Annotated in this window: 52 protein-coding genes (2 of these 52 only partly in view); 25 read left to right on the forward strand and 27 right to left on the reverse strand. The window is 66.6% G+C overall.

Translation table 11 applies throughout. The features are described from left to right. Positions 1–1,052: the 3' portion of an RNA repair transcriptional activator RtcR gene (gene rtcR, locus Q9Q95_RS10645; protein ID WP_306096775.1), read on the forward strand. Its footprint begins 541 nt before the window's first position; the window shows 1,052 of its 1,593 coding nt (coding positions 542–1,593); its start codon lies off the left edge, out of view; it ends in the stop codon at positions 1,050–1,052. On the opposite strand, the gene Q9Q95_RS10650 is transcribed toward rtcR, so the two are convergent. Continuing rightward, on the reverse strand, positions 1,049–1,897 hold the full coding sequence (locus tag Q9Q95_RS10650; RefSeq protein ID WP_306096776.1) for an oxygenase MpaB family protein: 849 nt from the start codon (positions 1,895–1,897) through the stop codon (positions 1,049–1,051). The two genes, rtcR and Q9Q95_RS10650, sit on opposite strands and share 4 nt — an antisense overlap. Before the next feature lie 156 nt (positions 1,898–2,053). Between Q9Q95_RS10650 and ppc the strand changes: the two genes are divergently transcribed. Further along, complete coding sequence (gene ppc, locus Q9Q95_RS10655) at positions 2,054–4,726, forward strand: phosphoenolpyruvate carboxylase (protein ID WP_306096778.1); 2,673 nt, start codon at positions 2,054–2,056, stop codon at positions 4,724–4,726. A gap of 94 nt (positions 4,727–4,820) precedes the next feature. Here ppc and Q9Q95_RS10660 read toward each other — a convergent pair whose 3' ends face one another. The 6 genes from Q9Q95_RS10660 to Q9Q95_RS10685 all read right to left on the reverse strand — a co-directional run bounded on the left by Q9Q95_RS10660 (position 4,821) and on the right by Q9Q95_RS10685 (position 9,039). Further along, on the reverse strand, positions 4,821–5,213 hold the full coding sequence (locus Q9Q95_RS10660; protein WP_306096780.1) for a thioesterase family protein: 393 nt from the start codon (positions 5,211–5,213) through the stop codon (positions 4,821–4,823). A gap of 40 nt (positions 5,214–5,253) precedes the next feature. After that, a complete protein-coding gene (locus Q9Q95_RS10665; protein WP_306096782.1) occupies positions 5,254–6,138 on the reverse strand; it encodes an MliC family protein in 885 nt (294 codons plus the stop codon). 55 nt (positions 6,139–6,193) lie between these two features. Next, positions 6,194–6,601 (reverse strand): biopolymer transporter ExbD, encoded by a 408-nt coding sequence (locus tag Q9Q95_RS10670; protein WP_306096784.1) that lies wholly within the window; start codon positions 6,599–6,601, stop codon positions 6,194–6,196. 103 nt (positions 6,602–6,704) lie between these two features. Then, positions 6,705–7,298 (reverse strand): YdeI family protein, encoded by a 594-nt coding sequence (locus Q9Q95_RS10675; RefSeq protein WP_306096786.1) that lies wholly within the window; start codon positions 7,296–7,298, stop codon positions 6,705–6,707. Between the two features lie 56 nt (positions 7,299–7,354). After that, complete coding sequence (locus Q9Q95_RS10680) at positions 7,355–7,705, reverse strand: DNA primase (protein WP_306096787.1); 351 nt, start codon at positions 7,703–7,705, stop codon at positions 7,355–7,357. A gap of 98 nt (positions 7,706–7,803) precedes the next feature. Further along, entirely contained in the window at positions 7,804–9,039 is a 1,236-nt protein-coding gene (locus Q9Q95_RS10685) for a multidrug effflux MFS transporter (RefSeq protein ID WP_306096789.1), read from the reverse strand. A 286-nt stretch (positions 9,040–9,325) separates the two neighbouring features. On the opposite strand from Q9Q95_RS10685, the gene Q9Q95_RS10690 reads away from it, so the two are divergent. Both Q9Q95_RS10690 and Q9Q95_RS10695 read left to right on the forward strand, forming a co-directional pair. Beyond that, positions 9,326–10,276: an isopenicillin N synthase family oxygenase gene (locus tag Q9Q95_RS10690; RefSeq protein WP_306096791.1), complete on the forward strand. Its 951-nt coding sequence runs from the start codon at positions 9,326–9,328 to the stop codon at positions 10,274–10,276. A gap of 161 nt (positions 10,277–10,437) precedes the next feature. Beyond that, the gene (locus Q9Q95_RS10695; protein ID WP_306096793.1) at positions 10,438–11,730 is read left to right on the forward strand and encodes a homoserine dehydrogenase; all 1,293 of its coding nucleotides are present in this window, start codon (positions 10,438–10,440) and stop codon (positions 11,728–11,730) included. A gap of 23 nt (positions 11,731–11,753) precedes the next feature. Here Q9Q95_RS10695 and Q9Q95_RS10700 read toward each other — a convergent pair whose 3' ends face one another. Further along, on the reverse strand, positions 11,754–12,095 hold the full coding sequence (locus Q9Q95_RS10700) for a hypothetical protein (protein ID WP_306096794.1): 342 nt from the start codon (positions 12,093–12,095) through the stop codon (positions 11,754–11,756). 143 nt (positions 12,096–12,238) lie between these two features. On the opposite strand from Q9Q95_RS10700, the gene glpX reads away from it, so the two are divergent. Together glpX and Q9Q95_RS10710 are read left to right on the forward strand one after the other, a co-directional pair. Next, positions 12,239–13,207, forward strand: coding sequence for a class II fructose-bisphosphatase (glpX, locus tag Q9Q95_RS10705; protein WP_306096796.1), 969 nt, complete (start codon positions 12,239–12,241; stop codon positions 13,205–13,207). Positions 13,208–13,323: 116 nt separating this feature from the next. After that, on the forward strand, positions 13,324–15,189 hold the full coding sequence (locus Q9Q95_RS10710; protein WP_306096797.1) for a CocE/NonD family hydrolase: 1,866 nt from the start codon (positions 13,324–13,326) through the stop codon (positions 15,187–15,189). Here the strand turns inward: Q9Q95_RS10710 and Q9Q95_RS10715 are convergent. The 6 genes from Q9Q95_RS10715 to Q9Q95_RS10740 all read right to left on the reverse strand — a co-directional run bounded on the left by Q9Q95_RS10715 (position 15,182) and on the right by Q9Q95_RS10740 (position 22,626). Further along, a complete protein-coding gene (locus Q9Q95_RS10715) occupies positions 15,182–15,643 on the reverse strand; it encodes a GNAT family N-acetyltransferase (protein WP_306096799.1) in 462 nt (153 codons plus the stop codon). The two genes, Q9Q95_RS10710 and Q9Q95_RS10715, sit on opposite strands and share 8 nt — an antisense overlap. A gap of 152 nt (positions 15,644–15,795) precedes the next feature. Next, positions 15,796–16,566 carry an ABC transporter permease gene (locus Q9Q95_RS10720; protein ID WP_306096801.1) on the reverse strand — a complete coding sequence of 257 codons (771 nt, stop codon included), beginning with the start codon at positions 16,564–16,566 and terminating at the stop codon, positions 15,796–15,798. Further along, complete coding sequence (locus tag Q9Q95_RS10725; protein ID WP_306096803.1) at positions 16,563–17,513, reverse strand: ABC transporter ATP-binding protein; 951 nt, start codon at positions 17,511–17,513, stop codon at positions 16,563–16,565. The genes Q9Q95_RS10720 and Q9Q95_RS10725 overlap by 4 nt, the downstream gene beginning before the upstream one ends. 247 nt (positions 17,514–17,760) lie before the next feature. Continuing rightward, positions 17,761–18,519: a DsbA family protein gene (locus tag Q9Q95_RS10730; RefSeq protein WP_306096805.1), complete on the reverse strand. Its 759-nt coding sequence runs from the start codon at positions 18,517–18,519 to the stop codon at positions 17,761–17,763. Then, positions 18,516–19,880, reverse strand: coding sequence for a M48 family metalloprotease (locus Q9Q95_RS10735; RefSeq protein ID WP_306096807.1), 1,365 nt, complete (start codon positions 19,878–19,880; stop codon positions 18,516–18,518). The genes Q9Q95_RS10730 and Q9Q95_RS10735 overlap by 4 nt, the downstream gene beginning before the upstream one ends. A gap of 115 nt (positions 19,881–19,995) precedes the next feature. Then, positions 19,996–22,626: a ribonuclease E/G gene (locus Q9Q95_RS10740; protein WP_306096809.1), complete on the reverse strand. Its 2,631-nt coding sequence runs from the start codon at positions 22,624–22,626 to the stop codon at positions 19,996–19,998. A gap of 489 nt (positions 22,627–23,115) precedes the next feature. On the opposite strand from Q9Q95_RS10740, the gene Q9Q95_RS10745 reads away from it, so the two are divergent. From Q9Q95_RS10745 to Q9Q95_RS10760, 4 genes are all read left to right on the forward strand, one after another. Next, positions 23,116–24,363, forward strand: a complete 1,248-nt coding sequence (locus tag Q9Q95_RS10745; protein ID WP_306096811.1) for an N-acetylmuramoyl-L-alanine amidase — start codon at positions 23,116–23,118, stop codon at positions 24,361–24,363. A 116-nt stretch (positions 24,364–24,479) separates the two neighbouring features. Then, on the forward strand, positions 24,480–26,996 hold the full coding sequence (locus Q9Q95_RS10750) for a penicillin-binding protein 1A (RefSeq protein ID WP_306096814.1): 2,517 nt from the start codon (positions 24,480–24,482) through the stop codon (positions 26,994–26,996). Between the two features lie 85 nt (positions 26,997–27,081). Further along, positions 27,082–28,209: a peptide chain release factor 2 gene (gene prfB / locus Q9Q95_RS10755; RefSeq protein ID WP_306096815.1), complete on the forward strand. Its 1,128-nt coding sequence runs from the start codon at positions 27,082–27,084 to the stop codon at positions 28,207–28,209. After that, on the forward strand, positions 28,206–28,973 hold the full coding sequence (locus tag Q9Q95_RS10760) for a class I SAM-dependent methyltransferase (protein ID WP_306096817.1): 768 nt from the start codon (positions 28,206–28,208) through the stop codon (positions 28,971–28,973). Before prfB ends, Q9Q95_RS10760 begins: the two co-directional genes overlap by 4 nt. On the opposite strand, the gene Q9Q95_RS10765 is transcribed toward Q9Q95_RS10760, so the two are convergent. Then, complete coding sequence (locus Q9Q95_RS10765; RefSeq protein ID WP_306096818.1) at positions 28,965–29,366, reverse strand: JAB domain-containing protein; 402 nt, start codon at positions 29,364–29,366, stop codon at positions 28,965–28,967. The genes Q9Q95_RS10760 and Q9Q95_RS10765 overlap by 9 nt on opposite strands. Positions 29,367–29,609: 243 nt before the next feature. Here Q9Q95_RS10765 and thyA point away from each other — a divergent pair, with 243 nt between their 5' ends. After that, positions 29,610–30,506 (forward strand): thymidylate synthase, encoded by an 897-nt coding sequence (gene thyA, locus Q9Q95_RS10770; protein WP_306096819.1) that lies wholly within the window; start codon positions 29,610–29,612, stop codon positions 30,504–30,506. Positions 30,507–30,622: 116 nt separating this feature from the next. Here the strand turns inward: thyA and Q9Q95_RS10775 are convergent, their stop codons facing one another. Genes Q9Q95_RS10775 through Q9Q95_RS10785 form a run of 3 tightly spaced genes read right to left on the reverse strand, consistent with a single transcriptional unit; the run spans position 30,623 to position 35,628 of the window. Then, a complete protein-coding gene (locus tag Q9Q95_RS10775; RefSeq protein ID WP_306096821.1) occupies positions 30,623–31,078 on the reverse strand; it encodes a hypothetical protein in 456 nt (151 codons plus the stop codon). After that, positions 31,048–33,735, reverse strand: a complete 2,688-nt coding sequence (locus Q9Q95_RS10780; RefSeq protein WP_306096823.1) for an RHS repeat domain-containing protein — start codon at positions 33,733–33,735, stop codon at positions 31,048–31,050. The genes Q9Q95_RS10775 and Q9Q95_RS10780 overlap by 31 nt, the downstream gene beginning before the upstream one ends. Before the next feature lie 9 nt (positions 33,736–33,744). After that, positions 33,745–35,628, reverse strand: coding sequence for a hypothetical protein (locus Q9Q95_RS10785; protein WP_306096825.1), 1,884 nt, complete (start codon positions 35,626–35,628; stop codon positions 33,745–33,747). A gap of 540 nt (positions 35,629–36,168) precedes the next feature. Between Q9Q95_RS10785 and Q9Q95_RS10790 the strand changes: the two genes are divergently transcribed. The 7 genes from Q9Q95_RS10790 (at position 36,169) to Q9Q95_RS10820 (ending at position 44,250) form a co-directional block, all read left to right on the forward strand. Continuing rightward, positions 36,169–36,978: a glutaminyl-peptide cyclotransferase gene (locus Q9Q95_RS10790; RefSeq protein ID WP_306096827.1), complete on the forward strand. Its 810-nt coding sequence runs from the start codon at positions 36,169–36,171 to the stop codon at positions 36,976–36,978. Further along, on the forward strand, positions 36,978–37,454 hold the full coding sequence (locus tag Q9Q95_RS10795; protein ID WP_306096829.1) for a dihydrofolate reductase: 477 nt from the start codon (positions 36,978–36,980) through the stop codon (positions 37,452–37,454). The genes Q9Q95_RS10790 and Q9Q95_RS10795 overlap by 1 nt, the downstream gene beginning before the upstream one ends. Then, positions 37,451–38,620, forward strand: coding sequence for a dipeptidase (locus Q9Q95_RS10800; protein WP_306096831.1), 1,170 nt, complete (start codon positions 37,451–37,453; stop codon positions 38,618–38,620). Before Q9Q95_RS10795 ends, Q9Q95_RS10800 begins: the two co-directional genes overlap by 4 nt. Before the next feature lie 165 nt (positions 38,621–38,785). Next, complete coding sequence (locus tag Q9Q95_RS10805; RefSeq protein ID WP_306096833.1) at positions 38,786–39,712, forward strand: bifunctional riboflavin kinase/FAD synthetase; 927 nt, start codon at positions 38,786–38,788, stop codon at positions 39,710–39,712. 530 nt (positions 39,713–40,242) lie between these two features. Continuing rightward, a complete protein-coding gene (locus tag Q9Q95_RS10810) occupies positions 40,243–43,323 on the forward strand; it encodes an isoleucine--tRNA ligase (RefSeq protein WP_306096835.1) in 3,081 nt (1,026 codons plus the stop codon). Then, positions 43,323–43,841 (forward strand): signal peptidase II, encoded by a 519-nt coding sequence (gene lspA / locus Q9Q95_RS10815; protein WP_306096837.1) that lies wholly within the window; start codon positions 43,323–43,325, stop codon positions 43,839–43,841. Before Q9Q95_RS10810 ends, lspA begins: the two co-directional genes overlap by 1 nt. Further along, complete coding sequence (locus Q9Q95_RS10820; RefSeq protein WP_306096838.1) at positions 43,834–44,250, forward strand: DUF3035 domain-containing protein; 417 nt, start codon at positions 43,834–43,836, stop codon at positions 44,248–44,250. The genes lspA and Q9Q95_RS10820 overlap by 8 nt, the downstream gene beginning before the upstream one ends. Positions 44,251–44,298: 48 nt before the next feature. On the opposite strand, the gene Q9Q95_RS10825 is transcribed toward Q9Q95_RS10820, so the two are convergent. The 4 genes from Q9Q95_RS10825 to Q9Q95_RS10840 form a co-directional block, all read right to left on the reverse strand. Further along, positions 44,299–45,057: a TorF family putative porin gene (locus tag Q9Q95_RS10825; RefSeq protein ID WP_306096839.1), complete on the reverse strand. Its 759-nt coding sequence runs from the start codon at positions 45,055–45,057 to the stop codon at positions 44,299–44,301. A 188-nt stretch (positions 45,058–45,245) separates the two neighbouring features. Continuing rightward, positions 45,246–45,713, reverse strand: coding sequence for a RidA family protein (locus tag Q9Q95_RS10830; RefSeq protein ID WP_306096841.1), 468 nt, complete (start codon positions 45,711–45,713; stop codon positions 45,246–45,248). A 7-nt stretch (positions 45,714–45,720) separates the two neighbouring features. Next, entirely contained in the window at positions 45,721–46,356 is a 636-nt protein-coding gene (locus Q9Q95_RS10835; protein WP_306096843.1) for an HAD family hydrolase, read from the reverse strand. Next, positions 46,353–46,619, reverse strand: a complete 267-nt coding sequence (locus Q9Q95_RS10840; protein ID WP_306096845.1) for a DUF3572 family protein — start codon at positions 46,617–46,619, stop codon at positions 46,353–46,355. The genes Q9Q95_RS10835 and Q9Q95_RS10840 overlap by 4 nt, the downstream gene beginning before the upstream one ends. Positions 46,620–46,655: 36 nt before the next feature. Here Q9Q95_RS10840 and Q9Q95_RS10845 point away from each other — a divergent pair, with 36 nt between their 5' ends. Beyond that, complete coding sequence (locus tag Q9Q95_RS10845; RefSeq protein ID WP_306096847.1) at positions 46,656–47,090, forward strand: response regulator; 435 nt, start codon at positions 46,656–46,658, stop codon at positions 47,088–47,090. 4 nt (positions 47,091–47,094) lie between these two features. On the opposite strand, the gene Q9Q95_RS10850 is transcribed toward Q9Q95_RS10845, so the two are convergent. From Q9Q95_RS10850 to nth, 3 genes are read right to left on the reverse strand one after another with little or no spacing between them, the layout of a single operon-like run. Next, positions 47,095–48,534, reverse strand: coding sequence for a S41 family peptidase (locus Q9Q95_RS10850; protein WP_306096849.1), 1,440 nt, complete (start codon positions 48,532–48,534; stop codon positions 47,095–47,097). A gap of 58 nt (positions 48,535–48,592) precedes the next feature. Further along, entirely contained in the window at positions 48,593–49,291 is a 699-nt protein-coding gene (ung, locus tag Q9Q95_RS10855; protein WP_306096851.1) for a uracil-DNA glycosylase, read from the reverse strand. Positions 49,292–49,322: 31 nt separating this feature from the next. Further along, positions 49,323–50,006: an endonuclease III gene (gene nth / locus Q9Q95_RS10860; protein ID WP_306096853.1), complete on the reverse strand. Its 684-nt coding sequence runs from the start codon at positions 50,004–50,006 to the stop codon at positions 49,323–49,325. A gap of 105 nt (positions 50,007–50,111) precedes the next feature. Here nth and Q9Q95_RS10865 point away from each other — a divergent pair, with 105 nt between their 5' ends. After that, positions 50,112–50,459 carry a GFA family protein gene (locus Q9Q95_RS10865; RefSeq protein WP_306096855.1) on the forward strand — a complete coding sequence of 116 codons (348 nt, stop codon included), beginning with the start codon at positions 50,112–50,114 and terminating at the stop codon, positions 50,457–50,459. Here the strand turns inward: Q9Q95_RS10865 and Q9Q95_RS10870 are convergent. Beyond that, entirely contained in the window at positions 50,438–50,860 is a 423-nt protein-coding gene (locus tag Q9Q95_RS10870) for a DUF1810 domain-containing protein (protein ID WP_306096857.1), read from the reverse strand. The genes Q9Q95_RS10865 and Q9Q95_RS10870 overlap by 22 nt on opposite strands. A 43-nt stretch (positions 50,861–50,903) precedes the next feature. Here Q9Q95_RS10870 and Q9Q95_RS10875 point away from each other — a divergent pair, with 43 nt between their 5' ends. The 3 genes from Q9Q95_RS10875 to Q9Q95_RS10885 all read left to right on the forward strand — a co-directional run bounded on the left by Q9Q95_RS10875 (position 50,904) and on the right by Q9Q95_RS10885 (position 53,090). Then, positions 50,904–51,923 carry an ATP-dependent DNA ligase gene (locus Q9Q95_RS10875; protein ID WP_306096859.1) on the forward strand — a complete coding sequence of 340 codons (1,020 nt, stop codon included), beginning with the start codon at positions 50,904–50,906 and terminating at the stop codon, positions 51,921–51,923. A gap of 155 nt (positions 51,924–52,078) precedes the next feature. Then, positions 52,079–52,450 (forward strand): tRNA-binding protein, encoded by a 372-nt coding sequence (locus tag Q9Q95_RS10880; RefSeq protein WP_306096861.1) that lies wholly within the window; start codon positions 52,079–52,081, stop codon positions 52,448–52,450. Between the two features lie 85 nt (positions 52,451–52,535). Beyond that, positions 52,536–53,090: a hypothetical protein gene (locus tag Q9Q95_RS10885; RefSeq protein ID WP_306096862.1), complete on the forward strand. Its 555-nt coding sequence runs from the start codon at positions 52,536–52,538 to the stop codon at positions 53,088–53,090. A gap of 6 nt (positions 53,091–53,096) precedes the next feature. On the opposite strand, the gene ubiG is transcribed toward Q9Q95_RS10885, so the two are convergent. Further along, a complete protein-coding gene (gene ubiG, locus Q9Q95_RS10890) occupies positions 53,097–53,828 on the reverse strand; it encodes a bifunctional 2-polyprenyl-6-hydroxyphenol methylase/3-demethylubiquinol 3-O-methyltransferase UbiG (RefSeq protein ID WP_306096864.1) in 732 nt (243 codons plus the stop codon). A 58-nt stretch (positions 53,829–53,886) separates the two neighbouring features. Here ubiG and Q9Q95_RS10895 point away from each other — a divergent pair, with 58 nt between their 5' ends. Together Q9Q95_RS10895 and Q9Q95_RS10900 are read left to right on the forward strand one after the other, a co-directional pair. After that, a complete protein-coding gene (locus tag Q9Q95_RS10895; RefSeq protein WP_306096866.1) occupies positions 53,887–55,167 on the forward strand; it encodes an aspartate kinase in 1,281 nt (426 codons plus the stop codon). Between the two features lie 50 nt (positions 55,168–55,217). Next, positions 55,218–55,829: the 5' portion of a hypothetical protein gene (locus Q9Q95_RS10900; RefSeq protein ID WP_306096868.1), read on the forward strand. It continues 174 nt past the right edge of the window; 612 of the gene's 786 nt are visible here — the first part of the coding sequence; it begins with the start codon at positions 55,218–55,220; the stop codon falls past the right edge of the window.

The raw sequence follows: 55,829 nt of genomic DNA on the forward strand, positions 1-55,829 counted from the left end.
AATCGGGGATCGAGACGCGCAATTCCGCCTTCAACCGGATGATCGACGAGATCGAGCGCGTCGCCTTGCGTTCGAGGGCGCCGATCCTGCTGATGGGGCCGACCGGCGCGGGCAAGAGCCAGCTCGCGCGGCGCATCTATGAGCTCAAGCGGCTCAAGCACCAGGTCGCCGGGCCGTTCGTCGAAGTGAATTGCGCGACGCTGAAGGGGGACGGCGCGATGTCGGCCTTGTTCGGCCACCGCAAGGGCGCGTTCACCGGCGCGGTCGCCGATCGCCCCGGGCTGCTCCGCGCCGCCGACAAGGGCATGCTGTTCCTCGACGAGATCGGCGAGCTCGGGCTCGACGAACAGGCGATGATCCTGCGCGCGATCGAGGACAAGCGATTCCTCCCGGTCGGCTCGGACAAGGAAGCCGCGTCCGAATTCCAGCTGATCGCCGGCACCAATCGCGACCTGGGCGAAGCGGTCGCAGGGGGCGGCTTCCGCGACGATCTCTATGCCCGGCTCAATCTATGGACCTTCCACTTGCCCGGCCTCGCCGAACGCCGCGAGGATATCGCGCCCAATCTCGACTATGAGCTCGATCGCTTCGCCGAACGCGAAGGCGAGCGCGCGAGCTTCAACAAGGAAGCGCGGCAGCGCTATCTCGCCTTCGCGACTGCGCCCGACGCGCGCTGGCCGGGCAATTTCCGCGACCTCGCCGCCAGCGTCACACGCATGGCGACGCTCAGCCCCAAGGGACGCATCGACGTGGAATGCGTCCTTGCCGAGATTCAACGCCTGCGCCGGCTCTGGTCGGCCCAGACCGACGATGGCGCGGGCCTTCTGGCCGAAATCCTCGCGCCCGAAGCGCTCGCCGAAATCGACCCGTTCGATCGCGTCCAGCTCGCCGAAACCGTCCGGATCTGCCGGATGAGCCGCTCGCTGTCCGAAGCCGGCCGCACGCTGTTCGCGGCGTCGCGCGCGCGCCGCAGCACCGCCAACGACGCCGATCGCCTGCGCAAATATCTGGCACGGTTCGGCCTCGAATGGGCGAGCCTGTCGCGCGACTAGCTGCGAAACGCCCAGCGCATCGTGCTGGCGATGCCGCCGGTGCCGAAGCGGACCATCGGCGCGGCGAGGCCGGGTCCCGAAAGCCCGTGCATCCGGCGCGCCCAGGCGGGAAGCAGATCGACCGCGGCCGAGAATGTGAGCGCCTGGAAAGGCTTCACCGCAAGGTTCGGCGCGGGCTGGTCGAGCAGAATCCGCGCGACTTCGCGCGTGCGGGCATCCACGCGGAGCCCGGGACGCATCTCCGCGATCAGCGCTTCGGCCTCGGCGCGGCTGCGCGGTATCGGATCGGCGCCCAGCGCCTCGGCGATGCGCGCGAACTCGGCGAAATAGAGATCCTGATCGGCGCGGGTCATGCCCGGCTCGGCATAACGGATCCACGCGTCGAGAAAGCTCACCGCTTCGGTCACATGCACCCAGGCGAGCAAGCGCGGATCGTCAGCCGCGTACGGCGTGCCGTCGGCCAGCGTGCCGCGCACGCGGGTATGGACGTCGCGCACCTTTTCGATCGCCGCCTCGGCCTCGGCACGCGTGCCATAGCCGGTCACGGCGATGAAGCGTGCGGTGCGCCGCAGCCGGCCGAGCATGTCCCCGCGGAAGCTCGAATGGTCCCAGACGCCGGCGAGCACCGCGGGGTGGAGCATCTGGAGCAGCAAGGCCGCGACGCCGCCGACCATCATCGTCGTCACGTCGCCGTGCACGCGCCAGACCACCGATTGCGGCCCGAACAGCCCGTCGGGACTGCGCACCACCGGCTTCTCACCGCGCGCGGAATCGTTGAACACCGCGCGGACCTGCCCGATCAATGCGGATTTGAGCGTGCGGGCGGCATTGCTGGCGGGTCTCATCGCCCCAAACTAGGGAGGCACGGGCGCACTGCAAGCCACCCGCAACGCCACGTACCCAGACAAATCCGCGCCATTTGCGCGCGAAAAGCCACCGTTGTGGCGATGCAACAACGGGTGGATTGACCCCGGCCATCTTGCGGTGCAGCAACACCGGCCATGGCCAGTCTCGCGATCGCAAACAATCCCGACATCCGCTTTCTCGGACGCCTGCTCGGCGACGTGATCCGGGCCTATGGCGGCGAGGAGCTGTTCAAGCGCATCGAATATATCCGCGCGACTTCGGTCGATCGCCATCGCGGCGTCGCTGGCGCCGGCGCGATCGATTCGGGGCTCGACCGGCTGAGCCTCGACGATACGCTCGATTTCGTCCGCGGCTTCATGCTGTTCTCGATGCTCGCCAATCTCGCCGAGGATCGTCAGGGGGTCGCGACCGAAGAAGATACGGACATGGCCTCGGCGCTTGCGCGGTTGAAGGAGCATGGCATCGGCCATGACGCCGTGATGGCGCTGCTCGATCATGCGCTGGTCGCGCCGGTGCTGACCGCGCATCCCACCGAAGTGCGCCGCAAGTCGATGATCGACCACAAGAACCGGATCGCCGAGCTGATGGCGCTCAAGGATCTCGGCGTCGAGGAGACCGAGGACGGCGACAAGGTCGAGGAAGCGATCCTGCGCCAGATCGCCTTGCTGTGGCAGACCCGGGTGCTGCGCCGCGAGAAGCTCGGCGTCGCCGACGAAGTCGAGACCGCGCTGTCCTATCTGCGCGACGTCTTCCTGCCGGTGCTGCCCGCGCTCTATGCCCGCTGGGACCGGGCGCTCGGCGAGCGGGCGCCGAGCTTCCTGCGCGCCGGCAGCTGGATCGGCGGCGACCGCGACGGCAATCCGTTCGTCACCGCCGATTCGATGAAGCTCGCGCTCGCCCGCTCCGCCGAGGCGGTGCTGGCTTATTACATGGACGCCGTTCACGCCTTGGGTGCCGAGCTGTCGATCTCGACCGAGCATGCCAGCGTCAGCGACGCGGTGGTCAAGCTCGCCGAGGCGAGCCACGACACCGGCAAGAGCCGCGAGGACGAACCCTATCGTCGCGCGCTGACCGGCATCTATGCGCGCCTTTCGGCAACGCACGACAAATTGACCGGCAAGCGCGCCGCGCGCCCTGCCCCGCTTCAGGGCGAGCCCTACGCCGAACCTTCGGAACTGCGCGAAGAGCTCGCCGCGATCGCCCGCGGTCTCGCCGCCGAAGGTGCCGGCCCGCTCGCCAGCGGCGGCGCGCTCGGCCGGCTGATCCGCGCGGTCGAGACCTTCGGCTTCCATCTCGCCACGCTCGACATGCGCCAGAACAGCGCGGTCCATGAGCGCGTGATCGCCGAATTGCTCAAGGCCGGCGGCGCCTGCGACGATTATCTCGCGCTCGACGAGGACACCCGCGTCGCCCTGCTCCGCCGCGAGCTGGAGAGCGTCCGGCCGTTGACCAGCCCTTATGCCGAATATTCGGAAGAGACCGCCTCCGAACTCGCGATCGTCCGCGCCGCCGCCGAGGCGCACGCCAGATACGGCCGCCAGTGCATCACGCATTACATCGTCTCGATGGCACAGTCGGTGTCGGACCTGCTCGAGGTCCATGTGCTGCTCAAGGAAGCCGGGCTCTATGTCCCCGGCGCGCAGCCCCAGGCGCACATCATGGCGATCCCGCTGTTCGAGACGATCGCCGATCTCGAGGGCGCGCCGGCGATCATGGAAGCATGGCTGAGCCTGCCCGAAGTCGCCGCGCTCGCCGCCAGGCGCGGGCATCAGGAAGTGATGATCGGCTATTCGGATTCGAACAAGGACGGCGGCTATCTCACCTCGACCTGGCAGCTGTCGCGCGGGTCGACGGCGCTGAAGCCGGTGTTCGAGAAGGCCGATCTGGCGATGCAATTGTTCCACGGCCGCGGCGGCGCGGTCGGGCGCGGCGGCGGCTCGTCCTTCTCGGCGATCCTCGCCCAGCCATCGGGGACGGTGCAGGGCCGCATCCGCATCACCGAGCAGGGCGAAGTGATCGCAGCAAAATACGGCACCCGCGCCAGCGCGATGACCAATCTCGAGGCGATGGCCTCGGCCACCCTGCTCGCCAGCCTCGAGCCCGAGCAGCTGGCACCCGCCGATGCGACGCGCTTCGCCGCGGCGATGGACGAATTGTCGGCAACGGCGTTCACGGCCTATCGCGGGCTGGTCTACGGGACCGACGGGTTCACCACCTTCTTCCGTCAGGCCACGCCGATCGCCGAGATCGCCGGGCTCAAGATCGGCAGCCGCCCGGCGAGCCGCAAGAAATCGGACGCGATCGAGGATCTGCGCGCGATCCCCTGGGTGTTCAGCTGGGCGCAGGCGCGGGTGATGCTGCCGGGCTGGTACGGCGTCGGCGCGGCAATCGAGGCCTTCGCCGACAAGGGGCTGCTGCGCGAAATGGCGACGGGCTGGCCGCTCTTTGCCTCGACTCTGGCGAACATGGAGATGGTGCTCGCCAAGTCCGACATGGCTGTGGCGCAGCATTATGCCGCGCTCGTCGAGGACAAGACGCTGCGCGACGGCATTTTCGGCCGCATCCGCGACGGCTGGAACGCGACCCATGATGGGCTGCTGCAGGTCACCCGCCAGACCCGGCTGCTCGAAAAGCATCCGGGTCTCGAAACCTCGATCCGGCTGCGCACGCCCTATATCGAGCCGCTCAACCTGCTCCAGATCGAACTGCTCAAGCGCCACCGCGCCGGCGAGGAGGATGCGCGGATCGGCGAAGGCATCTTGCTGTCGATCAACGCCATCGCGACTGCGCTCCGGAACAGCGGGTAGCCTTGTGCTCCTGCGAAAGCAGGAGCCTAGGGTCGCATGCGAATCCCTCGAAACTCTGGGCTCCTGCTTTCGCAGGAGCACGAACTCTCTCGCCTTAAGCCAAGAACGGCGCCGCCACTGCCTCGGGCACGCGCACCAGCCGCCCGGTGGCGCGGTCGAGGATCGCCCAGGTCGTCTTCGCCTCGACCCGTATCTTGCCGTCGGCGCCGGTGAATTTCATGTAGCGATCGAACCGCGCCCCGCGCGGCGGCTCCTGCACCCAGGTCTCGGCCGTCACCGTCTCGCCTTCGAGGACGCTGCCGCGATAGTCGATCTCGTGCCGGGTGATCACCCAGATATAGGCGGCGTCATGCTCGGGCGCGGCGATCGCGTGCCAATGCGCCACTGCGACGTCCTGGATCCACTGGACCCAGACGGCATTATTGACATGGCCGAGGACGTCGATGTCCTCGGCCCGGGCGGTGATCGTCGCGGTATAGGGCGTCATCCGCGACTCTTAGCGCAACTCAGGGCGCGAGGTCACTTGCTCAGCGGATCGCGGTGCAGGCGACCGGTGGCAGGCCGGGCGCGGTGAAACTGATGTCACTGCCCTTGCCGCGCAATTCGTAGCCGCCCGCGGCATAATGGATCCCCGAAGCGACGCGCTGCCCGCGCAGGGTCGCGAGCGCCTTGCCGCCGCGCGAGACGGTAACGCGATCCTTGTCGGGGTCGAAGCGCGCGACGAGCCGCGATCCGTCCATGCAGCGATAGCGCGCGGTCGAGCGATTGTCCTCGGTCGGTTGCGGCGACGGCACTGCCTCGCCGGGGCGCGGCTTGACGTCGCTGCTGCGGATTCGCCAGCGGCGCTGCCCGGCGCTCGCGCCGTCTACGTTGCCGGCGCGATGCAGCGTCACCGATCCACGCATGTTGAATTCGCGGGCGCCCGCCTTGAGCCGGCCATAGACCTGCACCGGCACGGCCACGTAACGCTGCCCGGCGCCGGCATCGACTCGCCCGGGCGCGCCGATATTGGCGTGATATTCCGAATAGCGATCGAAGCTCGCGGCGAAGGCGCGGGCGTCCATGCCCGCCGCGCCCGGCTCCCACAGCCGGTACGCCTGACCATATTTGCCCGCCTCGAGCAGTGCATAATAGGTCTGGACGACATTGGCCGCGCCTTGCGCGCTGTCTTCGCTGAACGGCGCCTCGCTGACCGGGGTGCGATCGTCGTCGAGCCCGCCGGGTTCGCCGGGCGCGGGCGGATTGAGCGGCGCCGGCGTCGCCGAGCGCACGTCCGGCGCAGGTACGGACGCGGTTTCGGCGGGAAGCGTCGCGGTCACGTTGGCGGCATTGGAATTGTCGGTGGCGGCGTTCTCGCCCGACTGCGACGAACAGGCGGCGAGGCTCAGCAACAACGGCAAATAGAGGCGCATGCGAGGGATCCATTCTGACGGCGGGCGACGAACGCGCCCGCCGCTGCGCCGTTCCTCAGTCCGGGAGAGGACGGTTGCCGACAAAGCCGAGCCGTTCGACCCCTGCGCGCTTGACCACCGCCAGCACGCCGTCGAACCGGGCGTAGCGCGCCTCGGGATCGGTGTTCATGTGAAGCACCGAAGCAGTATCGCGCTGCATCATGGCGAGCAGGCCGGGCAGCTCGGCGTCGGCGATCGCCCGACCATCCCAGAACAGCGCCCCGCCTTTGTCGATGCCGAGCTGGTGCGGCTGCTGCTCGACGACCGGTCCGGGCCCGGCCGGCAAGTCGATCGGGATCTTGTGCGTAGCGATCGGCATGCTGAGGATCATCACGATCAGCAGCACCAGCATCACGTCGATGAACGGCGTGACGTTGATCGCGCTGAACATGACGGGCTCGGGGACACGCGCGGCCTTGACCATGGCACCTCTCCTTTATTGTTATGATGCAACGTATCATCTCAAGAACAAGGTGCAACAGCTTTTAAATCCTCCCTCGCGAAGCGGGGGGAGGATCGGAATACGCTCAGCAGCTTTCGTATTTCCAGTTGCGGCGCTTGCCCTCGCGCATCCATTCGACTGCCTCAGCCGCGCGCTTAGCGCGAGTCTCAGGGCGCTTGGCTTCGGCCACCCACTCGCAATATTCGCGGCGGCAGCTTGGCGGGAAACCGTGGAACGTCGCAGCCGCCTGCGAATCGCCGGCCAGCCCCTCGGCCAGTTCGGGCGGCACTTCGGCCTCGGGATTCACGGCCTTGGCAGAGCGTGCCGGCTTCTGGCCGGCGTCGATCCGCGCCATCGCTTCGCGGACCTGCGCTTCGACCGCTTCGGCGGCGGGCAGATCGTCGAGCGCGCGGATCCGGCCGAACTGGCCCATCGCCTCGCCTTCCTTTCCGGTCGCCAAGGCTTGGCGATCCCAGAAGCCGAAGCCGACATGCTCCTTGAATGCGGCCATGTTGGCCAGCGGCTTGCCCTTGTAGCTGAATGCCGGCATCGACCATTTGAGCGATTCCTCGACCTCGGGGCACGCGGCGTGGACGCGTTCGCGCATCCAGCTCAGGATCGGCCGGGCGAATTCGGCCCGGCCGGCGATATAGGTGTCGATGCGCGTGTCCCGCGGCATGGCACTACTCCCCTGCCCGGCGCGATGCCGATCCGGCCCGGCCGCCCGGTCAAGCCTCAGGGCGCGAGCGCGATATCGTCGCCGTCGTCGAGCTCTTCGTCGAGATCCTCCGCGTCGACATCCTCGTCGTCGAGATCGGCCTGGATCTCGTCCTCGCGGACATCTTCGTCATCCTGGTCGACCTCGTCATCCTCTTCGCCGAGCTCGTCGTCGACCATGTTGAGTTCGTCGCTATCGTCCTCGTCGCCGTCGTCGCCGAGGTCGATCGGAATGTCGGTCAGGATGTTGCCGTCGCTGGGCGCGTCGTTGGTCGCCTCGATGATCTCGGCGCGCTGGCTCTCGTCATAGCCGTCATCGTCATAGCCGTCGTCGCCCGGGCCTAGAATCGGAACCTGATGACCACCCATTGCCTGTCCTCTTCGCTCTCGGGGGAGCAAACCTCCCCCTTTCCGATGTGCGAACGGGAATCAGGGTATATCCGTTCCGTTACGGCGCGAGGAAACGCTCAGCTCGGGCGAAAAAGCCGGCCCTTCTCGGCGACCGCCACTGCGATCAGGGCGAGCACCCCCATGACGAGGAAGCCGGTATAGAGCGGCACGGTGGTGCCGTCGAACGACTGGCCGATCTGCGCGCCGATCAGCGCCCCGCCCAAGGTCGCGACGAAGCCCTGCAGGCTCGACGCCGTGCCCGCAATCTCGCCCATCCGCTCCATCGCCATTGCCGAGAAGTTCGACGTGGCGAGGCCGAAGCTCGCCATCATCAGCGCCTGGAGGATCGCGAAGGTCCACAGAGTCTCATGCCCCGAAAAGGCGACCGCGAGATGGATCGCGGCGAACAGGATCAGCGCCGAGAGCGCGGTGTGCGAGATCCGCCGCGTGCCGATCTTCATCACGATCCGCGAATTGAGGAACGATCCGATCGCCATCGTACCGGCCACCGCGGCAAACACCAGGGTGAGCAGTTCGGGCCGGCCGAACACCGTCTCCATGATCTGCTGGACCGACCCGATGAAGCCGAACAGCCCGCCCGACAGCAAAGCCGCGGCGATCGTATAGCCCACCGCGCAGCGATCGCGCAGCACCAGTCCGTAATCCTCGACGATCCGGCCGGGCTTGAGGCTCTGGCGCGACTCCGGATCGAGCGTCTCGGGCATGCGCAGCCAGAACCACGCCACCACCAGCGCCGAGACGGTGCCGACGCCCCAGAAGATCATCCGCCACGATCCTCCCGCGGCGAGCACGCCCTGGCCGAAGGCGGGGGCGAAGACCGGCGCCGCCATGAACACGATGAAAGCGAGGCTCATCACCCGCGCCATCGCCCGTCCGGCGAAGCAATCGCGCACCAGCGCCACCGTCACCACCCGCGCGCCTGCCGCCGACGCGCCCATCGCCGCGCGCGCGACCAGCAGCAGCACGAAGCTGCCCGAGATCGCCGCCAGCGCGCTGGTCAGCACATAGGAGACGAGCGCGATGATCAGCACCGGCCGCCGCCCGAACCGGTCCGACAGGGGACCGTAGATCAGTTGCGCGAATGCGAAGCCGAGCAGGAAAGCGGTGATCACGAACTGGCGATGATTGGGCTCCGCGACATGGAGGCTGTGCCCGATCGCCGGGAGCGCGGGCAGCATCGAATCGATCCCGAGCGCAGTCAGCGCCATCATCGACGCGATCAATGCGACGAACTCCCCGAACGGAATCGGCGCGCGATTGGCGGACTGGGTCGAGAGATGCGGCTCGGACATGGCGCTGCCCATGGCCGATCGCGGCGAAGGCGTCACCCCCTGGCGAACATCGCGGTTACCCCTGAATCTCCCTCTCCCCTTGATGGGGGAGAGGATAGCGCAGCTTGGCGAGGGGTAGAGCGGCGCATAGCGTCGCGCGGCTGCTGCGCAGCCGCACCCCCTCACCCAGCTCCCCCTTTGCAGGGGCGAGGGAAGAATGGGCCGAACGTCGATATGCCCGTCATGCCCCCCCGCTTGTTCGCCACCCCCCTGCGGGTCTAACTGAGCCCAACCCATGGAGACTCGCATGCTCGACACTCTCGCCGAGATCCCGGCGCTTTCGCTGGCCGATCAGCAATCCGATCCCGAAGGCTTCGCTCGGGAGTTCGGCCGCTCCTTCCAGCGCTTCGGCTTCGCCGTGGTGCGCGATCACGGCATTCCCGCCGAACTGATCGAGCGCGCCTGGACGATGACCAAAAAGTTCTTCGACCTGCCCGAAGACGTCAAGCGCAGCCATTTCGTCGAAGGCCAGGGCGGCGCGCGCGGCTATACCCCGTTCAAGACCGAGATCGCCAAGGGCGCGACTCATGTCGACCTCAAGGAATTCTGGCATGTCGGCCGCCAGCTGGCCGAGGGCCACCGTTTCGCCGCGCAGATGCCCGCCAATATCTGGCCCGACCAGCCCGAAGGTTTCCGCGAGACCTTCCTCGAATTGTTCCAGGCGTTCGACGATGCCGGCGACAAATTGCTCTCGGCGATCGCGCGCTATCTCGGCCTCGCGCCGAACTGGTTCGATCCTGCGGTCAAGGACGGCAATTCGGTGCTGCGCCTGCTCCATTATCCGCCGGTCGCCGCCGACGCCCCCGAGGTCCGCGCCGGCGCGCACGAGGACATCAACCTGATCACGCTGCTGCTGGGCGCCGAGGAAGCCGGGCTCGAATTGCTCGACCGCGACGGCAAATGGCTGCCGGTCAAACCGCCCGAAGGCGCGATGGTGGTCAATGTCGGCGACATGCTCCAGCGGCTGACCAATCACGTATTGCCCTCGACCACCCACCGTGTGGTCAATCCCCCGGTCGAGCGCCGCGGCCATTCGCGCTACTCGATGCCGTTCTTCCTGCATCCGGCACCCGATTTCCTGATCGAAACGCTACCGGGATGCGTCAGCGAAGAGCGCCCCAACCGCTATCCCGAGCCGATCAGCTCGCACGATTATCTCCACGAACGCCTCGTCGAGATCGGGCTGATCAAGAAGTAATCCTATCTTCCCCTCGCTTCGAGGGAGGGGCTAGAGGTGGGTCCAGCGGCGGGCGGGGCTCGATGCCCCGCCCGCCGCTTTCACGTCGGACGCCGAAGGGCTCGCTGACGCTCGCACCCACCCAAGCTCCTCCCTTGCAGGGAGGCGAGTGAGAGATGAATATGACCGAACCGCTTCGCATCGCACTCGCCGGCCTCGGAACCGTGGGCGCGGGCGTCATTCGCCTGCTCGACGCCAATGGCGAACTGATCGCGCGGCGCGCGGGGCGGCCGATCGTGGTCACGGCGGTCTCGGCGCGCGACCGGACCAAGGATCGCGGCGTCGACATCACGCGCTTCGAGTGGATCGACGATTCCGCCGAGCTCGCCCGCCATCCCAAAGCCGATGTCGTGGTCGAGCTGGTCGGCGGTTCGGACGGCCCGGCACTGTCGCTCGCGCGCGCCACGCTGGCGGCGGGCAAGAGCCTCGTCACCGCCAACAAGGCGATGATCGCGCATCACGGGCTCGAGCTCGCCCGCGCCGCCGAGGCCGCCAATCTCGCGCTCAAGTTCGAAGCCGCGGTCGCCGGCGGGGTGCCGGTGATCAAGGGCCTGCGCGAAGGCGCCGCCGCCAACGAGATCGGCCGGGTCTATGGCATCCTCAACGGCACCTGCAATTTCATCCTGTCCAAGATGGAGGCCGAGGGCCGCGATTTTTCGGAAATCCTCAGCGAGGCGCAGGCATTGGGCTATGCCGAGGCCGATCCCAGCTTCGACATCGACGGCGTCGACGCCGCGCACAAGCTCTCGATCCTCGCCAGCGTCGCGTTCGGCGCCCAGCCGGCGTTCGAGGACGTCGCAATCACCGGGGTACGCCACATCCTCGCCGCCGACATCGCCGAGGCGGCGGCGCTCGGCTATCGCGTTCGCCTGCTCGGCGTCGCCGATGCCGGGCCGCACGGGCTGTTCCAGCGCATCCATCCGCACCTCGTGCCCTTGAGCCATCCGCTCGCGCACGTCCTCGGCTCGACCAACGCCGTGGTCGCCGAGGGCAATTTCGTCGGGCGCCTGCTGTTCCAGGGCGCCGGTGCGGGCGATGGGCCGACCGCCTCGGCAGTCGTCGCCGATCTGATCGACATCGCGCGCGGCGAATTCGGCCCGCCTTATGCGATGCCCGCCGACGCCCTCGCCGCGCAGCAGGCCGCCGACAGCGGCGAGCGCAGGGCGCGCGCCTATGTCCGGCTGACCGTCGCCGACAAGGTCGGCGTCCTCGCCGAGATCGCCGCGGCGATGCGCGACGCCGGGGTATCGATCGAGAGCCTCATCCAGCGCGGCGCCAATCCCGACGGCAGCGTGCTGGTCGCGATCGTCACCCATGAGGGTCCCGAGCGCAGCGTTGCACAGGCGCTGGAGAAATTGCGCGGCTCGCAGAGCCTCGTCGGCGAGCCGATGTGGATGCATATTCTCGGGGAATAGCTAAACCGTCGTCCCTGGTGCGGCTAGGGCGCCAGTTCGCGCTTGACCCATTTGAGCCCGCGTCCGCCTGCCGAAACGCTGACTCCGACATAGCCGCAATGCGCGGTGAAAGCGCCTTGCCCGCATTCGGGTTCGGTGCGCTGGCCGACCAGCCGCGCGACCCGCTGATCGGGCAGTTCCTCCCGCGAAGGGCCGACGAACGGCACACGGTAGCGGTCGGCATCGCGGCGCGCGCAGACCACGATCTCGTCGTCATTATCGGTGCTGCGGCACGGCACGTCGCCGGCGGTCTTCTCGCGATACGCCGCGATCGCGCCTTCCAATCCGGGGGCGTCCTGAACCAGCAGCAGCAACGCCAACAACACGGCCGATCCTTTCGCTTGCGACGAAACGAGGCTGGCGCACGGTTGTGGCGAAATTGCGAACGCGTTGACAGCGCTAGCAGCCTCGACACTGCAACATGCCCCGCCTATCGCCATCGCAATTCTGTAGAGGGAATCCCCAGCCGATGACGACTGCCAGCCATGTTCTCGATCGCGTCCTCGTGCTCGAAATGGTGCGCGTCACCGAAGCCGCGGCGATCGCCGCGTCCAGCCTGGTCGGGCGCGGCGACGAGAAAGCGGCGGACCATGTCGCGGTCGAGGCGATGCGCGAGGCGCTCAATTCGCTCTACATGGACGGCACCGTGGTGATCGGCGAAGGCGAGCGCGATGAGGCGCCGATGCTCTATATCGGCGAAAAGGTCGGCAGTGCGATCGGCAGCGGCCCCAGGATCGACATCGCGCTCGATCCATTGGAAGGCACTACGATCTGCGCCAAGGCCGGCCCCAACGCGCTCGCGGTGCTCGCGGTCGCCGAGCATGGCGGGCTGCTCAATGCCCCCGACGTCTATATGGACAAGATCGCGGTCGGCCCCGGCTATCCCGAAGGCGTCATCGATCTGGCGAAGTCGCCGACCGAAAACGTCAAGGCGCTCGCCGCGGCCAAGGGCGTCGAGCCCAACGAGATCATCGTCTGCGTGCTCGATCGCCCGCGCCATGAGAAGATGATCGCCGAGCTTCGCGCGATCGGCTGCGGCATCGTGCTGATCGGCGACGGCGACGTCGCGGGGGTGATCGCCACCACCAATCCCGACACCACGATCGACATGTACATGGGCTCGGGCGGCGCCCCCGAGGGCGTGCTCGCCTGTGCGGCTTTGCGCTGCGTCGGCGGCCAGTTCAAGGGCCGGCTGGTGTTCCGCAACGACGACGAGCGCGCCCGCGCGCGCAAATGGGGGATCGAGGATCTCGACAAGATCTACGACCTCACCGAACTCGCCAAGGGCGACTGCATCTTCGCCGCGACCGGCGTCACCGACGGCTCGCTGCTCGAAGGCGTCAAGCGCGTCCGTGGACGTATGACCACCGAGAGCGTCGTGATGCGCGCCAGCTCGGGCACCGTCCGCTGGGTCAAGGGCGAGCACCGGCTGGACTGAGCGCATCTTTCTCCCTCCCTGGCAGAGAGGGGGAAATTGAGCGCCGCTTCCTCTCGGCGCCCTTGCTCCCTCAGCGCCCGCGCCCTACCCCTCCTCCACGATATTCGGGAGGAAACATGCGCAACGTGATCGGTTTCGTGGCTCTGGCGGCGCTTGCCGCGCCGCTCGCGCCTGCGGCCGCGCAGACGGCGCCCTCGGCGCTGTCGAAGGTCCTCGAAGCTCCCTTCAGCTACGAAGAAGTCATGGTGCCGATGCGCGACGGCGCGAAGCTGCAGACCGTCATCCTCCGCCCCAAAGGCAAGGCCGGCAAGCTGCCGATTCTGCTCCAGCGCACGCCCTATGGCGTGCCCGACAAGGCGCCGCTCGGCGTGCCCGCCTCGATGCGCTTCCTGATGGAGGACGGCTATATCCTCGTCTTCCAGAACATGCGCGGCCAGTTCAAATCGGACGGCGACTTCACCATGTCGATGGCGCTCGACGCCAAGGGCAAGACCGGCGTCGACGAGGCGACCGACGCGTGGGACAGCGTCGACTGGCTGGTGAAGAACGTCTCCGGCAACAACGGCAAGGTCGGGATGTGGGGCGTCTCCTATCCCGGCTATGCCTCGGCCGTCGCGCTCGCCCGGCCGCACCCCGCGCTCAAGGCGGTGAGCCCCCAGGCGGCGTGGAACGACTGGTGGATCAACGACGATCTCCACCGCTATGGCGCGATGCGACTGTCCTACGCCACCGACTGGCTGTTCAGCCTGCAGAACAATGATCAGGGCGAGGACTTCGATTACGGCGGCAAGCCCCCGGTCGACAGCTATGACTGGTTCCTCAAGCTCGGCCCCGTGGCCAATCTCGACAGGCTCTATTTCAAGGGATCGGTGCCGCAACTCACCGCGATGATCGAGCATCCCGATTACGACGATTTCTGGAAGCGCCAGCGCTGGACCGACAAGCTCGGCCGCACCAATGTCCCCACGCTCCACGTCGCCGGCTTCTGGGATCAGGAAGACCCGCTCGGCACGTGGAAGATCTACGAGAAGATGGAGGCGCAGGATCCCGACGGCCTCAACATGATCGTCGCCGGCCCCTGGGCGCACGGGACGTGGCACGGCAACGCCAGCGATGTCGGCTATATCAAGTTCGGCAAGGAGAGCGGCACCGACTTCATGCGCGATATCGAGGCGCCGTTCTTCGCGCACTGGCTCCACGGCAAGGGGACCAAGCCCGCCTTCGAGGCGCGGATGTTCCAGAGCGGCTCGTGGGAGTGGAAATCCTATCCGAAATGGCCGGCGCCCGGCGCGACGCTGACCAACCTCTATCTGCAGAGCGACGGCACCCTGTCCTTCACGCCGCCGACCGACCCGGGCCAGTGCCGCGAATATGTCTCCGATCCCGCCAATCCGGTGCCGTTCCGCGAGCGCCCGATCTCGCGCACCTACCCCTCGCAGGAATGGCGCTGGTGGGAAGCCGCCGACCAGCGCTTCGTCGATCACCGCCCCGACGTACTCAGCTATACCAGCGCGCCGCTCGACGCCGACCTCACCGTCACCGGCGAAGTCGCGGCGAAACTGATGGCGTCGACCTCGGGCACCGACAGCGATTTCGTCGTCAAGCTGATCGACGTGCTCCCCGACGATTACGAGCCCGCCCCCCGCGGCGCGCTCGGCGACTATCCGCGCACCCTCAACGGCTATCAATTCCCGATCGCGATGGAAGTCCGCCGCGGCCGCTATCTCGCAAGCTTCGAGAAAGCGACGCCGCTGACCCCCAATCAGGTGGTCGCGTGGGACGTGCCGCTCAGGAGCCACGACCATGTCTTCAAGAAGGGCCATCGCATCATGGTCCAGATCCAGTCGAGCTGGTTTCCGATGCTCGACCGCAACCCGCAGAAGTTCGTGCCCAATATCTACAAGGCGGCGCCCGCGGACTTCGTCAAGGCGACCCAGCGCGTCTGCGGCGGATCGCTGGTCGCGCTGCCGGTGATCAGATAGCCCCGAGCATCAGATACGCGTCGTCGCCGTAGGACGGGTCGGCATCGCGCGGGACATAGGCAAAGCCTTGCCGCGTCCAGTAACGATCGGCGCCGCCGACCGCCATCAGCGCGATGTCGGCGAATCCGCGCGCCCGGGCCTGCGCCTTGACCAGATCGAGCGCCGCTCTGCCGGCGCCGGCGCCGCGCGCGGCAGGCAGCAAAGCCAGGTCGTGGAGATACCAGGCGTCGGCATCGGGCGGGATCGCGCCGGGCAACGCCCCGAGCTTGGGCGGATCCTCGCGATGCCACGGATGGCTGATCAGATAGCCGGCGACCGTGTCGTCCTGCTCGAGCACGAAGCAGCCGGCGGGATAGAGGTCCAGCCGCCCGGCATAGACCGCGAGCGGTTCGGTGAAGCGCCCATGCACCGCATCCGAGATCGCGGAGACGGCGGCGAGGTCCGTCGCACGCATCGATCGCCACATGCCGGCCGCCTTCCTTTTCGTCGCGCCGGCCTCGTGCCGGGGTCCACCAGGCCGCCCGCGAGCGGCAGGAGGCTCGAGGGACTCGCCTGCCGCACCGTGGACCCCGGCACAAGGCCGCGGTGACAGGAAGCGAGATCGGCCTAGTTCTTCAGCCGATACCCCGTCCGGAAGATCGTCACGATCAGCCCGAGGCAGAGCACCAGAAACAGCCCGGTCACCCCGAGGCTCCACCCGACGCTGACATCGCCCGCGCCGAAGAAGCTCCAGCGGAAGCCGCTGACCAGATAGACCACCGGATTGAACAGGCTCACCGTCCGCCACGGCTCGGGCAGCATGTCGATCGAGTAAAAGGCGCCGCCGAGAAAGGTCAGCGGCGTCACCAGCAGCGCCGGCACGACGTTCAATTGCTCGAACCCCTTGGCCCAGATGCCGATGATGAAGCCGAACAGGCTGAAGGTGACCGAGGTCAGCACGAGGAACGCCAGCATCGCGGCCGGATGATCGATCCTGAGCGGCACGAAGAATGCCGAGGTGATCAGGATGATCAGCCCGATCACGATCGACTTGGTCGCCGCCGCGCCGACGAAGCCGATCACCATCTCGATCGCCGAGATCGGCGCCGAGAGCAGTTCGAACACGGTGCCGGTGAATTTGGGGAAATAGATGCCGATCGATGCATTGGCGATGCTCTGGGTGAGCAAGGACAGCATGATCAGTCCGGGGACGAGGAAGCTGCCGTAATTGACGTCGCCGATCGACTGGATCCGGCTGCCGATCGCGCCGCCGAACACGATGAAATAGAGCGAGGTGGTGATCACCGGCGTGGCGACGCTCTGCCACAAAGTGCGCAGGGTACGCGCCATCTCGAACTTGTAGATCGCCCAGATGCCGTGGAAGTTGACGCCGGTCATGCCACGGCTCCTTCGTTGGAAGCGTGCTTCGCGTCGACCAGATCGACGAAGATGTCCTCGAGGCTCGACTTGCTGGTGTCGAGATCCTTGAACGCGATCCCCATCTCGGAAAGTTTCCGAAGCAGCGACGGGATGCCGGTGCGTTCGGCCTGCGCGTCGAACACGTAGCGCAGCCGATGTCCCTCATCCTCGAGGCTGAGATGCCATTCGTCGAGTTCATGGGGGATCGCAGTCATCGGCTCGACCAGGGCGATGTCCATCTCGCGCTTGCCGAGCTTCTTCATCAGCGCGGCCTTCTCCTCGACCAGCAGCAATTGCCCCTTGTTGATCACCCCCACCCGATCGGCCATTTCCTCGGCCTCCTCGATATAATGGGTGGTGAGGATGATCGTCGTGCCGCGCTCGCGCAATTTGCCGATCATCTTCCACATGTCGCGACGCAGCGAGACGTCGACGCCGGCAGTAGGCTCGTCGAGGAAGAGGATGTCGGGCTGGTGGCTGAGCGCTTTGGCGATCATCACCCGGCGCTTCATGCCGCCCGACAATTCCATGAGCTTGGCGTCGCGCTTGTCCCATAGCGACAGATCCTTGAGCACCTGATCGAGATGCGCCTGATCGGGCTTCTTGCCGAACAGCCCGCGCGAGAAGCGCAGAGTCGAGCCGACGCTGGAGAACATGTCGACGGCGATTTCCTGCGGCACCAGCCCGATCCGGCTGCGCGCCTCGCGCGGATGGGTGATCGCGTCGTGCCCGTCGACGAGGATCGTCCCCGAGCTCGGCGTGACGATCCCGCAGATGATGCTGATCAGAGTGGTCTTGCCCGCGCCGTTCGGCCCGAGAAGCGCGAAGATCTCGCCGCGGCGAATCTCCAGATCGACATGGTCGAGCGCCTTGTGCCCCGACGCATAGGTCTTGCTGACCTGAGAAACCGACAAAATGGATTGCATTCGGGATGGCCCCCGGAAACGGAACGGAGCCGTTACGTAGGGTCGGGGTGCGGCGGGGACAAGCTCGCGGAAAAATTCCTCCCCGAGTTCGTCTCGGGGAGGGGGACCATGCGAAGCATGGTGGAGGGGCGCCGCGAAGCGGCGGGGTCCCGCGTTGCACGCCCCGGTACCTGCGGCGTGCCCCTCCACCACGCCCTGCGGGCGCGGTCCCCCTCCCCGAGCAAGCTCGGGGAGGAACGAGTCATGCCTATTTCCCCGCCCGCGCTTCGGCCACCGCCTGCGCCAGCCCGGCATAATCGCGCGCGCCGTAGAGCAGTTTGCCGCCGACCACCCAGCTCGGCGTGCCCGTCATCGCGAGCTGCTCGCCGAGCTTGTGGTTCGCCGCGATCTCCTGCTCGACCGCTTTGGACTGGCTGGCCTTGGTCGCCAGCGCCTTGTCGAGCCCGGCCTTGGCGGCGGCCGCCGCGATGTTCTCGGCATTGGGCGCGCCCGCGGCGTAGAGCGCGTCGTGGAACGCGCGGAACTTGCCCTGCTCTGCCGCCGCCAGCGCGAGCCGCGCCGCGACCACGCTCTCGGGGCCCAGCACGGGGAATTCGCGATAGACCACGCGGACGCCCGGATCCTTGGCGAGCAGCTCCTCGATCCCCGGCAGGCTGGCGCGGCAATAGCCGCAGGCATAATCCATGAACGCCACCACGGTGACGTCGCCCTGCGGATTGCCCGCCCACGCCCCGGCATAGGGCTTCTGCAATTTGGCGAGATATTGCGGGACGCCCTTTTGCGCGCCCTGCTGGGCCTTTTCGTAGCGCGCATTCTCGCGCGCCTGGAGCCGGTCCATCGCCTCGGGCAGTATCTCGGGATGCTCGAGCAGATAGCCGCGGATCGCGGGCCCCGCGAGCCCGGGCATCCAGCTCAGCAACAAGGCGAAAGCGCCGGCGCCGAGCAAGGCGGACACCAGCATCGCGCCGGCGAGCGCCAGCGGGTTGCGCACCAGTTTATCGCTCATCGCCGCCGCTTTTTCTCATCGTCCATCGCGGTCTGCGCGACCATCGAGATGTCCTGCGCGCGAACCCAGTCGGTCGAGCCCTGCGGCAGATTCGCCATCGCCGAGCGGGCGCTGACCAGCGCGGTGCGCATATCGCCCATCAGGTGGGCGCGTTCGGCCGTGGCCAGCGCGGTACGCGGCTCGTCGCCCTTGCGCTCATAGACCGTGCCGAGCTGCATCCACGCGAACGGGTTCTCCTTGTCGCGCGCGACGGCCTGGCGCAGCACGCCCTCGGCCTCGGCGAGGTTGGCCTTGTCCTCGGTGGCGAGCAAGGCATGACCGAAGGTCGCGGCGATCAGCGGCTGGTTGTTCGAGCGCCTTGTGGCTTCGCGCAGCGGCGCGATCGCCTCGGCCGGCTTGCCCGATTCGAGCAGGATCTGCCCCTCGAGCTCGAGGAAATAGGGGTCGTCGGGCGCGGTCTTGACCAGCGCCGCGGTCTCCGCCGCCGCCTGATCGGGATAGCCCGATTTGTGATAGGCATAGGCCCGGGCATAATGCGCCGGCGCCGATTGGTCGCTGGTCGGATAGCGCCGCAAGGTCGTCTCGGGCTCGGCGACATAGCCGCGAAGCTTGGCCTGCACCCGCTTGAAGCGCTGCTCGATCTTCGCGTCGAGCGGCTTGCTCCACGACGGCGCCGCCTCGAGATCGGCCTTGAGCGTGCGGACGCGATCGGCCGACATCGGGTGGGTCTGCGCGAACGGATCGATCTCGGGATTGCTCGCAGTGGCGTAATAGCCGTAGCGATGCATCTGCGCGGTCAATTTGTCGAAGAAGGTCAGCATGCCCTTGCCGCTGATCCCGGCAGTGGTGATGAAGCGCACGCCCGCGGCGTCGGCAGAGGATTCCTGCACGCGGCTGAACGCGAGATATTTGCCGATCGCGGCGCGCTGGCCCATCATCAGCAGGCCGGTGCCCGCCTCGCCCGCGCCCGCCGCCATCGCCGCGGCGCCGAGCAACAGGCTGAGGATCGAGATGTTGGTATAGCCGCCGTCGTTCTGGAACACGGCATGGCCGCCGACGACATGGCCGATCTCGTGCGCGATCACGCCCTGGACTTCGTTGGCGGTATCCGCCGCGTCGATCAGCCCCGAATGGATATAGACGATCTGCCCGCCCGCGACGAAGGCGTTGATCGACTGATCGTTGACTAGCACCACCCGGACATTGGCCGGCGACAGCCCCGCTGCGATGATGATGTCGTGCGACATGTCGGCGAGCAATGCCTCGGTCTCGGCATCGCGCAGGATCGACTGCGCCATCGCGGGCCGCGCTGCGAAGCAGCTGAGGCAAAGAATGGCGAGCAGGGCCGCAAAGCGCTTCATGCGCAGCATCATCGGGGCAAACTCCACGGACGGCAACGCTGTTGGATATTCGCGATGAACATGTCGTGAAGCCAGGCGAGCGTGCGCGCTTCGGGCTCGCACGCTCGCCCCGGCATCAGGCGCCGAAGGTCCGCTGCCACCAGCCGCGGCGCGGTTCGCCCCCCGGGCTGGTGTCGCCCTCGGCGTCGCTTCCCTCGGGCGCGAGATCCTGCGCCACCGGTTCGACGGGCGCCTCGGCAGCGGCTTCGGCGGCCGGTGCGGCTGCCTTGCGGCGGCTGCGCCTGGGCTTCTCGGCAGGTGCTTCGGCAATGACCGCGGGCGCGGTATCCGCAGCGGCCTCGACCGGCGCCTCGGCATCGGCCTTCTTGCGACGCGCACGCTTGGGCTTGGCCGGCGCTTCCTCGGCTACGGCCACCGGGGCTTCGGGCGCCACTTCCGCAGCAGCCTTGACCGGCGCCTCGGCGTCGGCCTTCTTGCGGCGCGCGCGCTTGGGCTTGGCCGGCGCTTCCGCGGCTTCGGCGGGCTCGGGCTCGGCCAGCGCGGCAACCTCGCCGACCGGCTCGGCTGCGTCGGTCGCTTCTGCGGCCTCGGCGACACCTTCCTCGGCATGGCCGCGACGGCCACCGCGACGACCGCGACGGCGCCGCTTGCGGCCGCCTTCGCCGTCACCGGCGTCGCTGCGCTCCTCGTCGGCCTGTTCGACGGTCTCGGCACCGGCGACGACGTCCTCGGCCTCGCCGTCTTCGCTGCCCTCGTCATGCTCTGCTTCGCTGCCCTCGGCTTCGCCCTCGCGACCGCGACGGCCACGACCGCGCCGGCGGCGGCGGCGCTTGCCGCGGCCATCGCCCTCGCCCTCGTCGCGCTCGCGCGGCTGGCGGGCGCGGGGTGCCTCGGCCTCTTCCTTGACTTCTTCCTCTTCCTCGTCGACCTCCTCGACATAATCGTCTTCGGGCTCTTCGACGAGGCGCTCGAACTTGGGCGCATAGGCCGGCGGCGGTCCGCCCGCCTCGACCGACATGCGCGCGCCCTCGAGTTCGCCGTCCGAGGCGATCTCGATCGTCACGCCATAGCGCTCCTCGATCTCGGCCAGCTCGGCGCGCTTCTTGTTGAGCACGTAGAAGGCAGCTTCCTGGCTCGCGCGGAGCAGCAGCTGCGAGCCGCGGCCGCGGGCGGCCTCGTCCTCGATCATTCGCAGCGCCGACAGGCCGGCCGACGAGGCGGTGCGGACCAGGCCGGTGCCTTCGCAATGCGGGCACTGGACGGTCGACGCCTCGAGCACGCCGGTGCGCAGGCGCTGACGGCTCATCTCCATCAGGCCGAACGCCGAGATGCGGCCGACCTGGATGCGGGCGCGATCGTTCTTGAGCGCCTCCTTCATCGCCTTCTCGACCTTACGGACGTTCGATCCGTGGTCCATGTCGATGAAGTCGATGACGACGAGCCCGGCCATGTCGCGCAGCCGCAGCTGGCGGGCGATCTCGTGCGCCGCCTCGAGGTTGGTCTGGGTCGCGGTCTGCTCGATATTGTGCTCGCGCGTCGAGCGGCCCGAGTTGATGTCGATCGAGACCAGAGCCTCGGTCGGGTTGATCACCAGGTATCCGCCGCTCTTCAGCTGGACGACGGGGTTGTACATCGCCGAGAGCTGGTCCTCGACCCCGGCGCGCTGGAACAGCGGCACCGCATCGGCATATTGCTTCACCTTCTTGGCGTGGCTCGGCATCAGGAGCTTCATGAAGTCCTTGGCCTGGCGATAGCCGTCCTCGCCCTCGACGATCACCTCGTCGATGTCGCGATTATAGATGTCGCGGATCGCGCGCTTGAGCAGGTCGGAATCGCCGTACACCAGGGCCGGCGCCGAGGATTGCAGGGTCGTCTCGCGGATCCCGTCCCACAGCCGCGCGAGATAGTCGAAGTCGCGCTTGATCTCGGTCTTGGTGCGCTGGAGCCCCGCGGTGCGGACGATGCAGCCCATCGTCGGCGGCAGCTTGAGGTCCGACATGATCGTCTTGAGGCGCTTGCGATCGGCGGCCGAGCTGATCTTGCGCGAGATGCCGCCGCCATGCGCGGTGTTGGGCATCAGCACGCAATAGCGTCCGGCGAGCGACAGATAGGTGGTCAGCGCCGCGCCCTTGTTGCCGCGCTCTTCCTTGACGACCTGGACCAGCAGCACCTGGCGGCGGCGGATCACGTCCTGGATCTTGTAGCGGCGGCGCAGGTTCATGCGGCGCTGGCGCAGCGCCTCGGCCTCGTCTTCCTTGCCGCCGCGCCCGCGACGACGGCCCCGGCCGCGTCCGCCGCTGCCCTCATTGCCTTCGCCCTCGGCGGTCTCGCCGTCGGATTCATCCTCATGCTCGTCGTCGTCGTGCGGACGCTCGAGCACCTCGACGCCGTCCTCGCCGTCGTGATGATCCTCGTCGTCGCCGTCGTCCTGCGCGCGGAGTGCCGCTTCCTCGGCGGCATGCTCGGCCTCCTCGCGGAGCAGGGCTTCACGATCTTCCTTGGGGATCTGGTAGTAATCGGGGTGGATTTCGCTGAAAGCGAGGAAGCCGTGGCGGTTGCCGCCATAGTCGACGAACGCCGCTTGCAGCGACGGCTCGACCCGGGTGACCTTGGCTAGATAGATATTGCCCTTGAGCTGCTTGCGCTCGGCGGACTCGAAATCAAATTCCTCGATCCGGTTTCCCTTGACGACGGCAACGCGGGTTTCCTCCCGGTGCCGTGCGTCGATCAGCATACGCATGGTCATTTATTATTCTCCGGGCGCGCCGGCCTGGACCCCTGAAGGTTGTGACCCTGAAGGGCTGGAGCGCGAGCGCGCGATACAAAGTGCGGCCTTGGCCGGCGGCGCCGGCTGTGGTCTCGCAGGTTTCGAAAACTGCTGCTGCTCGCAGGGCACGCCCGGACGCGTGGTCCGGAAGCTCCGCCATCGTCACGCGGCCGGCCGAAGCCTGGCGGGTGGGACGATGGGGAAATTGCCTCATGCAAGCTTCAACCTGAACTGTCGCGGCAATGTGGCCGCGAATACCGTCCGATACAAGGATCGGAGCCGATGCTTGCTAGCACCCCCCGCGGCACGCGGCAACCGCGCCCGATACGAATAACGTAGCGCAAGTCGTGGCAGGAATTTGCCGGCGACCGGCAAATTTATGCCGATTAACCAAGCTGTTTCACCTCGACTTGATGGGCGCCGCCTAAAAAGGACTCGTCAGGGAAGACGTGTCTCAGAGTTAGGATCGTGCATTTGGGCTGGACCCCTTATGGCCCGGCGCGGCATATCGCGCGGGTGTTATTCCTGCTTGCCCTACTCTCCGGCTGGTTGACCGGAGTGCCGAGCTGGGCAGGCGTCGTGCAGGAAGTGCGCGTGCAGGGCGATCGCGTCGTCGTCAAATTCGACGCGCCGGTCGCCCAGGCGAGCGCGTTCCTGCTCTCCGGGCCGCAGCGCATCGCGCTCGACGTGGCGGGTGCCGAGCCGGGCCGGGTGGCGGTCGCCGCCGGACCGGTCGCGAGGATCCGCCAGGGCACGCAGGGCGACGGCGCCCGCGTCGTATTCGATCTCGCGCGCCCGGCGATCGTCACCGAAGGCAGTTTCGGCAAGGACGGCCGCACGCTGACGCTCCAGCTCGAGACCGTCGACGACGAGCGCTTCGCCCGCGCCGCGGCCGAGCGCCGGATGAGCTTCCTGCCGCCCTTTACCTGGCTCCAGCCGGCGCGTCGGCATCCGTACAGCGTGTCGATGAAGCTGCCCGCGCGGGTCTCGCGTGCGGCGCTGCCGCGAATCTATGGCGATGCGGGCCGGCCGCTGGTGGTGATCGATGCCGGCCATGGCGGGCACGATCCCGGCGCGCTCTCCACCGACGGCAGTCTCCGCGAGAAGGAAATCACGCTCGAGGTCGCCAAGGCGATCAAGGATGCGTTGCTCGCCTCGGGCCGGGTCCGCGTCGCGCTCACCCGCGAGGACGATCGCTTTCTCGTCCTCCAGGAACGCTACGGCCTCGCCCGGCGATTGAAGGCCGATCTGTTCATCTCGGTCCATTGCGACAGTGCCGGCAATCCCGACGCCACCGGCGCGACCGTCTACACGCTCTCCGAAGTCGCTTCCGACAAGGAGGCCGCCCGCCTGGCCGCGCGCGAGAACAAGGCCGACATCCTCGCCGGCGTCGATCTCGGCGTCGCCAGCCCCGACATCTCGTCGATCCTGATCGATCTCACCCAGCGCGAGACGATGAACATGTCCGCCAATTTCGCGCGGCTGCTCGGCCGCGAGGCCCAGCCGCTGATTCCGATCAAGGCCAATTACCACCGCATGGCCTCGCTGATGGTGCTGAAGGCGCCCGACATGCCTTCGGTGCTGTTCGAGACCGGCTATATCTCGAATCTCGCCGACGCGGCGTTTCTCGCTTCGGACGAAGGGCAGCGCAAAGTCGCGCAGAGCGTGCGCAAAGCGGTGGAAATCCACTTCGCCACGCGCATGGCCTCGCGCTAGACCTTTCTCCCCCGGCTCCCTCATGCGTTCATTATAGACGCGAAACGGACGAGTTGATTTCGCGCGCGTTTTGATCGGGTTTCATCGGGCCAGAAAGTTGCTACACCGCACCCCGCATGGCGGACGGCAGCATTTCCAGCGAGAAGGTGACGATCAAGCGCGAGGTCGGCGGCATCCGCGGCTGGTATCGGCGCGTGCATCGTCGCTGGTGGTTTCGAATTCTGGCCTGGCTGGCACTGCTCGCCGGGTTGTTCTGGTTCCTGATCTGGCTGCTCATCGCGCGCAATCTGCCCTCGGTCGATACGTTGCGCGCCTATGAGCCGCCGCTGCCGACCAATGTCCGCTCGGCCGACGGCCTGCCGATCCACAGCTATGCCCGCGAGCGCCGCGTTCAGCTGAGCTATGCCGAATATCCGAAGAAGCTGGTCGAGGCGTTCCTGTCGGCCGAGGACAAGACCTTCTTCAGCCATCACGGCGTCGACATCCCCGGACTGGCGCGCGCCGCATTCCAGGGGATCTTGAGCGGCTCGACGCCCCGCGGCACCTCGACGATCACCCAGCAGGTCGCCAAGAATCTGCTGATCGGCAACGAAGTCAGCTATCTGCGCAAGGGCAAGGAAGCGATTCTCGCCTGGAAGATCGAGAATACGCTCTCCAAGGAGACGATCCTCGAGCTCTACCTCAATTCGATCGAGCTCGGCCGCAACGCCGGCGGCGTCGAGGCGGCGAGCCAGGCCTATTTCGGCAAGGAGCTGAACAAGCTCAGCCTGCCGCAAATGGCCTATCTGGCGATCCTGCCCAAGGGCCCGGCGAACTACGCCCCCGAGCGCTATGAGAGCCGCGCGATCGAGCGGCGCAACTGGGTGCTCGGCCAGATGCTCGCCAACGGCTTCATCACCGAGTCCGAGCATGCCGAGGCCGTCGCCGCCCCGCTCGGCGCGATCCCGCGCCAGACCCCGCGCTACGAGCGCGTCGGCGGCTATTTCGTCGAGGAGGTCCGCCGCCAGCTGATCGACAAGTTCGGCGAGCAGGCCGAGGACGGCCCCAACAGCGTCTATGGCGGCGGCCTGTGGGTGCGCACCTCGCTCGATCCGCGGCTTCAGCAATATGCCCAGAAGGCCCTGCGCGACGGCCTGCTCCGCTACGATCGCGGGCGCGGCTGGTCCGGCCCGATCAATCATGTCGAAGTCGAGAAAGGCTGGCTCCAGCCGTTCCTCAACACCAATATCGGCGTGGATTACGAAGATTGGCGCGCCGCGGTGGCGATCGAACGCAACGCCGGCGGCTGGGAGATCGGCTTCGACAACGGCCAGACCGGAACGCTGCCGCGCGGCCTCGCGACGATGCCGGTGCGCGGCCAGGGCGGCGAAGCGTTCGACGCGATCAAACCGGGCGACATTCTCGCGGTCGCGCCCGAAGGCGGCGCCTGGGCGCTCCGTTCGGTCCCCAAGGTATCGGGCGGCATGGTCGTCGAGGATCCGCGGACCGGCCGGGTGCTGGCGATGCAGGGCGGCTTCGATTCGCGCATCCAGTCGTTCAATCGCGCCACCCAGGCGCAGCGCCAGCCCGGCTCGACGATCAAGCCATTGGTCTATGCCGCGGCGATGGAGCAGGGCCTGACGCCGGCGACGATCGTGGTCGATGGCCCGTTCTGCGTGTGGCAGGGCGCCAATCTCGGCAACAAATGCTTCCGCAATTTCGGCAATCAGCGCGGCGCCGGACCCAAGACCTTGCGCTGGGGCGTCGAGCAGTCGCGCAACCTGATGACGGTGCAGGTCGCCAACCAGATCGGCATGGAGCACGTCGTCGACCTGATCCAGCGCGTCGGCGTCTCGAAGCAGAAATTCCCGACCTATCTCAGCTATGCGCTCGGCGCCGGCGAGACCACCGTGCTGCGCATGGTCAACGCCTATTCGATCCTCGTGAACCATGGCCGCGCGCTCGATCCGACCGTGATCGATTTCGTCCAGAACCGCCGCGGCGCCGTGGTCTGGCCCGAGAATTGGCGCGCATGCGATCGCTGCAATGCCCGCGACTATGACGGCGGCGCGATGCCCCGCCCGGTGACGCGGGCGCGGCAGGTGGTCGAGCCGATGAGCGCCTATCAGATCGTCCACATCACCGAAGGCGTGATCCAGCGCGGCACCGCCACCACGTTGCGCGAGCTCGGCCGGCCGATCATGGGCAAGACCGGGACCACGTCGGGCCCGACCGACGTGTGGTTCGTCGGCGGCACCCCGCAGATGATCGGCGGTCTCTATCTCGGCTATGATACCCCGGTAAACCTTGGCGGTTATGCCCAGGGCGGGTCGATCGCCGCGCCGATCTTCAAGCAATTCGCCATCCCCGCGTTCAAGGACATGGAAGTGCTGCCGTTCACCGCGCCCGCCGGGATCCGCATGGCGCGGATCGATCGCGCGAGCGGCCGGCGGGTGACCGGCGGCTGGCCGACCAGCGATCCGCTCGCCTCGGTGATCTGGGAAGCCTTCAAGCCCGAAGTCGAGCCGCAGCGCCGCCGTCGCGGGCAGGAAGAGGAAGCGGCCGAGAAGAAAGCGGTCGAGAAGAAGGCCGCGCCGGCCACCAGAGCGCCGTCCGACAGCGACTTCTTGCAACGCGAGGGCGGAATCTACTAGCGCGCTTCCTATATACGGGCGTCCCCCTTCAGCTCCGTCATCTCCGCAAAGGCGCGATGACGAACGAATTTTGGAGTTACCAACCATGCGCGCCGAAGCGCAGGCTAATGTCGACAAGATCAAGGCGGCGCTGGCGCTGCTGCGCCGGTTCCTCGATTGGGACCGCGCGCTGCGCCGGCTCGACGAGCTCAATGCGCGCGTCGAGGATCCGACGCTCTGGAACGACGCCAAACAGGCCCAGGAGGTGATGCGCGAGCGTCGCCGCCTCGACGAGGCGATCGGCGCGACGCGCGCGATCGAGACCGAGCTCAACGACACCGCCGAGCTGATCGAGATGGCGGAGGCCGAAGGCGACGAGGAAATGGCGAGCGAAGGCACCGCCGCGCTCGCCGCGCTCGCCGAGCGCGCCGAGGTCGACAAGGTCAAGGCCCTGCTCTCGGGCGAGGCCGATCCCAACGACACCTATATCGAGATCAACTCGGGCGCCGGCGGCACCGAGAGCCAGGATTGGGCGGGCATGCTCCAGCGTATGTATACCCGCTGGGCCGAGCGGCACGGGTTGAAGGTCGAATTGATCGATTATCATGCGGGCGAGCAGGCCGGGATCAAATCGGCGACGCTGCTCGTCAAGGGCGAGAACGCGTACGGTTACGCCAAGACCGAGAGCGGGGTGCACCGCCTCGTCCGCATCTCGCCGTACGACAGCGCGGCGCGCCGCCACACCAGCTTCTCGTCGGTGTGGGTCTATCCGGTGATCGATGACGACATCCAGGTCGAATATAATGAAAGCGACCTGCGCATCGACACCTATCGCGCCTCGGGGGCCGGCGGTCAGCACATCAACACCACCGATTCGGCGGTGCGCATCACCCATATCCCCACCGGGATCGTCGTGCAGTGCCAGAACCAGCGTTCGCAGCACAAGAACAAGGCCGAGGCCTATAACCAGCTCCGCGCCCGCCTCTACGAGCGCGAGCTGGCGATCCGCGAGCAGGCGGCGAATGCCGAGAACGCCACCAAGACCGATATCGGCTGGGGCCACCAGATCCGTTCCTACGTTCTCCAGCCCTATCAGCTGGTCAAGGACCTGCGCACCGGCGTGACCTCGACCGCGCCGTCGGACGTGCTCGACGGAGATCTCGACGCGTTCATGGCGGCTGCGCTATCGCAGCGCGTGACCGGCGAGACGGTCGAAGTGGAGGATGTGGATTGAGGTCGGCCCGCGCTCTGGGCATTGCCGCGCTGCTGCTCGCCGGATGCGACGGCGGCGGTGCGGTGCCGGGCGAGCGCAAGGAGCAGACCAGGAATACCGGCTTCCCCGCCGCCGACCGCCCCGTCGCGACGATCGTCTCGGCACGCTGGTCGACCGAAGAGGCCCGCGACCGGCTCAACGAGGCCGGACAGGTGATGAACCTCGCCGGGATCAAGCCCGGCATGACCGTCGCCGATATCGGCGCGGGCGAGGGCTATTACACGATCCGCCTCGGCCAGCGGGTCGGCAAGGAAGGCCGCGTGGTCGCCGAGGACATCGTCCCCGAGGTCCGCGACGCGCTCGCCACCCGGGTGGTGCGCGAGCGGCTCGACAATGTCAGCGTCCGGCTCGGCCTTCCCGCCGATCCGCGGCTTCCCGAAGCGAGCTTCGACCGCGTGCTGATGGTCCATATGTACCACGAGATCGAGAGCCCCTACGAATTCCTGTGGCGGCTGCGCCCCTCGCTGCGCCCCGAGGGGCAAGTGATCGTGGTCGATGCCGATCGCCCCACCGAGCATCACGGCACCCCGCCCGATCTGCTCAAATGCGAATTCGCCGCGGTCGGTTATGCGATGGTGTCGATGCGGCCGATGCCGTCGGCGGGCGGCTATATCGCGATCTTCCGTGCCGAGGGCGAGCGTCCCGAGCCTGGCACGCTCAAGGCGTGCAAGAGCGGCGCGCGTGCCACCCCGGCGGCGGTGCAGCAGGGCCAGGGCTCAGAGTAAGCCGAGCCGGCGGAAGCTGGTGATCCCGTCGCGCGCGACGATCAGATGATCGAGCAGCCGCATCTCCAGCGTCGCCAGCGCCCGCGCCAGCAATCGCGTCGCCTCGCGGTCGGCCACGCTCGGGGTCGGATCGCCGCTCGGATGGTTGTGCGCCATCACCACCGCCGCCGCGCCGAACGCCAGTGCGTCGGCGGCCACGTCGCGGATCGGCAGCACCAGCCGGTCGACCGCGCCCGAACGCGTATGGCGCATTCCCAGCACGCGCTGGTCCCCGTTCAGATAGGCGAACGCCATCACTTCGGTCGCCTCGTCGACGAGGCACGCGAACAGCGCCCCCGCGGCGGCGGGATCGGCGAGGCGGTGCGGCGCTTCGAGAGCTTCCAGTCCCACCATCGGTAGCTGCCAGCAGCAGGCCCCCGCCCGAAGCGCGACTCGCTCCACTTTGGCGGAATCCCTCGCCCGTTTCCGTCAGCCCGGCGGGGAGGACGATGCCGGATCGAGAGAAGCTCCATATCCGATCGATCATCGTGGAATCGCGCATGGGTTCGCCGTCCTTGCGTTCATTGCGGGACGGCCGCGCGTTGCTTATGCTGACCGCGGGGCGAGTTACCGCGCCAAGGAGACCGAGACCGCGGTATGCGACATCCCGAATATCAATATCTCGACCTGCTTGCCCGCGTCCTCGACGCCGGCGACGAGCGGATCGATCGAACCGGTGTCGGAACCCGGTCGATCTTCGGCGCGATGGTCCGATTCGACCTCTCCGACGGCACTGTCCCCATCCTCACGACGAAGCGGGTGTACTGGAAAACCGCCGTCAAGGAGATGCTGTGGTTCCTGACCGGCGGCACCAACATCCAGTCACTGCTCCGGGAGAACGTCCGAATCTGGACCGACTGGCCGTTGGACGCGTATCGGCGCGAGACGGGCGAGGACATCGGCCAGGCTGAATTCGAACGGCGCGTGGTTGCCGACGACGAATTTGCCCGACGCTGGGGCGAGTTGGGGCCGGTATACGGGAAACAGTGGCGGCGGTGGCTCGGGCCCGATGGGCACGAGCACGATCAGATCGCCGATCTGGTGCGCGCGCTACGCGAGAACCCGACCAGTCGCAGGTTGCTTTTCCATGGCTGGAATGTCGCCGAACTGGGCGCGATGGCGCTCCCGCCATGCCATATGGTGTACCAGTATCATGTCACCTCGGACGGCAGGCTCAACTGCCTGCTTTTCCAGCGTTCAGTCGATCTGCTGCTGGGGGCGGCGTTCAACTTCGTTGGAGCCACGGCTCTGCAGTTGATGCTCGCCCAGCAAGCCGGCCTTACCCCGGGAGAGCTCATCTGGGTCGGCGGTGACGTTCATCTTTATTTGAACCACCTCGATCAGGCGCGCGAGCAGCTCACACGGTCGCCACGTCCGTTCCCGACGATGACGTTGAAGCGCCGCGGCGCGGATATCGACGATTATCGCATATCGGATTTTGAGGTCACGAACTACACGCCCCATCCGCCGATCAGCGCAGACGTTGCGGTGTAGACGCGGGACGACCCTGCCCACATGCTGCGCGAACCGGACAGGCGGCGATTACGGCACGCTCACAATGCGCCGTCATCAGGCTGGAGAGCCGCCCCGGGGCAGCCGCGCGCCGCAGCTCATGCACCGGAGAACAGGTAGCGCGAGACGTCCACTCGAACCAGCCGCCCCTCCGCGAAGAAGAGTCTATAGCGAACCCGGCCCGCGAACGCTTCGTGCCTGGAAATCAACAATGACCCATCCTGCGCGATGAACTGACCCACCTTGTCCAGAGGTACATCCTTCAGTTCTTCGAAAGGTTTTCCTTGCGAAACCGGATAGACGACGAAGTCGCCCTCCGCGCGAGCGGAAATCAGCGATCTCGATTGATCCTCCCCGACCGAGAATAGGCCGACATTTCCGCGATCGAAGCTATACTTCCATGAAAACGGACCGCTTTGGAAGGATAATACGCTCAGGATCTTTCTGTTGTCGCGCGCGAGCGGGCGGCCAAAAGCGGTCACCACTGCGGACGACAACGCGACGACAAGTATCGCGGATAATATTATTTGCAGGATACGCCGTCCATTGAACATACGCTGGTCCTATTGATGATCACACGTCCGGCTTGCGCATATCCTGGCAACGCTCTGACCTGAGGCGAGCTCGGCTGACTCGGAGATGCCGTGCCGTTCAATCTCGAAGAGACGTTCGCCACGGCGGCAGCCGCAGAGTTGCTGTTGACCGCAGTAAGCGTGAAAGTTGGAAGGACCGCATAGCCAAGTCTTTCATTCACCGACCTGGCTGTTGCGTTGACCAGTTTATCAGGCGCATTAATTTTTGAGAACGCGCCCTCCCCCGTTTTTCCGATCTCACGCCATGCCGCAACGTCGGTCGCGTGAGCAGTCTTGCTTATTTCGGCGGCATTATCGGGATTGTTGACATTTCCCATGCTGCCATTTTCGAGCTTGCCAAAGGAAATGATATTGGCGTTCGGATCACCGGGATACTTGGCGTCGGTCACGATAAATGCGTGCCCGATCTTGGCGCTGGCAAGCGTCTCGTCGTCCAGGGGACGCGCCACGACATAACTGTCGAGCCCCGTCGGATCATTTTTGTTTACCGGATCATTTCCGACATATCCATAAAGGTTGATCTGGTCGTCATATCCGATCGGATCGGTCTGGAGGAAACGCCCCAGCGTCGGCGAGTAGATGCGCGCCTTGTAATAATACATGCCGAGCTCGGGGATCCACGCCTGGCCGGTATATTGGAACCGCCCGATATTGGGGCCTGCGGGAATGCCATATTCATCGTATCTGTTGATCTCGATGGCACCGCCGGCGGCGTCCGCGACCGAGACGATCGAGCCTTGATGGTTGATCTGCAGGCTTCGCCGATCGGACAGGTTCGCGCCTTCGTACCAGAGCAGCGGATCGTCTTGGCCGGTGCCGTGGACGTAGCGGCGCAGAACATTGCCCGAAGCGTCATATTCGAGCGTCAGCTGGTCTCCGTCGTAGAGGAAACGCGTAACGCCGGCCGATCCGAACGAGGTCTCGAACAACCGCCCCAGCGGATCATAGACCATGCCCGCGCCGTTCGAGGAGGTCACCAGCCGGTTCTCGGCGTCATAGCTATAGAGGGTGCCGCCGCTCGCCGTCAGGTTGCCGTTGGCATCATAGCCGAAGCTCACCCCGCCCGCGGTGCCATATTGGTTGAGCCCGTTGACCACGTAACTGCGATCGACGTTCGTATAGCCGGTGAACCCGTAAGCGAGGATGGACAGCCCCCGGCTGGTGATCTGGCTCGCCGGATTGTAGCCGAACGAGGTGGTGACGTCGTTCGCGGTGCCGGCAAGATCGTCGGCGATGCTGGCGGGCCGGGAGACCGCATCATAGCCATAGCGGGTGCTCACTGCACCCCGCGCCTCGCCGTCCCTCCGGCCCAGCGCGTCCCAGCCCATCGTCGCGACCACCGCGCCACCGTTCTCGCGCACGGCCACCGGCCGATTCAGACCGTCATACTCGTAGCTGAGGAACGTGGCGTCCGGATGCGTGACGCGCGTCCGGTTACCGTCGGCATCGTATTGATAGGCGAGAACCCGGCTCACACCGCCCATCCGCGTCGTGCTGCTCGAGAGCCTGCCGAAACCGTCATAGGCGTTGATCACCGCATCGGCGCCCGAAATGCTGTCGAAACGTGCCGCGGTCTGCAGGCCGCGCAGATCGTAGCTGTAATAGACGTCGCGCGTCGCCGAAGCCGGCACGTTGGTGCAGGCCTGGTTCGCCAGGCACGCATCCGGCACGATCTTGGCCGTCATCCGGTTCAGAGCGTCATAAGTGTAGCTGAACTCCCGGCCGTCGCGCTTCCGCAACCATGTCCGGTTGCCGTTCGCGTCGTAGCGATAGGCTTCATAGTCGCTCTCGCTGACCGCCCCCGAAGTCGTCAGCGCCGTGTTCTCGTCCGAAGGGTCGAAGGCCGCTGGCGGCGTCGTCGCAGGGAAATACCAGCCGATCTGCCGGCCGAAGCCGTCATAAGAGAGCCTGGCCTTGTTGCCATTGGCATCGACCACATATTCCTGCTTGCCGTTCAGCGCATAGCCCGGCTTGATCGCAGACGCTGCCGCATCCCAATAGCCATAGGTCACATAGGCCTGATCGAGCGGAGTCCCCACCGCCTTGCGCACCTGCACGAGCTGGCCCGCGGCATCGTAGACATTCCTGGTGATCCGGTCCGGACCATCGGGGCCCGTGAGCTGCGGCGCGCAGGCATCGGTCTGGGCGTTCCACTGCGTCGGATCCATCCGCACCGCCGTGCATTTCGCGCGACCGAGGCTGTCAAAGCGATATTGCGTGACCTGGAGGTTCACGAAAAGGGATGTGTCGTTGTCCCGGCCCCAGACCGAGTCCTTCACCTTTCGATTCATCTCGTCATAGGTCGTTTCGATATACTGGCGCACGATGAAGGCCGAGCCCCAGGCCGAGGGCAGAACGCTCTCCGATTGCCATGACGAGAGCTTGCCGGTCTCGACCCTGATCAGCTTGCCGGCGCTGTCGTAGGTGTTCCTCGACGCCTTGTACGGAAGGGGACCCGTGCCATCGGGATCGGGCGCTATCGTCCCGACGATGCGTCGCCCGGCATCGTAGCGCGTTCCGGTGGTGAAGGAGGAAGGCGAGGTCTGCGCAGCCGCGTTGCCGTGCAGACCCAAAACGGTCGACAGCGCGAGCGATGCCGAAAAAAGCCGGAAGCTCATGGACACCCCTCAGTTACAGCTGGTCGAACCAGCGCGCGGGCTGGTCTCACTGATCTTATCGCCGAGCTTGTTATACCCGCGGCAAGTGCGAAGAACCTGACCGTTTGCAGAGACCGCGACACCCTTCAACCACACGTTGCTGGGGGTCGAGGCGTTACCCGCCTGATATTCATAGGAGGTGATCACGAGGTCGGCAGCGCCCGCGCTGCAGGTCCCGTTCACCAGATCGAGCGCGCTGGTCTGACAATGACGCTCCTCGGTCTTGACCCAGATCGGCGTCGATGCCTGGCCATATCCAGCGCCGGCATTCTTGAGCCACGCATATTTCTGCGCATAGCTGTACTTCTTTGCCGCGGAGACACTGCCGACCAGGGGCCCGACCTCGGTCAGGATACCGCCATGGTCCACACTATAGGTATAGGTCGTAGTGTTATTGTTGGGATCTGTAACGGTACTTGGCTTGTTGCACATCAATATCGTAGTAGGCAGGCAATCATCCGGGTAGTCCCATTTCCACACCTTGGGCGCCAAATTCGATCCCTGCCTGGGATATTCGGTCACCTTCTCGACATTTCGTCTTTGATCGTACTCGAAAGACACCTTTCTTCCGTCCGGATATTCTATCCCCTCCAGGCCGCGCGCCATCGGCAGCCAGAACGGATAGGACGGAAAATAGGCATACCAGAAATGATACTTCGTCTTTCTGCCCAGCTGGTCGGTAAATTCGTCACCTTTGAAGCTCGTCGTGCTTCCGTCAGGGGCCGTCGAACTACCCTCATAGACGACGCAGCCGACCGACCCCGATTCGCTTACTGCTACCGGATTGACCTTGAACACATAGGACCACGGGCCATCGGGCGTGACGACCTTTCTGGTGACGTACAGTTCGAAACAGCTGGACGTATCCGACGCTCGAACCCTGTACTGGGTTTTCACGTTTCCCGCCGCATCCGTAAGCGTGTTCGAAACTTCGTATATCGGCGTCCCGCTCGGGGTATGGCGAACGATCTGTCCGAGGGTGGTGGGCCCATAGGAAACCACCGATGCCCCGGGAAAGGTGGCTGTACCGCCGGCCTCCGGTAGTCCGGTCTGCTGAATGCCGGGCCAGGCGACGTCCGACGCTTCGCACTGCGCGGTAATGTCGCCGCAATTGACATAGGCGTTGTTCACCAGAGCGATATTCTGCGAATTCCCGCTTGGCTGAGTAAGTCTTATCTCCAGCCCGGTGGAACCCTTTATCGAAACCGGCCTCGCCGGCCGATAATCGACCGGTTTCGTGTTGGTTATCGTCGGAGGGTTTTGATAATTATACGTATAGACCTCTCCATTGGGGAGAATGGTCTTTTCCAGATAGCCCCTTATCGGGTTCAGATCCCATTGGTTCGGCGTTCCGGAAGTTCGCCTGAAATATAGCGAGATCCCATCCTTTCGGCGAAATATATCATATATCTTGCCGCCCTCTACGGCGCCATCCGTGAGAGCGCCGTCGGAGGTGCTGTAGAAGAACGAACCACCGCCGCCCAGGGAAGGTTCGGACCAGTCATTCTGGCCGTCCATGGAGAATTCGGTCACCGGGGTCGCGCACGGATTCTGTCCCGTCTCGTCCGGAGCGCAGCTGTAGTACATATATCCCCAAAGCGGGATGCTGCCCGTCGCACCGGTTGCGCCAACCGACACCGACACCGTCGACTCCTTCGGCCCGATCGAAGCCGCTCCGTCCGTGCCGGTGCGGCGTCCGCTGCGCAAATCGATACCGGCACCGTCGACGATATTGACACGCGGAAGCGGCGCTCCGTCCCCAGCGAGCTGGGCCCGCGAGATTCCGATCGAGCCGAGGCACGCCAGTCCGAGCGCAGCAAATTTCACTGCGCAAAATCCATTCAGCTCAGACATAGGGAAAACGGGCCTTTAACCGGTGTCAGATCGAGGAGGAAAAGGCCGCACGGTCCCGGGACGAGCACCCGCGTCCGCGCCCGTCGGCACGCGAAACGTCGATGATTTCGTCCATTACCCCCTGGCCGCGAGCCTTGCCCGGCCGGCGGGATCGCGTCAAGCGAACCGGCATTGCGCGTGCCGGTCGTCGGCCGGCCGTGCGCCGATCCGCGAGACGCCGAAAAATGGCAGGCCCGCCCCGCCTGCGGACAGGCCGCTTGCAGCTATGGCCTGCAGATTATACCGCTGGACCAAAGGGCACCCTGTGGACGAACGACATGGCAACGAGCAGGATAGCGATCCAGCCTCTCGCAGGGGCGACCGGAGACCCCTTCGACATCGGCCGCCCCGTCTCGTCCACCCATTTGCGCGCCCGCGCTCCCGGCCCCCGCTCCCCGGGGGCCTGTGCAGACCGCCTTCGATCGACCCTTGTGACTATGAGGACTTCGTGATCCACGACTATCGCGCCCGGCCGCACATCAAATCCGCGGTGGCGGCCTGATGCGCGCGCTGATCCTGCCCGGACTGCTCGCTTTGGCCGGCTGCGGCGCCCGGGAAGAGATGCCCAAGGTCCAGACCGTCGAGGTGGTGAAGAGCTACCCGCATGATTCGCAGGCCTTCACCCAGGGGCTCTATATCGACGGCGGCATCCTGTTCGAGAGCACCGGCGAGGAAGGCACGTCGGGCATCCGCAAGGTCAAGCTCGACAGCGGCGAGGTGACCGCGCAGGCCCCGCTCGCCGCGCCCTATTTCGGCGAGGGCATCATCGGCTGGAAGGACAGGATCTATCAGCTGACGTGGAAGGACCAGAAGGGGTTCATCTACGATCGCGCCGATCTCACCCTCAAAGGTGAATTCGCCTATACCGGCGAAGGCTGGGGCCTCACCCGCAATGACAAGTCGGTGATCATGAGCGACGGCACCGCGACCTTGCGCTTCCTCGATCCCGAGACGATGGCGCAGCGATCGACCCTCGCGGTCACCGCAAACGGCTGCCCGGTCGCCCAGCTCAACGAGCTCGAATGGATCGACGGCGAGATCTGGGCGAACATCTGGCAGACCGATCTGATCGCCCGGATCGATCCCGAAACCGGCAAGGTGAAGGGTTTCGTCGATGTCGCCGCGCTCGGCCCGCCCGCGCCCAGCGTCGACGAGGTGCCCAACGGCATCGCGTACGATTCCGCCGCGAAGCGCATCTTCGTCACGGGGAAAATGTGGCCGCAGCTCTACGAGGTCAAACTCGGCGACGGCCCGGCCAACGGCGCCGCGCAGGACCAGGCCGCTGCGCTGATGCGCTGCCAGCCGAGCTGATGCCGCGCATCACCTTCCATCTCGCCCGCGCCGACAATGGCGTGATCGGCAGGGACGGCAAGCTGCCCTGGCATCTGCCCGCCGACCTCCGGCGCTTCAAGGCGCAGACGATGGGCAAGCCGATGGTGATGGGGCGCAAGACCTTCGAAAGCTTCCCAGCCCCGCTCCCCGGCCGCCGCCACATCGTGCTGACGCGCGACGCGCGCTGGTCGGCCGAAGGCGCCGAAGTCGCGCATTCGCCCGACGACGCCCTTGCGCTGGCGGGAGAAGAAGCGGCGGTGATCGGCGGCGCCGAAGTGTTCGCCCTGTTCCTCGACCGCGCCGACCTGATCGAGCTGACCGAGGTCCATCTCGACGTCGAGGGCGACGCCGCCGTCCCTGCCTTCACCGGCTGGCGGGAGACCGCGCGCGCGGATCATCCGGCCGAAGCCGGGCGCCCGGCCTATAGCTTCGTAACCCTGGAGCGCCCGTCATGAGGAAATGGCTCTGGGGGCTGGCCGCCCTGCTGCTGCTCGCCGCGATCGGCTTTTTCGGGATCGCGCCGGCCTATGTCGAATCGGGGATGAACAAGGTCGTCCCCACGACCTTGCCCAGGGTGACGGCGCAGACCCGCGCGCTCCACGCATCGCTCCAGATCGCCGACATGCACGGCGACACCCTGCTCTGGCGCCGCAGCCTGCTCGACCGGGGGACACGCGGGCAAGTCGATCTGCCGCGGCTGATCGAAGGCAATGTCGCGCTGCAGGTCTTCTCGTCGGTGACCAAGACCCCCAAGGGCCAGAATTACGATTCGAACGGCGCCGACACCGACAACATCACCCTGCTGACCGTGGCGCAGCTCCAGCCGCCGCGCACCTGGAACTCGCTGCTCCAGCGCTCGCTGTGGCACGCCGCGAAGCTCGATCGCGCCGCGGCGGGATCCGAGGGCAGGCTCCGCGTGATCCGCACGCCGGCCGAGCTAGACAAATTGCTCGCCGAACGCGCAGCCGGCCGCAAGGTGGTCGGCGGCATGCTGTCGATCGAGGGACTGCAGGATCTCGAGGGCCAGCTCGCCAATCTCGACAGGCTCTACGCCGCCGGCTTCCGCATGGCCGGGCTCGCGCATTTCTTCGACAATGAAGTCGCCGGGTCGATGCACGGCGTAGGGAAAGGCGGGCTCACCCCGCTCGGGGTGCAGGTGGTGCGGCGGATGGAGAAGATCGGCATGATCGTCGACATCGCCCATTCGAGCCACCGGAGCGTCGCCGAGATCCTCAAGATGGCGCGCCGCCCGGTGGTGTCGAGCCATGGCGGCGTGCAGGCGACCTGCAAGGTCAACCGCAATCTGACCGACGCAGAGATTCGCGGCGTCGCCAAAACCGGCGGGGTGATCGGCATCGGCTATTGGGACGCGGCGATCTGCTCGACTGCGCCCGAGGCGATCGCCCGCGCGATCCTGCATGTCCGCGATCTGGTCGGGATCGATCATGTCGGGCTTGGCTCGGACTTCGACGGCGCGGTGACCACCGGGTTCGACACCGCCCAGCTCGCCGCGGTGACCCAGGCTCTGGTCGATCGCGGCCTCACCCCCGACGAGATCCGCAAGGTCATGGGCGGCAACGTCCTGCGGCTGCTCCGCGCGGGGATGGTAGGGCGCCCCTGATCCTCCCTCGCGAAGCGGGGGAGGTGGCGCCGAAGGCGACGGAGGGGGCGCCTCCGCAAGCGATGCGCTCGCGGAGAGGCCCCCTCCACCACTTCGTGGTCCCCCTCCCCCGCTGAAGCGAGGGAGGATTTGAAACCCTTCCCTCCCCTCCCTATAGCCCGCTCCATGGAGCGACTGGACAACGGCTCGCCGGTGCCGGCGCATCTTCGCGGCGGGATCGTCGCGCTCGGCAATTTCGACGGGTTTCATCTCGGGCATCAGGCCGTGGTCGGCCGCGCGATCGATCGCGCGCGCGCCGAGGGCCGCCCTGCGATCGTCGCGACCTTCGATCCGCACCCCAAGCGCTTCTTCCAGCCGCAGACCGGGCATTTCCGGCTGACCACGCTCGATCAGCGCGCGGATCTGTTCGCGGCGGCGGGTGCCGACGCGATGCTGGTATTCCACTTCGATTCGGCGATGGCTGGGCTCGGCGCCCGGCAGTTTGCCGCGCAGCAACTGGTCGCGATCATCGGCGCCGGCGGCGTCGTCACCGGCGACGATTTCACCTTCGGCAAGGGCCGCGAAGGCGATGTGACCATGCTCGCCGATCTCGGCCGCGAGCTCGGCTATTCGGCCGAGATCGTCGCCCCGGTGACGCTCGACGGCGAAACCGTTTCGTCGAGCCGCATCCGCGACTTGCTCCGCGACGCGGACCCGCGCGGCGCGGCGCGATTGCTCACCCGGCCGTTCGCGATTCAGGGGCCGGTGCAGCACGGCGCCAAGCTCGGCCGCCAGCTCGGTTTCCCGACCGCCAACATGGATCTCGCCAATTATCTGCGCCCCGCTTACGGCATCTATGCAGTGCGCGGCCGGCTTCCCGACGGACGCGTGCTCGACGGCGTCGCCAATCTCGGCATCCGCCCGAGCATCGAGCCGCCCGAGGAATTGCTCGAAAGCTGTTTCTTCGATTTCGACGGCGATCTCTACGATCAGGTGCTCGAGGTCGCGCTGATCGACTATCTCCGCCCCGAGGCGAAGTTCGACAGCCTCGACGCGCTCAAGGTCCAGATGGACGCGGATGCGGCGGCGGCGCGGGCGGCGCTCGGCGCCTGAAGAGCGGTTCCCCTTGTCGCCACCCCGGCCTTGTGCCGGGGTCCACCACGCCGCACCGGCTGCGCTCGAACCCCTTGGCTGGCCACGCGCCTCCCGGTGGACCCCGGCACGAGGCCGGGGTGACGGTTGCGGCAAAGTCGGCCATCACCCTTCCAATGTTGGATTTCAGCTGATCTATTCTGGTCGATGCAACCCTCCCTGCCCGCACCGATTCCCGCCGTGGCGCATGCCCGTCGCGACACCGGCGCGCGGGTGTCGCGTCCGCGGCGCGCAAAGGTCGCATTCCCGTCGCGTGCCGGTCGCCTGGGCGTCGCGTCGATGGCGCGTGCCTGTCGCGCTTGCGTCGCGTCGGTGGCGCGTGGCCGCCGCGCAGGTGACGCGTGGCAGGCGCGAACCCGCCGCGTCGCAGGCGCATCCGCCCCGAAACCACGTTTTCGCGTCAATCGTGTCAACCGCGCGACACCCGCGCCGCCCCGCGCGAGCAAAGCTGCTTCCCCGATCGCCTCACACCAGCTAATCCCCGCCGCCAAATGACCGACGCACCCGATTCCACGCGCGACTGGCGCGACACCGTCTTCCTCCCGAAGACCGATTTCCCGATGAAGGCCGGGCTCGCCGCCAAGGAACCGGCGATCCTCGAGCGCTGGGCGAAGATCGGCCTCTACCGGAAGCTGCGCGAGGCCCGCGCCGGCCGCGAGACCTTCCTGCTCCACGACGGCCCACCTTATGCGAATGGCGACATTCACATGGGCCATGCGATGAACAAGATCCTCAAGGACATCGTCGTGCGCAGCCAGACCCTGCTCGGCAAGGACGCGCCCTACGTCCCCGGCTGGGACTGCCACGGCCTGCCGATCGAGTGGAAGGTCGAGGAGGCCTATCGCGCCAGGAAGCTCAACAAGGACGAAGTCGACCCCGTCGCCTTCCGCGCCGAATGCCGGGCCTATGCCGAGAAATGGGTCGGCGTGCAGCGCGGCCAATTCGAGCGGCTCGGGGTGATGGGCGACTGGGAAACGCCGTACCTCACGATGAACTATCAGAGCGAGGCGATCATCGCCGGCGAATTGCTCAAGTTCGCCGAGAGCGGCCAGCTCTATCGCGGCGCCAAGCCGGTGATGTGGTCGCCGGTCGAGAAGACCGCGCTGGCCGAGGCCGAGGTCGAGTATGAGGACGTCGTCTCGACCCAGATCGACGTGGCGTTCCAAATCTCGAACTGGCCATCCCAGCCACAATTTGGCGACACTGCACACGCGGTGATCTGGACTACGACTCCTTGGACGATCCCGGTCAACCAAGCACTCGCCTACGGCACCGACGTGGACTATGTCGGCGTTCAGTTCGACCTAGGTTTGGAACTCGAACCTGGTTTCGACACCAATCATCCCGATTTCATGGGTCGAAACGCGCTCTACGAGGCGCTTCGGGGGCAGGTTTTCATCGTCGCGGAAGCACTGCAGGCGGCGTTCGTCGGACGTGTGATGCGAGCGCTCGAAACGCAGATGGACGATCCGAAGGCGGCTTTCTCGTCTGACGTCAGCGTGGTTTGGCGCGGCAAAGGCTCCGACTTGGCTGATGCAGTCGCCCGCCACCCGATGCACCATCTCGGCGGCTTCTTCGCCAAACCCCGCCCGTTCCTGCCCGGCGACTTCGTCACCACCGACGCCGGCACCGGGCTCGTCCATATGGCGCCGGACCATGGCGAGGACGACTTCCTGTTGTGCAAGGCGCACGGCTTGGATCCGGTGTTCGCGGTCGACGGCGCGGGGATGTACCGCGCCGACTGGCTGTGGCTCGGCGGCCAGGGATCGGTGATCAACAAGAAGTTCGTCGCGTCGGACGGCCCGATCTGCACCGATCTGCGCGAAGCCGGCGCGCTGTTGGCGGCCTCGGACGATTTCGCCCACTCCTATCCGCACAGCTGGCGGAGCAAGGCCAAGATCATCTTCCGCGCCACGCCCCAGTGGTTCATCCCGATGGACCAAAACTCCTCTCCCGTTGGGAGAGGAAGGGGCCCGCTCGGCGAAGCAGAGTGGGAAGGTGAGGGTGACACGGAAAGCGGCTCGCACTCACCCTCACCCCGCGCTGCTGCGCAGCTTGCCCCTCTCCCGACGGGAGAGGGGAATAATGGCGCCACCCTTCGCCAGATTGCCCTCGACGCGATCGAGACCACCCGCTGGGTCCCCGAGCGCTCGATCAACCGCATCCGCGCGATGGTCGAGGGGCGTCCCGACTGGGTGATCAGCCGCCAGCGCGCCTGGGGCGTGCCGATCGCGCTCTACGTCAACCGCGCGACCGGCGACTATCTCCGCGACCCCGAGGTCAACGCCCGCATCCTCCAGGCCTTCACTACCGGCGGCGCCGATGCGTGGTTCCAGGCCGACCACCAGGCCCTGCTCGGCGAGAAGTATGACCTCGCCGATTATGAGGTGATCACCGACATCCTCGACGTGTGGTTCGACAGCGGCTCGACCCATGCCTTCGTCGTCGAGGCGCGCTATGGCGAAGGCGTTCGCGCCGACCTTTATCTCGAGGGCTCGGACCAGCATCGCGGCTGGTTCCAGTCGTCGCTGCTCGAAAGCTGCGGCACCCGCGGCCGCGCGCCCTATGGCGCCGTGCTCACCCACGGCTTCGCGCTCGACGGCAACGGGCGGAAGATGAGCAAGAGCCTCGGCAACGTCGTCGATCCGTTGAAGATCATCGGCGAGAGCGGCGCGGACATCCTGCGCCTGTGGGTCGCCCAGACCGATTATTTCGAGGATGTCCGCATCGGCAAGGAAGTCCTTGCCGGCACCGGCGACACCTACCGGAAACTGCGCAACACCTTCCGCTATCTGCTCGGCGCGCTCGACGGGTTCGACGAGAGCGAGAAGGTCGCGGTATCGGAGATGCCCGAGCTCGAACGCTATATCCTCCACAAGCTCGCCGAGCTCGACGCCGAACTGCGCGCTGCCGTGGCGGGATATGAGTTCAACCGCTACACGCGCGCGCTGACCGATTTCGGCAACGAGACCCTGTCGGCGATCTTCTTCGATATCCGCAAGGACTCGCTTTATTGCGACGCGCATGGCGAAACGAAGCGCAAGGCCTATCGCACCGTTCTCGACACGCTGTTCCACGCACTGGTTCGCTACGCGACCCCGCTCATTCCCTTCACCGCGGAAGAGGTCTGGCAGGCACGCTATCCGGGTGAGGAAAGCTCGGTGCATCTGCTCGAATGGCCGGAGGTCGATGCCGCATGGCTGGATCGCGCGCTGGCACTGCGCTGGGGACTGATCCTTCCGATTCGTTCGGCGGTATTTCTCGAGCTCGAGGCGTTGCGCCGCGACAAGACGATCCGCTCGGGGCTCGAGGCCGAAGTGCGGATCGCGCTCGATTCGGACAATTATGCGCGTCTTGGCGACCTCGACTGGCAGGAGATCCTGATCACCAGCCTGGTCACGCTGGCCGATGCCGGACCGATGAGCGGCGCAGCGGCTCCCGATAAGGGTGTCAGTCACACCGTCACGGTAACGCCCACGTCGCGCCACAAATGCGGCCGATGCTGGCGGCATCTTCCTGAAGTTGCGCAAGACGGCCTGCTGTGCGACCGCTGCGCCGGGGTGGTGGATTGATGAATACGCGTTTGCTCGGGCTGCTCGTCGCAGTCGTGGTGTTCCTGATCGATCAGGTCGCCAAATATTATGTCACCGGCCCGCTCGGATTGAACGTGCAGGATGCGTCGCTGACCCTGCTGCCGATCTTCGACCTGCGCTTCGTCAAGAATGTCGGGGTGTCGCTGGGGCTGTTTCCGGCAAGCGGCGCGCTGATGCGCTGGCTGCTGGTATCGGTGACCAGCGTGGTCGCCGTCGGGGTCTTGTGGTGGATGCTGCGCGAAAAGAAGCGCCCCGACGTGATCGCCCTGGGCATGGTGCTCGGCGGCGCGCTGGGCAATATCCTCGATCGGACGCGGCTCGGCTATGTCGTCGACTTCGCCGATCTGCATTTCGGGACGTGGCGCCCTTTTTTGGTCTTCAATGTCGCCGATGCGGCGATTAGCATCGGCGTCGCGATATTGTTGATCCGTGCCCTGTTCGTGCGCGATAAGCAGGCCGGGACGCCTGCTCCTGTGGAGAATGAAGTCAATGCGTAAGTTGGTTCTGATCGCCACGGGCGTCGCGCTCGTCGGCTCGCTCTCCGCCTGCGGCAAGAACGGCTATGACCGCGCCCGCCCCGACGAGTTCGCCGTCGCGCGCGCCGCGCCTCTGGTGATCCCGCCCGATTTCGCACTGGTGCCGCCGCGGCCGGGCGCGCCGCGTCCGCAGGACACCTCGCCTTCGGCGCAGGCGCTCGACGCGCTGTTCGGCGGCTCGCAGGCGCGCAGTGCGTCGGAGAACGCCACGCTCGACGCGGCCGGCCGCACCACCGCCGAGACCGGCGCGCGCAGCACCGCGGGCAGCCCGACCACCAATGTCGTCGACAAGGGCACCACCACCCGCGACATCATCGCCGCTCCCGAAGGCGACGGCCAGACCGCGCGCGCCAGCACGCCGCCGAAATAAGCGTAGGCAGGGTCCGGGAGCGGCGCACCGCCCCCGGACGCCTGCGGATCAGAAGCTGAGGGTCATGTAGAAGACCGCGCGCGGATCGGCACCGATCGCATCGGCATAGCCGGCGTCGTTGGGAATGTCGGTATCGACATATTGCACGCCGAGCTTGACGAACTTCTGGGCGATTTCGGCGCCGAGCGACCAATCGGTATATTTGCCGTCCGGCGCGAGCACGCCGAGCTGACCGTCGGTGCGTCCGATATGGCCGAGGACGCTCACCGGCGTGTTCGGGATGGCGACGGTCAGATCGCCGCGGAGATACAGGCTGTCGTTATCGGCCAGACCCGATTGCCCGCTCCACGCATAATTGGCCCCGACCTTGGCGGTCACCGGCCCGACCGAGTACATCACCGAGGCATAGGGCTCGAAGAAATCGGTCTTGAGGCCCTTCGCGCCGTCCGGATAGTAATAATAGAGCGCGCCGACGTCGAAGCCGACGCCGTTGTCGAGCGTCTTGGTGTAGCCGCCATAAAGATCGACTTCGACATCGCCATAGCCGGGCAGCGAGACCTCGTCGTCGATCGTCGACACCCAGGTGCCGACATAGAATCCCGATTCATGGTTGACGTTGATCGTGCTCTGGACCGCCACCTTCTTGTTGGACTGGCTGAGTCCGCGGAAGCGATAGTCCGACGTCAGCGTCACGGCGCTGGTGACGGTGATGGGGCTGGCCGGCTCGGTCTCGCTCGCGTCCTGCGCCATTGCTGGCGCCGCCGCGGCGAGCAGGAGCGCGCCGAGGCCGATGGTCGAAATGCGCATGGAAATCCCTTTCAATTGAACCAAAGGGTCCCCACCTGCTGTCGCCGGCGTCGGGTCTATCTGGCCATCGCGGGCCGGCACGACTTTCGAACGACATCCGGAGCTTGCCGGATGACGCTGCGCCGCACAACTTTAATTGCTACATTGTTGCTCGATCGTGACGAACTGTGGCTGCGCCGCAACAGCGATCAGCTGCGGACCGCCACCACCGCGTCGATCTCGACCGCCGCGCCGAGCGGCAATACCGGAACGCCGACGGCGCTGCGGGCATGGCGTCCGGCCTCGCCGAACAATGCCTGCATCAGTTCCGACGCGCCGTTGGCGACCTTGGGCTGATCGGTGAAATCGCCGGCGGAATTGATGAACACCCCGAGCTTGACGATGCGCTCGACCCGGCCGAGATCGCCGCCCAGCGCCTTCTTGATCTGCGCGACCAGCATCAGCCCGCAGCGCTGCGCCGCCTCCTGCCCGTAAGCGAGATCGCGATCCTCGCCGAGCCGGCCGGTCATCAGCTGGCCGTCCTTGAACGGCAGCTGTCCCGATAAATGGAGCAGCCCGCCGGCCTCTACCGCGGGGACATAGGCAGCGACCGGGGCCGCGGCTTCGGGGAGGGACAGGCCGAGCTCGGCCAGCTTCGCGTCGATTTGCTGGGTCATGCCGCGATCAACCACTCGCGGCATCGGCGGTCAACCCCGCCGCGAACCGCGCCGCGATCCAGCGCTGCGCCTCGGCCCAATCGTCGATCCGGGCATGCGCGTGCGGCGCGGGCGGGGCATGCGCAGCGATATCGGGCTCGGCGACCATGTGGAGACGGTGAACCGAAGGGGCGTGGCGCGCGACCGATTCGTGGTGATGCTCGAGATCGTCGACGAACACCGTGACCGGGTTGCCGAACTCGGCGACGAGCCTCGCCACCGGCGCGCCCTTGCCGCCCTGGTTGCACTCGACCCGGTGCGCGATGCCGTGGGTGGCGAGCTGGGTGACGCGGTGGCTGCGGCAATGATCCTTGAGATTGGTCAGCACCACGATGTCGGCCTGATCGGCCAAAGCGGCGAGCGCCTCGCGGGCGTGCGGCACCAGGGTCTGGCGCCCCATCTCGCCGGGGAAGAAGCCATCGAGATATGACCACATCGCCTCGGGCTCGACCAGGCTGTTGTCGCCGCGTCGGCGCATCGAATCGGTGAAATTGGTGCCGTTGGGCCGGAAATCGATCGCATGCGCCTCATCGAGCCAGCTTCCGAAATGGCGGACCATGTGGAGCAGCACTTCGTCGCAATCGGTGATCAGCAGCGGTCTCATGCGCGTTCGAGCTCCGTACGGGCGGCGACGAGCGCGGCCGGGGTCAGGTCCAGCGCCTCGGCGCAGGCCACCAGATCGGGCTCGTGCGCCTCGAGGAAGCCGAGCGTCGCGGCGAGCAAGGCAGGCTCGCCTGCCCGTGCCCGCAACTCGGCCGGATCCAGACCGGTCAGATCGAGCAGCCGCGTCGCGCGGGTCGAATCGCCGAGCGTCCAGACCAAAGCCTGGAGCGCAATTGCCTCTGCGTTTGTTTCCACCCGCGGCATCGCCTAAACCGTCTCCAAATGCATGAGGTTCATCGCGTGGCAAAAAGGGTTCTGGTTGTCGAGGATAACGAGCTCAACCTGAAGCTGTTCTGCGATCTGCTGCGTGCGCACGATTTCGCCGTCGAGCCGGTAAGCGACGGCCGCGAGGCGGTGGCGCGGGCGCGCGAATTCGTACCCGACCTGATCGTGATGGACATCCAGATGCCGCACGTCACCGGATTCGATCTGATCCGCGAGATGAAGCGCGATCCCGAGTTGCGGGCGATCCCGATCATGGCCGTGACCGCTTATGCCGGCCGCGAGGACGAGGAGCGCATTCGCTCGGCGGGAGCGAACGCCTATGTCTCGAAGCCGATCTCGCTCGCGCGCTTCATCGGCGAAGTGCGCGCGCTGGTTCCGGCAGACCCGGAGGCCGAGGTGGAGAACGGGGCGGACGCCGAAGCCAGCACAGCCGAAGAGCCCGAGGCATAGAGCGCTAAAACGCCCCCGGCACCTCGCGCTGGAGGGTGCTGGGGCGTTCGGGGGTCAGCAATTCGCGGGCGGCGGTGCTGCGCAGCGCCAGCGTCGACTGGCCGCCCGCCGTGATCGCCGTGCAGCTGCGCCCGGCGAGGAAATCGAGCGCGGCCTTTGTCGAGGCCTCGCGCGCGTCGCCGAGCGGATATGCGACATCGTCGCCCGCGCGGCAGCTCGCCTCGACCGTCCCCGCGAGACCGCCGAAATAATTGCCCTGCCGCGCCGCGTTCTGGGTGGCGAACGCGATGACTCTCAGGCGATCGTCGCACGCAGCGCGGTCGAACGCGATCTGCCCCACCGGCTTGCCATAGGTATTGGTGCCGATCAGCGCCGCATTGGCGTGGAGATAGGGAATGAAGGCGTTGACCACGAGCTCGCTCGCCGAGGCCGTGCCCTCGCTGCCGATGAAGGCGATCCGCGTCGGCGCGATCGATTCGGCTTTGGGCTGGAAGAAGCGGGTCTCGTTCTCGGCGGCTTTCTCGGGGCGGAAGATCATATAGTCGAACACGTCGCTGGCCGCGCGATTGGCGCCCATCAGATCGCCCAACAGTTGCGCAATCGAGACGAGGCCGCCGCCATTGTAGCGTAGATCGACGATCACTTCGGTGACCCCTGCCGCCTTGAACTGCGCGAACGCAGCGCGCAACGCGGGATCGGCGGTGTCGATGAAGGTGCGCAGATTGACGTAACCCACCTTGCGCCCGCCATCGTCGAGCACCTTGGCGCCATAACGCGACGAGACCGGAGTCAGCGCATAGTCCGCCTTGGCGATGGTGAGGTCGCGCGTGCCCGTGGCATCGGTTACCCGGAGCATGCGTGCGGTTCCTGCGGTGACCGGCCCGAGCGCGTCGGTCACGCCCTGCGCCCCGCCGCTGGCCAGGATCGCGGACACGGTGCGCAGATCGGCGGCGCTGGTGCCGATCGCGACGATCTCGGCCCCGCGGTCGATCCCGGCATTCAGCGCCGGCGTGCCTTCGAACGATTCGGCGACGAACACGCGCCCGGCCGCCGAATCATAGGCGAGACGAAAGCCGAAGCCGGCGCTCGATCCCGAGGCATAATAGGCATTCTCTTCGGCGATCGAAGTCACATAGGTGAAGTAGCGGTCGCGGCCCTGCGCGCGCGCCGTGGCGGTGAGCGCATCGACATAGTCGCCGACCGTCGCATACGGCGTCGGGCTGAGGCTCGCCGGCAGCGTCTCGGGGAAGAGATACCATTCGTTGAGCCGGGCCGCGGCCCAATCCTGCCGTTCGCGCAGGGTGCAACCGGCCACGGTTCCCGGCGTAGGAGTCGGCGAATTGCCGGTCACCGGCGGCGTCACCATCGAACCGCTGCCACCGCCGCCGCCGCAAGCGGCGAGGACCATCGACAGGCCCAGCAGCGTAGTGACCGTCTTGCGCATCTTCCGCCTTCTTACGCTTGCCCAGATAGTTAGACTGTGCGTGGCCCGGCCCGCCGCGTCAATCGAGCGCGGGAAGCGCCCAGTCGATCGGCTTCTGCCCCCGGCTCTGCAGAAAGGCATTGGCTTTCGAGAAGTGCCGGCAGCCGAAGAACCCCGAATGCGCCGACAGCGGCGAGGGGTGCGGCGCCTTGAGCACGAGATGGCGTCCGCCCTTGTCGATCGAATCGACGAACGCCGCCTTTTTCTGGGCATGGCTACCCCAGAGCAGGAATACCACCGGCTCTGGTCTGGCGTTGACCAGCCGGATCACCGCATCGGTGAAGCGCTCCCAGCCGCGCCCCTGGTGCGAGGCGGCCATGCTCATCTGGACGGTGAGCACGGAGTTGAGCAGCAGCACGCCCTGCTGCGCCCAATGCTCGAGAAAGCCGTGACGCGCGCGCGGAATGCCGAGATCGGCCTCCATCTCCTTGTAGATGTTGACGAGGCTCGGCGGCGTGCGCGTGCCCGGCCGCACCGAGAAGCACAGGCCGTGCGCCTGACCTTCGCCGTGATAGGGGTCCTGCCCGAGGATGACGACGCGGACCTGCTCGAGCGGAGTCAGATCAAGCGCGCGGAACCACTCGCCGCCCGGCGGGAAGATTCGCTTGCCCGCCGCTTTCTCGGCGACGAGGAATTCGCGCAGCGCAGTCATATACGGGTCGGCGAACTCGCCCTTCAGCGGTTCGAGCCAGCCTGGATGCAGTTTCACCTCGCCCATCGCCTCCGTGTCGGAAAGCCCGGCCGCGCTGTCAACGATTCGAGCGGCAATCGGCGCGGAGCGGGCAGCGGGCACAATCGGGCATATCGAAGCGGCAGATGCTCTGACCAAGCTTCTTGCTGGCGATGTGGAAATCGAGAAAGTCGCCGCCACGCCATTCGGGCATCGCCGCGGTCACCGCCTCGCTCGCCGCGCGCGCCTCGGCGCGGCGATCGGCGAACCCCAGCCGCTGGAGCACGCGCAGGACGTGGCTGTCGACGATCAGCACCGGCCGATCGAGCGTGCTGCCGTTGAGCGTCGCCGCGGCGACCTTGCGGCCGACGCCGGGCAGCCGCTCGAGCCAGCCGAGCGCCTCGCCGAGAGGCGGCGTGGCGAGAAACGAAAGGTCGAACCCCTTGCGCTCGATGGCGATCCGCCCGAGCGCGCCGACGACATAGTCCGCTTTGTCCTCGGCATGGGTGACGTCCTGGATGCAGCGCAGCACTGCTTCGCGGCCCGCCCCGAGCACCCGCCCCGGCGTCCCGAACGCGACGACGAGCCGCTCATAGGCCGCAAGCGAGACCGCGTCCCGCGTCCGGCCGCTGATCATCGACTTGATCAACGCCCCGATCGGCGAGCGGCGCGGCAGTGGCCCGGCAAGCGCGCGCACCGGCGCCAGCGCCTTGTGCCAGCGCAATATGTCGTCATGCCCGGAAAAGCCGAAGCCCGATTGCATACCGGCGCACTAGAACATATCATGAACAACTGCAACGGGGTTGCAGGGATAGGCGATGCGGATCATGCCGCCTATCAAGATGTCCAACGATCAGGGAGAGAGAGGATGCCGTTCACAGGAAGCTGCCATTGCGGCGCGATCCGCTACACCGTCGACGAGGACGCGCCGGGCAGTGCGATGGCGTGCAACTGCTCGATTTGCCGACGCAAGGCGCCGCTCCACCATTTCACCACGCCCGACAAATTCACGCTGCACACCCCGCGCGAGGCCGTGGCGACCTATCGGTTCAATCACCACGCGATCGACCATCATTTCTGCACGACCTGCGGCATTGCGCCGTTCGCCGAGGGCAAGGGACCGCAGGGGCCGATGGTCGAGATCAACCTGCGCTGCGCCGACGGCGTGGATCTCGAAGCGCTCGAGATCCAGCATTATGACGGCGCCAGCCGCTGAAGCGTCGCGAGATCGCGGTCGCCGCCATAGAATTGGTCGAGCACAACCCCGAAGCGTGAATCGGTTCCGGCGGCCGCCTCGAAAAGCGTCATCGACGAGCGCAATTTGACGGCATCGATCCCGCCCAGCATCGCTTCGGGCGTCCGGCCGGCATGCGCCAGAATCGCATCGGTCGCCTCGGCGAGCCGCCGCCCGAGCAACGGGTGCGCGAGATACGCGCGCGCCTCGGCGAGATCGGCGATCGCATATAGAAGCGCGGTCTCGCTGTGGCCGAGCCCGGCGATCTGGGGGAAGACGAACCACATCCAGTGACTGCGCTTGCGCCCTTCGCGCAGTTCGGCGAGCGCCTGCGGATAGATATGCTGCTGCGCTTCCACGAAGCGTTCCAGTCGCGAAGCCATTGCCCGTCCTCGAACCAATGCGCCGGCGCTGCGTTGCCGGTTCATGACGATCGAACCGATGGAAGCCCGGCTGGTTGCCGCCCTGCCCGAAGAGCCCGGCTGGCAGTTCGAGCCCAAATGGGACGGCTTTCGCTGCCTCGCCTTCAAGCAAGGCGACGAAATCGAACTTCAGTCCAAATCGGGCAAGCCGCTCGCGCGCTACTTTCCCGAAGTGGTCGCGGCGATCGCGGCGCTTCCCGTCGAGCATGCCGTGCTCGACGGTGAATTGCTGATTCCGGTCGGCAACAGCCTGTCGTTCGATGCGCTGCAGATGCGGCTGCACCCGGCCGAGAGCCGGATCCGCAAATTGTCCGTCGAGACGCCGGCGCGGCTGATGCTGTTCGATTGCCTGTGGTCGCCCGAGGGATCGCTGACCGACCGCCCGCTCGCCGAACGGCGCAAGGCTCTGGAGGCGTTCTACGCGCGGCATCGCTCGGCGACCTTACGCCTGTCGCCGCTGACCGAGGACCCGGCAGTGGCGCAACGCTGGCTCGACGCGGCGGGCGGCGCGCTCGACGGCGTGATCGCCAAGCGCCGCGACGAGGCATATCAGCCCGGCGAGCGCGCGATGCTCAAGGTCAAGAGGCTGCGCACCGCCGATTGCGTGGTCGGCGGCTTCCGATACGCGACGAAGAAGCGCGAAGTGGGATCGCTGCTGCTGGGGCTCTATGACGATGCCGTGCTGCTCCACCATGTCGGCTTCACTTCGGCGATCGCCGCCGCCGATCGCCCGGCGCTGACCGAGCGACTGGAGGCCCTGGTCGAGACACCCGGCTTCACCGGCGACGCACCCGGCGGGCCGAGCCGCTGGTCGACCGAACGCTCGGCCGAATGGCAGCCGCTGCGCCCCGAGCTGGTCGCCGAGGTGCGCTACGACCATGTCACCGGTCGCCGCTTCCGCCATGGCACCGGCTTCCTGCGCTGGCGCCCCGACAAGGCACCGCGGCAATGCACGCTGGAGCAATTGGGCGAGGAGGCGCGCCCGGCAGTGGTCGAAGCGGCGCTGGCGGAGGCTGAATCCTGAGACGCTCCGTCACCCCGGACTTGTTCCGGGGTCCACCGGGAGGCAGGCGACATCCAAAGAGGGCCGAAGCCTGCTCTACGCGGTTTGGTGGACCCCGGCACAAGGCCGGGGTGACGGCTTGATTTGCGCGCTATCCCTCCGCCATTAAGCCGCGCATGCACATGACCCACGACCCCGCCGCCCTCCCCGCCGAGGCGATCGGCTTCGATCAGTTCCTCGCCGTCGACATCCGCGTGGGCACGATCGTCGAGGCGCTGCCTTTTCCGGAGGCGCGAAAGCCGGCGTACAAATTGCTGATCGATTTCGGGCCGGCGATCGGCCGCAAACGCTCCTCGGCGCAGATCACCGAGCATTATACGCTAGAGGAATTGCCGGGAATGCAGGTCGCCGCGGTGGTCAATTTCCCGCCGCGCCAGATCGGGCCGGTGATGTCCGAAGTGCTGACCTTGGGCTTCCCCGACGAGGCGGGCAAGGTGGTGCTGTTCCGGCCGACCGTCCCTGTCCCGAATGGGGGCAGGCTCTTCTGAGCGCGGGCCCTCGCCCGCGCTTTGCCGATTGACCGCGCGACGACACGGCATAGTCTCTCCCCCAACGATAAAAGGAGGGGGAATCATGCATTTGCGGATCGCACTCGCATTGGGCGCGGCGGTGCCGGCGCTGCTCGCCATGCCGGGAATCGCGCAGGACGCGCAATCGAACGAGGATGCGCTCGCCGAAAAGGTGATCAACAACACCAATCCGGCGAGTTTCCAGGCCTATGGCTTCACGCCGGCGCCCAAGGTCGTCAGCGACAAGGCGGTGCAGGGCGGCAAGGCGCTGCGGCTGCCGGTGACCGGCACGGGCGATGCATGGAGCGCAGGCGTCAATGTGCCGCTGATCAAGCCGGTCAAGGCCGGGGACAGGATCGTCGTCGCTTTCTATGCGCGGCTGAGCAAATCGGAAGCGCCGGGCGCGAAGCTCGCCGCCCAGCTCCAGCTGTCGACCGCGCCGTACACCGCGATCTTCTCGAAGAGCTTCGACGCGACCCATGAATGGCAATTCCTGCAGGTGGCCGGGAAGGCGGACAAGGACTATCCCGCCGGGGCGATCGGCGCGTCGTTCCACGTCAATACCGGCAAGCACGTGCTCGATCTCGGACCGGTGGCGGTGCTCGACATGGGGCAGTGAGCCCGTTCAGACGCGGCGGGCGGTGACCAGATAATCGAGGCTGGTATCGTCGCTGAGAACGAATCCGCGCGCGGGCGAGAAGCCGAGGCCGCGGAGATCGGAGACCTTCAGCCCGACGCCTTCGAGCAAGGCGGTCAGTTCGTCGGGGGTGAGGAACTGGCTCCAGTCGTGCGTGCCTCTGGGGATCGCGCCGGTCCCTTCGCCGAGGGTGATCATCGCCAGTCGCGACAGCGCAGTGCGGTTGGGGGTGGAGAGGATCATCAGTCCGCCCGGCGCCAGCGCGTCGGCGAGGCCCGCGACGAAGGCGGCGGGGTTCGAGACATGCTCGATCACTTCCATGGACGTCACCAGATCGAAGCGGCGTCCGGGCAGGTCCTCGATCCCGCCGGCGACATAGTCCATGTCGAGCCCCATCGCCGCGGCGTGGGCGCGGGCCGCGCCGACATTCTCGGGCGCGGCATCGAGCCCGGTGACCTTGGCCCCCATCCGCGCGAGCGGCTCGGCCAGCAGCCCCGCGCCGCAGCCGACGTCGAGCGCGGTCTTGCCCGCAAGCGGCGCGAACGACATGCCGTCGCCCTCCCAATGCGCGTCGACGACGTCGCGGACATAGGCCAGCCGTGCCGGGTTGAGCCGGTGGAGCATCGCCGAGCTGCCTTTGGGATTCCACCAGTCCGCGGCGAGCTTGCCGAAATGCTCAGCTTCACCGCGGTCAATAGTTGCTTTGGTTGCGTTCGCCATGGCCGCCTCCTATCAGGCCGTCCGATCCTACCCAAGGCCCGGAAAACAAGCACCCGACATGGCACGCATCGTGATGAAGTTCGGCGGCACCTCGATGGCCGGCATCGAGCGGATCCGCAGTGTGGCCGCGCGAGTCAAACGCGAATGGGAAGCGGGCAACGAGGTTGCGGTGGTGGTCTCGGCGATGGCGGGCGAGACCGACCGGCTGGTCGGCTTCTGCCGCGAGGCGAGTTCGCTCTACGATCCGCGCGAATATGACGTGGTGGTTTCGAGCGGCGAGCAGATCACCAGCGGGCTGCTGGCGATGACGCTCCAGGCGATCGGCGTTCCGGCGCGCTCGTGGCTGGGATCGCAGGTGGCGATCCAGACCGACGCCGCGCATGCCAAGGCACGTATCCAGTCGATCGATTCCGCAGGGCTCGAGGCGGGCTGGGCGCGCGGCGAAGTCGCGGTGATCCCCGGCTTCCAGGGGATAACCAATGACGGCAGCGAGCGCGTCACCACCCTCGGCCGTGGCGGATCGGATACCAGCGCCGTTGCCGTGGCTGCCGCGATCAGGGCCGATCGCTGCGACATCTACACCGATGTCGACGGTGTCTACACCACCGATCCGCGGATCGTCCCGCGCGCGCGCAAGCTCAAGAAAGTCACCTACGAAGAGATGCTCGAGCTCGCCAGCGTCGGGGCCAAGGTGCTCCAGACGCGTTCGGTCGGGCTCGCGATGAAGGAACAGGTCCGCGTCCAGGTGCTGTCGTCGTTCACCGGCGACACCGCGCCGATGGCGGACACATTGCCCGGTACGATGATCGTCGGCGAAGAGGAGATTCAGGACGTGGAAAGCCAGCTCATCACCGGCATCGCGCACGACAAGAACGAAGCCAAGATCACGCTGACCGCAGTACCCGACAAGCCCGGCGCGGTGGCGTCGATCTTCACGCCGCTCGCCGAAGCCAACATCAATGTGGACATGATCATCCAGAACATCGCGCATCGCAGCGCGGGTTCTGCGAGCGCCACCGACGTGACCTTCACCGTGCCGGCCGCCGACCTTGCCCGCTCGATCGAGACGCTCAACCAGTCCAAGCCGGCGATCGGCTTTGCCGAATTGCTCCAGGACACGCGCGTCGCCAAAATCTCGGTGGTCGGCGTGGGGATGCGCAGCCATGCCGGCGTCGCCGCGACGATGTTCACCACGCTCGGCGCGCGCGGGATCAACATCCAGGCGATCACCACCAGCGAAATCAAGGTTTCGGTGCTGATCAACGAGGACGAGACCGAGCTGGCGGTGCGCGTGCTCCACACCGCCTACGGCCTCGACGCGGAAGACGCCGCAGCCTGATCGGGCACTGACATCTTTCCGCCGCATGCGCGCGGCATCGCTCGCTTGCCTTGTCCGTAGCCGATTCCATCGAAACGCGCCCGAGCGCCTCCGCCCGGCTGCGCGGCTCGCTGCGCCAGCGCGGGGCGGCGTTCTTCCTCGCGCTCGCCGTCGAGCTGGGGCTGGCATTGCTGTTATGGTTCATGGCCCCGGCGCTCACCGACAAGAAGCCGCCGCCGACCACCACGGTGTTCGGGGTCGACACCGTGCCGGGCGACACCGAAGAACCCGCCCACACCGAGCAGAAAAAGGCCGCGGCGAAGACCGACGGCCGCGAAAAGGCGCGGCCCGAGCTGCCCAAGCCGGTCGAGCCCCCGCCGCCGCCGCCCGAGCAGCCCCCGGTCCCATCGACATTCATCCGGATGACGCGCTCCGAATACAAGGCCGCCGACATCGCCGGCCGGGGTTCGGCCCCTGCCGCCCCGGCAGCCGGCGAAACCGCGGCCGCGGGCGGCAGCCGGCCGGGCGACAGCGCCGTGGTGGGCAAGGCCCCGAATGGCGAGCCGCTTTATGCCGCCGAATGGTATCGCCGCCCGCGCAGCGCCGAGCTCCAGCCCTATATCTCCAGCCGTGCGCGCGGGCCCGGCTGGGGCCTGATCGCATGCCGCACCGTCGCCGACCAC

Origin of the sequence: Sphingomonas sp. DG1-23 (genome assembly GCF_030730875.1) — a bacterium.
GTDB lineage: Bacteria > Pseudomonadota > Alphaproteobacteria > Sphingomonadales > Sphingomonadaceae > Sphingomonas.

What these genes read in the sequence shown, in the direction of transcription:
- Q9Q95_RS10670 (WP_306096784.1), bottom strand. Translation starts at nt 6,601, where the DNA reads ATGGTCAAGGCCGCGCGTGTCCCCGAGCCCGTCATGTTCAGCGCGATC.
- Q9Q95_RS10820 (WP_306096838.1), top strand. Translation starts at nt 43,834, where the DNA reads ATGCGTAAGTTGGTTCTGATCGCCACGGGCGTCGCGCTCGTCGGCTCG.
- glpX (WP_306096796.1), top strand. Translation starts at nt 12,239, where the DNA reads ATGACGACTGCCAGCCATGTTCTCGATCGCGTCCTCGTGCTCGAAATG.
- Q9Q95_RS10885 (WP_306096862.1), top strand. Translation starts at nt 52,536, where the DNA reads ATGCATTTGCGGATCGCACTCGCATTGGGCGCGGCGGTGCCGGCGCTG.
- lspA (WP_306096837.1), top strand. Translation starts at nt 43,323, where the DNA reads ATGAATACGCGTTTGCTCGGGCTGCTCGTCGCAGTCGTGGTGTTCCTG.
- Q9Q95_RS10790 (WP_306096827.1), top strand. Translation starts at nt 36,169, where the DNA reads ATGCGCGCGCTGATCCTGCCCGGACTGCTCGCTTTGGCCGGCTGCGGC.
- Q9Q95_RS10840 (WP_306096845.1), bottom strand. Translation starts at nt 46,619, where the DNA reads ATGCCGCGGGTGGAAACAAACGCAGAGGCAATTGCGCTCCAGGCTTTG.
- Q9Q95_RS10810 (WP_306096835.1), top strand. Translation starts at nt 40,243, where the DNA reads ATGACCGACGCACCCGATTCCACGCGCGACTGGCGCGACACCGTCTTC.
- Q9Q95_RS10740 (WP_306096809.1), bottom strand. Translation starts at nt 22,626, where the DNA reads ATGACCATGCGTATGCTGATCGACGCACGGCACCGGGAGGAAACCCGC.
- Q9Q95_RS10825 (WP_306096839.1), bottom strand. Translation starts at nt 45,057, where the DNA reads ATGCGCATTTCGACCATCGGCCTCGGCGCGCTCCTGCTCGCCGCGGCG.
- Q9Q95_RS10870 (WP_306096857.1), bottom strand. Translation starts at nt 50,860, where the DNA reads ATGGCTTCGCGACTGGAACGCTTCGTGGAAGCGCAGCAGCATATCTAT.
- Q9Q95_RS10710 (WP_306096797.1), top strand. Translation starts at nt 13,324, where the DNA reads ATGCGCAACGTGATCGGTTTCGTGGCTCTGGCGGCGCTTGCCGCGCCG.
- Q9Q95_RS10690 (WP_306096791.1), top strand. Translation starts at nt 9,326, where the DNA reads ATGCTCGACACTCTCGCCGAGATCCCGGCGCTTTCGCTGGCCGATCAG.
- Q9Q95_RS10730 (WP_306096805.1), bottom strand. Translation starts at nt 18,519, where the DNA reads ATGAGCGATAAACTGGTGCGCAACCCGCTGGCGCTCGCCGGCGCGATG.
- Q9Q95_RS10685 (WP_306096789.1), bottom strand. Translation starts at nt 9,039, where the DNA reads ATGTCCGAGCCGCATCTCTCGACCCAGTCCGCCAATCGCGCGCCGATT.
- Q9Q95_RS10695 (WP_306096793.1), top strand. Translation starts at nt 10,438, where the DNA reads ATGACCGAACCGCTTCGCATCGCACTCGCCGGCCTCGGAACCGTGGGC.
- Q9Q95_RS10725 (WP_306096803.1), bottom strand. Translation starts at nt 17,513, where the DNA reads ATGCAATCCATTTTGTCGGTTTCTCAGGTCAGCAAGACCTATGCGTCG.
- Q9Q95_RS10805 (WP_306096833.1), top strand. Translation starts at nt 38,786, where the DNA reads ATGGAGCGACTGGACAACGGCTCGCCGGTGCCGGCGCATCTTCGCGGC.
- Q9Q95_RS10895 (WP_306096866.1), top strand. Translation starts at nt 53,887, where the DNA reads ATGGCACGCATCGTGATGAAGTTCGGCGGCACCTCGATGGCCGGCATC.
- Q9Q95_RS10850 (WP_306096849.1), bottom strand. Translation starts at nt 48,534, where the DNA reads ATGCGCAAGACGGTCACTACGCTGCTGGGCCTGTCGATGGTCCTCGCC.
- ung (WP_306096851.1), bottom strand. Translation starts at nt 49,291, where the DNA reads ATGGGCGAGGTGAAACTGCATCCAGGCTGGCTCGAACCGCTGAAGGGC.
- ubiG (WP_306096864.1), bottom strand. Translation starts at nt 53,828, where the DNA reads ATGGCGAACGCAACCAAAGCAACTATTGACCGCGGTGAAGCTGAGCAT.
- Q9Q95_RS10880 (WP_306096861.1), top strand. Translation starts at nt 52,079, where the DNA reads ATGCACATGACCCACGACCCCGCCGCCCTCCCCGCCGAGGCGATCGGC.
- Q9Q95_RS10715 (WP_306096799.1), bottom strand. Translation starts at nt 15,643, where the DNA reads ATGCGTGCGACGGACCTCGCCGCCGTCTCCGCGATCTCGGATGCGGTG.
- Q9Q95_RS10865 (WP_306096855.1), top strand. Translation starts at nt 50,112, where the DNA reads ATGCCGTTCACAGGAAGCTGCCATTGCGGCGCGATCCGCTACACCGTC.
- Q9Q95_RS10775 (WP_306096821.1), bottom strand. Translation starts at nt 31,078, where the DNA reads ATGTTCAATGGACGGCGTATCCTGCAAATAATATTATCCGCGATACTT.
- Q9Q95_RS10665 (WP_306096782.1), bottom strand. Translation starts at nt 6,138, where the DNA reads ATGCGCCTCTATTTGCCGTTGTTGCTGAGCCTCGCCGCCTGTTCGTCG.
- Q9Q95_RS10675 (WP_306096786.1), bottom strand. Translation starts at nt 7,298, where the DNA reads ATGCCGCGGGACACGCGCATCGACACCTATATCGCCGGCCGGGCCGAA.
- nth (WP_306096853.1), bottom strand. Translation starts at nt 50,006, where the DNA reads ATGCAATCGGGCTTCGGCTTTTCCGGGCATGACGACATATTGCGCTGG.
- Q9Q95_RS10750 (WP_306096814.1), top strand. Translation starts at nt 24,480, where the DNA reads ATGGCGGACGGCAGCATTTCCAGCGAGAAGGTGACGATCAAGCGCGAG.
- Q9Q95_RS10660 (WP_306096780.1), bottom strand. Translation starts at nt 5,213, where the DNA reads ATGACGCCCTATACCGCGACGATCACCGCCCGGGCCGAGGACATCGAC.
- ppc (WP_306096778.1), top strand. Translation starts at nt 2,054, where the DNA reads ATGGCCAGTCTCGCGATCGCAAACAATCCCGACATCCGCTTTCTCGGA.
- Q9Q95_RS10780 (WP_306096823.1), bottom strand. Translation starts at nt 33,735, where the DNA reads ATGAGCTTCCGGCTTTTTTCGGCATCGCTCGCGCTGTCGACCGTTTTG.
- Q9Q95_RS10680 (WP_306096787.1), bottom strand. Translation starts at nt 7,705, where the DNA reads ATGGGTGGTCATCAGGTTCCGATTCTAGGCCCGGGCGACGACGGCTAT.
- Q9Q95_RS10795 (WP_306096829.1), top strand. Translation starts at nt 36,978, where the DNA reads ATGCCGCGCATCACCTTCCATCTCGCCCGCGCCGACAATGGCGTGATC.
- Q9Q95_RS10720 (WP_306096801.1), bottom strand. Translation starts at nt 16,566, where the DNA reads ATGACCGGCGTCAACTTCCACGGCATCTGGGCGATCTACAAGTTCGAG.
- Q9Q95_RS10800 (WP_306096831.1), top strand. Translation starts at nt 37,451, where the DNA reads ATGAGGAAATGGCTCTGGGGGCTGGCCGCCCTGCTGCTGCTCGCCGCG.
- prfB (WP_306096815.1), top strand. Translation starts at nt 27,082, where the DNA reads ATGCGCGCCGAAGCGCAGGCTAATGTCGACAAGATCAAGGCGGCGCTG.
- Q9Q95_RS10735 (WP_306096807.1), bottom strand. Translation starts at nt 19,880, where the DNA reads ATGAAGCGCTTTGCGGCCCTGCTCGCCATTCTTTGCCTCAGCTGCTTC.
- Q9Q95_RS10765 (WP_306096818.1), bottom strand. Translation starts at nt 29,366, where the DNA reads ATGGTGGGACTGGAAGCTCTCGAAGCGCCGCACCGCCTCGCCGATCCC.
- Q9Q95_RS10650 (WP_306096776.1), bottom strand. Translation starts at nt 1,897, where the DNA reads ATGAGACCCGCCAGCAATGCCGCCCGCACGCTCAAATCCGCATTGATC.
- Q9Q95_RS10875 (WP_306096859.1), top strand. Translation starts at nt 50,904, where the DNA reads ATGACGATCGAACCGATGGAAGCCCGGCTGGTTGCCGCCCTGCCCGAA.
- thyA (WP_306096819.1), top strand. Translation starts at nt 29,610, where the DNA reads ATGCGACATCCCGAATATCAATATCTCGACCTGCTTGCCCGCGTCCTC.
- Q9Q95_RS10785 (WP_306096825.1), bottom strand. Translation starts at nt 35,628, where the DNA reads ATGTCTGAGCTGAATGGATTTTGCGCAGTGAAATTTGCTGCGCTCGGA.
- Q9Q95_RS10835 (WP_306096843.1), bottom strand. Translation starts at nt 46,356, where the DNA reads ATGAGACCGCTGCTGATCACCGATTGCGACGAAGTGCTGCTCCACATG.
- Q9Q95_RS10830 (WP_306096841.1), bottom strand. Translation starts at nt 45,713, where the DNA reads ATGACCCAGCAAATCGACGCGAAGCTGGCCGAGCTCGGCCTGTCCCTC.